This is a genomic window from Klebsiella sp. X1-16S-Nf21 (assembly GCF_002837615.1).
GTDB classification, from domain to species: Bacteria; Pseudomonadota; Gammaproteobacteria; order Enterobacterales; family Enterobacteriaceae; genus Klebsiella; species Klebsiella variicola.
This window is the reverse complement of sequence record NZ_PJDK01000010.1, coordinates 57,672-99,071: the sequence shown is the minus strand read 5'-3', so window position 1 is coordinate 99,071 and position 41,400 is coordinate 57,672. Positions and strand designations below refer to the sequence as shown.

General features: G+C 55.1%; 39 protein-coding genes, 2 rRNA genes and 2 pseudogenes (1 of these 43 cut by a window edge). 28 read left to right on the top strand and 15 right to left on the bottom strand.

Annotated elements, in window-relative coordinates:
- Window positions 1-235, top strand: a 23S ribosomal RNA gene (locus CW267_RS07305); the annotation flags it as partial.
- Window positions 236-427: 192 nt separating this feature from the next.
- A 5S ribosomal RNA gene (rrf, locus tag CW267_RS07300) occupies window positions 428-543 on the top strand.
- A gap of 234 nt (window positions 544-777) precedes the next feature.
- Here rrf and mobB read toward each other — a convergent pair.
- The gene (mobB, locus tag CW267_RS07295; protein WP_100781513.1) at window positions 778-1,284 is read right to left on the bottom strand and encodes a molybdopterin-guanine dinucleotide biosynthesis protein MobB; all 507 of its coding nucleotides are present in this window, start codon (window positions 1,282-1,284) and stop codon (window positions 778-780) included.
- Entirely contained in the window at window positions 1,281-1,862 is a 582-nt protein-coding gene (gene mobA, locus CW267_RS07290) for a molybdenum cofactor guanylyltransferase MobA (protein WP_100781512.1), read from the bottom strand. The genes mobB and mobA overlap by 4 nt, the downstream gene beginning before the upstream one ends.
- 71 nt (window positions 1,863-1,933) lie before the next feature.
- On the opposite strand from mobA, the gene CW267_RS07285 reads away from it, so the two are divergent.
- From CW267_RS07285 to dsbA, 3 genes are all read left to right on the top strand, one after another.
- A complete protein-coding gene (locus CW267_RS07285) occupies window positions 1,934-2,203 on the top strand; it encodes a YihD family protein (protein ID WP_002882612.1) in 270 nt (89 codons plus the stop codon).
- A 75-nt stretch (window positions 2,204-2,278) separates the two neighbouring features.
- The gene (locus tag CW267_RS07280; RefSeq protein ID WP_008807918.1) at window positions 2,279-3,265 is read left to right on the top strand and encodes a serine/threonine protein kinase; all 987 of its coding nucleotides are present in this window, start codon (window positions 2,279-2,281) and stop codon (window positions 3,263-3,265) included.
- 27 nt (window positions 3,266-3,292) lie between these two features.
- Window positions 3,293-3,916 carry a thiol:disulfide interchange protein DsbA gene (gene dsbA, locus CW267_RS07275; RefSeq protein WP_008807917.1) on the top strand — a complete coding sequence of 208 codons (624 nt, stop codon included), beginning with the start codon at window positions 3,293-3,295 and terminating at the stop codon, window positions 3,914-3,916.
- Between the two features lie 49 nt (window positions 3,917-3,965).
- On the opposite strand, the gene CW267_RS07270 is transcribed toward dsbA, so the two are convergent.
- The gene (locus CW267_RS07270; RefSeq protein WP_008807916.1) at window positions 3,966-4,865 is read right to left on the bottom strand and encodes an acyltransferase; all 900 of its coding nucleotides are present in this window, start codon (window positions 4,863-4,865) and stop codon (window positions 3,966-3,968) included.
- A 396-nt stretch (window positions 4,866-5,261) separates the two neighbouring features.
- On the opposite strand from CW267_RS07270, the gene polA reads away from it, so the two are divergent.
- Window positions 5,262-8,054, top strand: coding sequence for a DNA polymerase I (gene polA / locus CW267_RS07265; RefSeq protein WP_100781511.1), 2,793 nt, complete (start codon window positions 5,262-5,264; stop codon window positions 8,052-8,054).
- 347 nt (window positions 8,055-8,401) lie between these two features.
- Here the strand turns inward: polA and yihA are convergent, their stop codons facing one another.
- A complete protein-coding gene (gene yihA, locus CW267_RS07260) occupies window positions 8,402-9,034 on the bottom strand; it encodes a ribosome biogenesis GTP-binding protein YihA/YsxC (RefSeq protein ID WP_008807914.1) in 633 nt (210 codons plus the stop codon).
- A gap of 584 nt (window positions 9,035-9,618) precedes the next feature.
- Here yihA and yihI point away from each other — a divergent pair.
- Both yihI and hemN read left to right on the top strand, forming a co-directional pair.
- A complete protein-coding gene (gene yihI / locus CW267_RS07255; RefSeq protein WP_008807913.1) occupies window positions 9,619-10,125 on the top strand; it encodes a Der GTPase-activating protein YihI in 507 nt (168 codons plus the stop codon).
- A 188-nt stretch (window positions 10,126-10,313) separates the two neighbouring features.
- Window positions 10,314-11,687, top strand: coding sequence for an oxygen-independent coproporphyrinogen III oxidase (gene hemN, locus CW267_RS07245; protein ID WP_022064970.1), 1,374 nt, complete (start codon window positions 10,314-10,316; stop codon window positions 11,685-11,687).
- Window positions 11,688-11,726: 39 nt separating this feature from the next.
- On the opposite strand, the gene CW267_RS30410 is transcribed toward hemN, so the two are convergent.
- The 4 genes from CW267_RS30410 to glnA all read right to left on the bottom strand — a co-directional run bounded on the left by CW267_RS30410 (window position 11,727) and on the right by glnA (window position 16,013).
- Entirely contained in the window at window positions 11,727-11,837 is a 111-nt protein-coding gene (locus CW267_RS30410) for a YshB family small membrane protein (RefSeq protein WP_004152951.1), read from the bottom strand.
- A gap of 110 nt (window positions 11,838-11,947) precedes the next feature.
- Window positions 11,948-13,357 (bottom strand): nitrogen regulation protein NR(I), encoded by a 1,410-nt coding sequence (gene glnG / locus CW267_RS07240; RefSeq protein WP_008807911.1) that lies wholly within the window; start codon window positions 13,355-13,357, stop codon window positions 11,948-11,950.
- 8 nt (window positions 13,358-13,365) lie between these two features.
- Window positions 13,366-14,415 (bottom strand): nitrogen regulation protein NR(II), encoded by a 1,050-nt coding sequence (gene glnL / locus CW267_RS07235; protein ID WP_008807910.1) that lies wholly within the window; start codon window positions 14,413-14,415, stop codon window positions 13,366-13,368.
- A 188-nt stretch (window positions 14,416-14,603) separates the two neighbouring features.
- Window positions 14,604-16,013 carry a glutamate--ammonia ligase gene (gene glnA, locus CW267_RS07225; protein ID WP_004203622.1) on the bottom strand — a complete coding sequence of 470 codons (1,410 nt, stop codon included), beginning with the start codon at window positions 16,011-16,013 and terminating at the stop codon, window positions 14,604-14,606.
- 378 nt (window positions 16,014-16,391) lie between these two features.
- On the opposite strand from glnA, the gene typA reads away from it, so the two are divergent.
- The 5 genes from typA (at window position 16,392) to fabY (ending at window position 21,223) form a co-directional block, all read left to right on the top strand.
- Window positions 16,392-18,215 carry a ribosome-dependent GTPase TypA gene (typA, locus tag CW267_RS07215; protein ID WP_008807909.1) on the top strand — a complete coding sequence of 608 codons (1,824 nt, stop codon included), beginning with the start codon at window positions 16,392-16,394 and terminating at the stop codon, window positions 18,213-18,215.
- A 134-nt stretch (window positions 18,216-18,349) separates the two neighbouring features.
- Window positions 18,350-18,949 (top strand): glucose-1-phosphatase, encoded by a 600-nt coding sequence (gene yihX / locus CW267_RS07210; RefSeq protein WP_008807908.1) that lies wholly within the window; start codon window positions 18,350-18,352, stop codon window positions 18,947-18,949.
- Window positions 18,943-19,803 carry a virulence factor BrkB family protein gene (locus CW267_RS07205; protein WP_038421936.1) on the top strand — a complete coding sequence of 287 codons (861 nt, stop codon included), beginning with the start codon at window positions 18,943-18,945 and terminating at the stop codon, window positions 19,801-19,803. Before yihX ends, CW267_RS07205 begins: the two co-directional genes overlap by 7 nt.
- Window positions 19,800-20,237: a D-aminoacyl-tRNA deacylase gene (gene dtd, locus CW267_RS07200; protein ID WP_012543288.1), complete on the top strand. Its 438-nt coding sequence runs from the start codon at window positions 19,800-19,802 to the stop codon at window positions 20,235-20,237. The genes CW267_RS07205 and dtd overlap by 4 nt, the downstream gene beginning before the upstream one ends.
- A 44-nt stretch (window positions 20,238-20,281) precedes the next feature.
- Window positions 20,282-21,223: a fatty acid biosynthesis protein FabY gene (fabY, locus tag CW267_RS07195; RefSeq protein WP_153690833.1), complete on the top strand. Its 942-nt coding sequence runs from the start codon at window positions 20,282-20,284 to the stop codon at window positions 21,221-21,223.
- Between the two features lie 14 nt (window positions 21,224-21,237).
- On the opposite strand, the pseudogene CW267_RS07190 reads toward fabY, so the two are convergent.
- Window positions 21,238-22,144: pseudogene (locus CW267_RS07190) on the bottom strand (alpha/beta hydrolase).
- Window positions 22,145-22,347: 203 nt separating this feature from the next.
- Here CW267_RS07190 and CW267_RS07185 point away from each other — a divergent pair.
- The gene (locus CW267_RS07185; protein WP_165787424.1) at window positions 22,348-22,590 is read left to right on the top strand and encodes a ribbon-helix-helix domain-containing protein; all 243 of its coding nucleotides are present in this window, start codon (window positions 22,348-22,350) and stop codon (window positions 22,588-22,590) included.
- A pseudogene (locus CW267_RS07180) lies at window positions 22,590-22,972 on the top strand (type II toxin-antitoxin system VapC family toxin). Before CW267_RS07185 ends, CW267_RS07180 begins: the two are co-directional and overlap by 1 nt.
- Window positions 22,973-23,145: 173 nt before the next feature.
- Here CW267_RS07180 and fdhE read toward each other — a convergent pair.
- From fdhE to fdnG, 4 genes are read right to left on the bottom strand one after another with little or no spacing between them, the layout of a single operon-like run.
- Window positions 23,146-24,075 (bottom strand): formate dehydrogenase accessory protein FdhE, encoded by a 930-nt coding sequence (gene fdhE / locus CW267_RS07175; RefSeq protein WP_004150358.1) that lies wholly within the window; start codon window positions 24,073-24,075, stop codon window positions 23,146-23,148.
- Window positions 24,072-24,707, bottom strand: coding sequence for a formate dehydrogenase cytochrome b556 subunit (gene fdoI, locus CW267_RS07170; RefSeq protein ID WP_008807902.1), 636 nt, complete (start codon window positions 24,705-24,707; stop codon window positions 24,072-24,074). Before fdoI ends, fdhE begins: the two co-directional genes overlap by 4 nt.
- Window positions 24,704-25,606: a formate dehydrogenase subunit beta gene (gene fdxH / locus CW267_RS07165; RefSeq protein ID WP_002882822.1), complete on the bottom strand. Its 903-nt coding sequence runs from the start codon at window positions 25,604-25,606 to the stop codon at window positions 24,704-24,706. The genes fdoI and fdxH overlap by 4 nt, the downstream gene beginning before the upstream one ends.
- 12 nt (window positions 25,607-25,618) lie before the next feature.
- Window positions 25,619-28,669, bottom strand: a complete 3,051-nt coding sequence (gene fdnG / locus CW267_RS07160; RefSeq protein WP_094030659.1) for a formate dehydrogenase-N subunit alpha — start codon at window positions 28,667-28,669, stop codon at window positions 25,619-25,621.
- A gap of 156 nt (window positions 28,670-28,825) precedes the next feature.
- Between fdnG and fdhD the strand changes: the two genes are divergently transcribed.
- The 9 genes from fdhD to CW267_RS07105 all read left to right on the top strand — a co-directional run bounded on the left by fdhD (window position 28,826) and on the right by CW267_RS07105 (window position 35,258).
- Window positions 28,826-29,662, top strand: coding sequence for a formate dehydrogenase accessory sulfurtransferase FdhD (gene fdhD, locus CW267_RS07145; RefSeq protein WP_100781510.1), 837 nt, complete (start codon window positions 28,826-28,828; stop codon window positions 29,660-29,662).
- Between the two features lie 128 nt (window positions 29,663-29,790).
- A complete protein-coding gene (locus CW267_RS07140; RefSeq protein WP_004127125.1) occupies window positions 29,791-30,003 on the top strand; it encodes a YdgH/BhsA/McbA-like domain containing protein in 213 nt (70 codons plus the stop codon).
- 394 nt (window positions 30,004-30,397) lie between these two features.
- Window positions 30,398-31,378 (top strand): 6-phosphofructokinase, encoded by a 981-nt coding sequence (locus CW267_RS07135; protein WP_008807898.1) that lies wholly within the window; start codon window positions 30,398-30,400, stop codon window positions 31,376-31,378.
- 11 nt (window positions 31,379-31,389) lie between these two features.
- Window positions 31,390-31,704, top strand: coding sequence for a PTS sugar transporter subunit IIB (locus CW267_RS07130; protein WP_004151864.1), 315 nt, complete (start codon window positions 31,390-31,392; stop codon window positions 31,702-31,704).
- Window positions 31,697-33,064 (top strand): PTS sugar transporter subunit IIC, encoded by a 1,368-nt coding sequence (locus tag CW267_RS07125; RefSeq protein WP_004203642.1) that lies wholly within the window; start codon window positions 31,697-31,699, stop codon window positions 33,062-33,064. The genes CW267_RS07130 and CW267_RS07125 overlap by 8 nt, the downstream gene beginning before the upstream one ends.
- A complete protein-coding gene (locus CW267_RS07120; protein WP_008807896.1) occupies window positions 33,051-33,893 on the top strand; it encodes a class II fructose-bisphosphate aldolase in 843 nt (280 codons plus the stop codon). Before CW267_RS07125 ends, CW267_RS07120 begins: the two co-directional genes overlap by 14 nt.
- A 58-nt stretch (window positions 33,894-33,951) precedes the next feature.
- A complete protein-coding gene (locus CW267_RS07115; RefSeq protein WP_002882858.1) occupies window positions 33,952-34,221 on the top strand; it encodes a hypothetical protein in 270 nt (89 codons plus the stop codon).
- Between the two features lie 9 nt (window positions 34,222-34,230).
- Window positions 34,231-34,668, top strand: coding sequence for a PTS sugar transporter subunit IIA (locus CW267_RS07110; protein WP_008807895.1), 438 nt, complete (start codon window positions 34,231-34,233; stop codon window positions 34,666-34,668).
- Window positions 34,665-35,258, top strand: coding sequence for an AAA family ATPase (locus tag CW267_RS07105; protein ID WP_008807894.1), 594 nt, complete (start codon window positions 34,665-34,667; stop codon window positions 35,256-35,258). The genes CW267_RS07110 and CW267_RS07105 overlap by 4 nt, the downstream gene beginning before the upstream one ends.
- On the opposite strand, the gene CW267_RS07100 is transcribed toward CW267_RS07105, so the two are convergent.
- Together CW267_RS07100 and CW267_RS07095 are read right to left on the bottom strand one after the other, a co-directional pair.
- Window positions 35,255-35,578, bottom strand: coding sequence for an AzlD domain-containing protein (locus tag CW267_RS07100; RefSeq protein WP_008807893.1), 324 nt, complete (start codon window positions 35,576-35,578; stop codon window positions 35,255-35,257). The two genes, CW267_RS07105 and CW267_RS07100, sit on opposite strands and share 4 nt — an antisense overlap.
- Window positions 35,578-36,237, bottom strand: a complete 660-nt coding sequence (locus CW267_RS07095) for an AzlC family ABC transporter permease (protein WP_008807892.1) — start codon at window positions 36,235-36,237, stop codon at window positions 35,578-35,580. The genes CW267_RS07100 and CW267_RS07095 overlap by 1 nt, the downstream gene beginning before the upstream one ends.
- 100 nt (window positions 36,238-36,337) lie before the next feature.
- Here CW267_RS07095 and CW267_RS07090 point away from each other — a divergent pair, with 100 nt between their 5' ends.
- From CW267_RS07090 to CW267_RS07075, 4 genes are all read left to right on the top strand, one after another.
- On the top strand, window positions 36,338-36,886 hold the full coding sequence (locus tag CW267_RS07090; RefSeq protein ID WP_002882865.1) for a helix-turn-helix domain-containing protein: 549 nt from the start codon (window positions 36,338-36,340) through the stop codon (window positions 36,884-36,886).
- Window positions 36,887-36,973: 87 nt separating this feature from the next.
- Complete coding sequence (locus tag CW267_RS07085) at window positions 36,974-37,969, top strand: substrate-binding domain-containing protein (RefSeq protein WP_012969229.1); 996 nt, start codon at window positions 36,974-36,976, stop codon at window positions 37,967-37,969.
- A gap of 115 nt (window positions 37,970-38,084) precedes the next feature.
- Complete coding sequence (locus tag CW267_RS07080; RefSeq protein ID WP_046622716.1) at window positions 38,085-40,208, top strand: alpha-galactosidase; 2,124 nt, start codon at window positions 38,085-38,087, stop codon at window positions 40,206-40,208.
- Between the two features lie 41 nt (window positions 40,209-40,249).
- On the top strand, window positions 40,250-41,400 hold the 5' portion of the coding sequence (locus tag CW267_RS07075; protein ID WP_008807889.1) for an MFS transporter. 115 nt of this gene lie beyond the right edge of the window; the window shows 1,151 of its 1,266 coding nt (coding positions 1-1,151); it begins with the start codon at window positions 40,250-40,252; its stop codon lies off the right edge, out of view.

Genomic DNA, 41,400 nt, shown 5'->3' with positions numbered 1-41,400 from the left:
AGTGGACGCATCACTGGTGTTCGGGTTGTCATGCCAATGGCACTGCCCGGTAGCTAAATGCGGAAGAGATAAGTGCTGAAAGCATCTAAGCACGAAACTTGCCCCGAGATGAGTTCTCCCTGAGACTATAAGTCTCCTGAAGGAACGTTGAAGACGACGACGTTGATAGGCCGGGTGTGTAAGCGCAGCGATGCGTTGAGCTAACCGGTACTAATGAACCGTGAGGCTTAACCTTACAACGCCGAAGCTGTTTTGGCGGATTTGAGAGAAGATTTTCAGCTCTGATTCAGAGTCCGAAGGATTTTGCGCTGAGACAAGGCGGCAAACGAGGCGATGGAAGGAGCATACATAAGTATGTGACTGACACTCGCGAGAGCAGCCAACGCAGTATGAGTGCAAAAGACACAGGACGAGCACAAAGAATTTGCCTGGCGGCACTAGCGCGGTGGTCCCACCTGACCCCATGCCGAACTCAGAAGTGAAACGCCGTAGCGCCGATGGTAGTGTGGGGTCTCCCCATGTGAGAGTAGGGAACTGCCAGGCATCAAACAAGTGAAGAGCCCATCCTGACGGATGGGCTTTTTGCGTTTCTGTGGACCGGGCAGCGTGCCGGCATGTCTCCCCGGTGGCGCTGCGCTTACCGGGGCTACGGATTCGCACCCGCCCTGCACGACCTGTAGCCCGGACAAGGTGCGCTGCACCGCCTCCGGGGAGGCCCCTGTCTGCCGATGCCATTCATTAACGTCTGTGTTAAGAAGCAACCCTACCGATAAACTGCTAATGCCTCTCTAACCAATTCGCAATAAATGTCGCGATCTGTTGAATATCATTTAAATCCAACTGCGGAAGCGAGGTCGCGATGGGCATATCGCTGGCCACGGCGATGGTATGTTTATCAATTATCAGCTCTTCTACACGATGGCCGCTGTTTTGCCGAAAAAGTAGGATCTTCGGCACGGGTTCATGTTTGAACCCCTCCACTAAAACTAGGTCCAGTTTGCTGGCATCCATTCGACTGACAAGCCACGTGAGATCTAATTCCGGCGTCTCTGGCGTCTCAGTCATCAACGCCCAGCGCTGTTCGCTGGCGACAATAGTCTGCGCAGCGCCCGCCTTACGTAATTCATAGCTATCTTTGCCGGGTTTATCGACGTCCATATCATGATGGGTATGTTTTATCAGCCCGGGACGCAGACCTCTGACACAAAGCTCAGGGATAAGACGCTTTAATAATGTTGTTTTTCCGGTACCGCTCCATGCGGCGATCGCCAGTAATGGGGTCATGATGGCTCCTGCATCTGCTGCAAATCTTCAAGCGTATTTACATTGATGAACGCTGATTTCACATCGCTGAAATTCACCGGGCGCCCACCCACTTGTCGCATAAAGACCATCACCCTGCGCTCTCCATGAGCCAGATAAGCCTCCAGTTCCGGAATGATTTGACGATGAACTAATGCAACGGCGGGATGATCCCGTTCGCCGTCATGGGCCCAAACGACCGGCGCGGCCCCTCTCTGCTGGATAAAGCGCTCCACCAAAAAGGACGGAATGAACGGCGTGTCGCAGGGGCAAAAAACAAACCATGTGCTCGCGACCTGCTGCATCACAGCAAGCATTCCGGCCAGCGGCCCCTGATAACCCTCCTGTATGTCTCGAAAGACCGGATATCCGCTGGCACGCCACTGTTCAAGATGACGATTGGCGCTAATGACTAACTCATCTACCTGCGGGGCTAATGTCTCCGCGACGTGACGCCAGAGAGGGCGACCATTTAGCGCCTGTAATCCTTTATCAATGCCGCCCATTCGCGTGGCTTTGCCGCCTGCCAGCACGACGCCGGTTATCGCCTCGCTTTGCATCTGAATATCGCCTCTTTCATTGTGGGATTGACCCTGTTAACTTGTCCCTATCAAGAGTAAGGAGCATGACCATGAAATGTAAACGTCTGAATGAAGTAATTGAACTCCTCCAGCCTGCCTGGCAGAAAGAGCCTGAACTGAATCTGATGCAATTTTTGCAGAAACTGGCGAAAGAGGCTGGCTATGATGGCGAACTGAGCGATCTTTCCGACGATATTCTGATCTATCACCTGAAGATGCGTGACTCTTCTAAAGATGCTGTCATTCCTGGTATTCAGAAGGATTATGAAGAGGACTTTAAAACCGCGCTGCTGCGCGCCCGCGGGGTAATAAAAGAGTAAAAGGTTGTAAGCGCTGCCGCGTAAAGTGCAATGAGATGATATCCTGAACTATTCGTACGATTATCGGAAGTCAGGATGCACGATAAGGCTTTTACTTTTCAGACGCTTCGCCCGGATACCATTATCGATGGGTTATTCGATCTGGGTATGCGGGTGGACTCCGGTCTCACCCCGCTAAACAGCTATGAGAACCGCGTTTATCAGTTCCAGGACGAAGAGCGCCATCGCTATGTGGTAAAGTTCTATCGTCCTGAGCGCTGGTCCGCAGAACAGATCCTTGAAGAACACCAGTTTGCGCTTCAGCTTGTAGAAGATGAAGTGCCCGTTGCTGCGCCGCTCTTCTTTAACGACAGCACGCTTCATCAGCATCAGGGATTCTACTTTGCCGTTTTCCCAAGCCTTGGCGGTCGTCAGTTCGAAGCGGATAACCTTGATCAGATGGAATGGGTTGGCCGCTATCTGGGGCGCCTGCACCAGACGGGCCGCAAACAGCGCTTTACTGCCCGCCCGGAAATTGGCGTCCAGGAGTACCTGCTGGAACCGCGCCAGGTGTTTGAACAGGCGACGCTGATCCCCTCTGGCCTGAAGGCCGATTTCCTGAAGGCGACCGATAAACTCATTGCTGCCGTCATGGAGCAATGGCACGGCCGCGGGAACACGTTACGCCTGCACGGTGACTGCCATGCGGGTAATATCCTCTGGCGCGACGGGCCACTGTTTGTCGACTTAGACGATGCGCGAACCGGCCCGGCGATTCAGGATCTGTGGATGCTGCTCAACGGTGATAAGGCTGAACAGCGTATGCAGCTGGAGACCATTGTCGAGGCCTATGAGGAATTCAGCCCCTTTAACAGCGATGAAATCGCGCTAATTGAACCTTTACGCGCTATGCGACTGGTTTATTATCTGGCGTGGTTGCTCAGACGCTGGGACGATCCCGCTTTCCCGGTCAATTTCCCCTGGTTAACCGGGGAGGATTACTGGCGGGGGCAGACGTCGACTTTTCTTGAGCAGGTGAAGGTTCTACAGGAACCCCCGCTTCAGTTAACGCCAATGTATTAATGTGATATATCCAGGAGAGAGTAAATCATGAAAAAAGTTTGGCTGGCGCTGGCTGGTATGATTCTGGCTTTTAGTGCATCCGCTGCCCAGATCACCGATGGCAAGCAGTACATCACCCTTGATAAGCCGATTGCTGGCGAGCCGCAGGTGCTCGAGTTCTTCTCATTCTACTGCCCGCACTGCTACCAGTTTGAAGAAGTGCTGCATGTTTCTGACAATGTGCGTCAGAAACTGCCGGAAGGCACCAAAATGACCAAATACCACGTTGAGTTCCTGGGCCCTCTGGGCAAGGATCTGACGCAGGCGTGGGCGGTGGCCATCGCGCTGGGTGTTGAAGATAAAATTACTGCGCCGATGTTCGAAGCCGTGCAGAAAACCCAGACCGTGCAGAGCGTGGCTGACATTCGTAAAGTGTTTGTCGACGCTGGCGTGAAAGGGGAAGACTACGATGCCGCATGGAATAGCTTCGTGGTGAAATCTCTGGTCGCTCAGCAAGAGAAAGCGGCAGCCGATCTGCAGCTGCAGGGGGTACCGGCTATGTATGTTAATGGTAAATACCAGCTGAACCCGCAGGGGATGGACACCAGCAATATGGATGTCTTCGTCGCTCAGTATGCGGATACCGTGAAGCAACTGGTAGAGAAGAAATAAAAAAAACGCCGGTCACTGACCGGCGTTACCTTAGCTATTCTGGCAGTGACTACCTTTCTTTGTCCCGCATGATGTCAGTCAACTGACGGTCTTTCTCTTCCCATAGCCCATTGAGCCAGCGCTGGAAGCCGCGCTTAAAGTTCTTATCGTTAACGTAATCGCCGTGCAGCTCTTCACCAATAGGAACCAGATTGATACGTACTACAATGCGCGTCAGGCGGCCGCTTAACATATCGTAAAACGGCTTTGTATTATTCTCCGGGTAGCACAGCGTGACATTCAGTAGTTTATCGAACTGCGAACCGAGCACGTTTAACGCCATGGCGATACCTGCCGCTTTAGGCGGTAGCAGGTTATCGTAAGGCGAGCGCGTCTCGTGCTTTTTGGCTTCGGTAAAACGCGAGCCTTCCACAAAATTGACGATAGTCGTCGGATGCGCGCGAAATTTTTCACATGAACGGCGGGTGGTTTCGACATCTTTACCGCGGCGTTCCGGGTGTCTAATAAGGTAACTGCGTGAATAGCGGCGCATAAAGGGCATATCCAACGCCCAGCAGGCGAGGCCGATGAAGGGTACCCACGCCAGCTGTTGTTTAAGGAAGTACTTATTCATCGGAATATGCTTGCGGAACAGCACGCACAGCACCACGATATCTGCCCAGCTATGGTGGTTACTGATCAGCAGATACCAGTTCTTTTTATTTAAGCCTTCCAGACCCTCGACGTCCCATTTAAGCCAGGGATTGAGATGCAACAGCAGCGCCAGCCCTTCGCACCAGCAATACATCATAAAATTGCAAAAAACAGATATAGAGCGCCATACCGCTGGAATGGGGACCAGCAGTTTAATCAGCCCGGCGACGATGATCGGTACAGAGCAGATAATGGTGACTAAGATGGTTAAGGCGATACTCAGCGGAAGTGTTATCGCAGCGAGTAATCTCGACATAGTTAGTTTATTCAGAAAGTTAGGCTGACAAAGAGCGCCTTTAAGCTGCGCAAGGGGCTGATTTTACCAGAAAACGCGGCAAATGACGGGTCTTACGAGAACAGAAAAAAACAAGGATCTTCTATCCACATGGAACATTGGGTCATCAAATTGATACCAGGATCGTCGATCTGTTTTTAATTAACTGATATATAAAGAGTAATAGTATTTGTTCATTTATTTTCAGGGGCGGTAAAGCTGACGCTGTAAAACTATACACAAAGTTATCCACAAGCAAAGTTCTTATGCGATCGCGACGATCGTTGAATCTTTTCCGCGAAATGCGGGAAAAATTCAGGATTTCATGCCCGTCTGTGGCATCCTTTAGCCATAATCTGATAAACAGGCACGGAAATTATGGTTCAGATCCCAGAAAACCCTCTCATCCTCGTTGACGGCTCATCCTATCTTTATCGGGCGTATCATGCGTTTCCGCCGCTGACTAACAGCGCAGGGGAGCCGACCGGGGCTATGTACGGCGTACTGAATATGCTGCGCAGTTTGATCCTGCAGTATCAACCGACTCACGCCGTCGTGGTCTTTGATGCGAAAGGGAAAACCTTCCGTGATGAATTGTTCGAACATTACAAGTCCCACCGCCCGCCGATGCCGGACGATCTGCGCGCGCAGATTGAGCCGTTGCATAAGATGGTGAAAGCGATGGGGCTGCCGCTAATGGCAGTTCCGGGTGTTGAAGCCGACGATGTGATTGGCACCCTGGCGCGGGAAGCGGAAAGGGCGGGTCGTCCGGTGCTGATCAGCACCGGTGATAAAGACATGGCTCAGCTGGTGACGCCGGGGATCACCCTAATCAATACCATGACTAACACCATCCTTGGACCGGATGAGGTGGTCTCCAAGTATGGCGTCCCGCCGGAGCTGATTATCGATTTCCTGGCACTGATGGGCGACTCTTCGGATAACATTCCTGGCGTGCCGGGCGTGGGCGAGAAGACCGCCCAGGCGCTGCTGCAAGGCCTTGGCGGCCTTGATACGCTGTATGCGGAACCGGAGAAAATTGCTGCACTGAGCTTCCGCGGCGCGAAAACGATGGCGGCGAAGCTGGAGCAGAACAAGGACGTGGCTTATCTCTCTTATCAGCTGGCGACCATTAAAACCGACGTCGAGCTGGAGCTCACATGCGAAGAGCTGGAGGTGCAGCCACCGGCGGCTGACGATCTGCTGGCGCTGTTCAGGCAGTATGAGTTTAAGCGCTGGACAACCGACGTCGAGGCCGGGAAATGGCTGCAAGCGAAGGGCGGCAAACCGGCCGCTAAACCTGCAGAGCCTGCGGCAGCGGCACAGGCAGAAGCAGAGGATGAACCGGCCTCCGCCCTTTCAGCAGAGCACTACGTCACTATCCTTGATGAGGCCACGCTGGTCACCTGGATCGATAAGCTGAAGCAAGCGCCGCTCTTTGCCTTTGATACGGAAACCGACAGCCTGGATAATATCTCTGCCAATATGGTCGGTCTTTCATTCGCTGTTGAGCCTGGCGTGGCCGCCTATGTCCCTGTGGCGCATGATTATCTTGATGCGCCGGATCAGATCCCCCGCGAGCGCGTACTGGCGTTACTTAAACCGCTGCTGGAGGATGAGAAGCTGCTCAAGGTCGGGCAAAATCTCAAATACGATCGCGGTATTTTGGCCAACTATGACATTGAGCTGCGCGGGATTGCATTCGATACCATGCTGGAATCCTACATTCTCGACAGCGTGGCGGGCCGCCACGATATGGACAGTCTTTCCGACCGCTGGCTGAAGCATAAAACCATTACCTTTGAAGAGATCGCTGGTAAAGGTAAGAACCAGCTCACCTTTAACCAGATTGCACTGGAGGAGGCTGGCCGCTACGCGGCGGAAGATGCCGACGTCACGCTCCAGCTGCATCTGAAGATGTGGCCGAAGCTGCAGCAGCATGAAGGTCCGCTGAATATCTTTAAGCATATCGAAATGCCGCTGGTGCCGGTGCTGTCTCGGGTTGAGCGCAATGGCGTGAAAATCGACCCTGCCGTGCTGCATGCGCATTCCCTGGAGATCGCCCAGCGTCTGGTTGAGCTGGAGCAGCGCGCACATGAGATTGCCGGGGAAGTGTTTAATCTCTCCTCCACTAAACAGCTGCAAACGATCCTGTTTGAGAAACAGGGTATCAAGCCGCTGAAGAAAACGCCGGGCGGTGCGCCATCCACGTCTGAAGAGGTCCTGGAGGAGCTGGCGCTGGATTATCCGTTGCCAAAAGTGATTCTGGAGTATCGCGGGCTGGCGAAACTGAAGTCGACCTATACCGATAAACTGCCGCTGATGATTAACCCTAAAACGGGGCGCGTGCATACCTCCTATCATCAGGCGGTTACTGCCACTGGCCGTTTGTCATCTACCGATCCAAACCTGCAAAATATTCCAGTGCGTAACGAAGAAGGACGGCGCATTCGCCAGGCGTTTATCGCGCCGGAAGATTACGTCATTGTCTCAGCGGACTACTCGCAAATCGAACTGCGTATTATGGCGCACCTGTCGCGGGATAAAGGCCTGCTAACCGCCTTCGCTGAAGGGAAAGATATTCACCGGGCGACGGCGGCTGAAGTGTTTGGCTTACCACTGGACAGCGTCAGCAGCGAACAGCGCCGCAGTGCGAAAGCCATCAACTTCGGTCTGATCTACGGCATGAGCGCCTTCGGCCTGGCCCGCCAACTGAACATCCCGCGTAAAGAAGCACAGAAGTATATGGATCTTTATTTCGAGCGTTACCCGGGCGTCCTGGAGTATATGGAGCGCACCCGCGCTCAGGCGAAAGAGCAAGGGTACGTTGAAACGCTGGATGGCCGTCGACTCTATCTGCCGGATATTAAATCCAGCAATGGTGCCCGTCGCGCCGGCGCGGAACGTGCGGCGATCAACGCCCCGATGCAGGGGACAGCGGCAGACATTATCAAGCGGGCGATGATTGCTGTTGATGAATGGCTGCGGAAGGAGCAACCTCGCGTGCGGATGATCATGCAGGTTCACGATGAACTGGTCTTTGAAGTGCATAAAGATGAGCTCGATGCCGTGTCGAAAAAAATCCATGAACTGATGGAGAACAGCACTACGCTGGCGGTGCCGCTGCTGGTGGAAGTCGGTAGTGGCGAAAACTGGGATCAAGCGCACTAAGTATACAAAGCGCAAAGCGATTTTCTGTAAGTAAGCAACATAACTTATAGCGTTTTGTGAGGATCATTTGAATTTGCTATGTAAATAGTGAAAAAAAACTACAAAAAATGCTTTATCCGTGAGCGAAAGAAGAGTAGAGTTAATCGCGTAGGGTACAGAGGTAAGATGTTCTATCTTTCAGACCTTTTACTTCACGTAATCGGATTTGGCTGAATATTTTAGCCGCCCCGGTCATTTATGACCGGGGCGTTTTTTATTGCGCGAAAGAAAAGTTTGATGCAGTTAAAAGCGCGTAATATGAACGTCCGGATAGGGCGCTACGCGCCGTTATCCGGAAAAAGCGGGGGTTACTCGGCGTCTTCAACGGCTTCTTGCGGCGGGATTTCGTTAAACCAGCTATCCAGCTTCTGTCGCAGCTTATCCACGCCAGATTTTTTCAGCGAAGAGAAAGGTTCAACCTGAATATCGCCATTGAAGGCCAGTACCGCTTCACGCACCATATTCACTTGCGCTTTACGCGCGCCGCTGGCGAGCTTATCGGCTTTGGTCAACAGCACCAGCACCTGAATATCGCTTTCTACCGCCCACTCGATCATTTGCTGATCGAGATCTTTAAGCGGGTGGCGAATATCCATTAGCACCACCAGGCCCTTCAGGCACAGACGTTTTTCCAGGTACTCTCCCAGCGCGCGCTGCCACTTGATCTTCATCTCTTCAGGTACTTGCGCATAACCATAGCCGGGCAGGTCAACCAGGCGTTTGCCCTCGGCGACTTCGAACAGGTTAATCAGCTGCGTACGTCCAGGAGTCTTGGAGGTACGCGCCAGGCTCTTCTGGTTGGTCAGCGTATTTAGCGCGCTGGATTTTCCCGCGTTGGAGCGGCCGGCGAACGCCACTTCAATGCCGGTATCGGCAGGAAGATGGCGGATATCTGGCGCGCTAGTGACAAAGTGCGTCAGTTGATAATTCCAGTTGGTCAAGACGGTCGTCTCCGTTAAAACAGGCTATGGCAGGGATTATACCTGAACAGCAGAAAAAGGCTGTTTTTACCGCACGCCGTTCCTGTAAGTAAAAACCATATGGTTTGTGAGACATTGACTATTCTTCGTATAGGACATACCTGAGAAAAATAAGACGATACAGATGTAATTAACTGAAAAAAAACAAGTTATAAAAATAGAGAAATCTGAAAATGTTTTTTTAACGGCCTGGCTGGTTGTCGATTTTTGTCAACAGGGTAAAGTAATACACAACGGCGGGGATGCTGAAAGGATTAAGACTCAGGACGAGGGGTCAGGAAGCGCCAGGAGGCGAAGACCACAGGATAGTCAGGATGACGCGCGTCTTGGAGACGTTTCAAAGGGAAAAGGAAGAAACAGGGACCGTTGGACGCTAAGGGAAAGACAGGGTAAGTCGTTAGCGAACAGGGAAAGAAGAAGCCCGTTAAGGGTGGTCAGTGAGGAAAAAGGCGACAGAGTAATCTGTCGCCTTTTTTCTTTGCTTGCTTTCTGCTAGATTCCGCCTCAATTCTATACTGAATAATACTGTCTGAAGATTACACACCATGAAAAAACCGACATCCGCCACCCGTGGCAAATCCGGCCGCAAGTCGCGTGAAGAGTTAAATCAGGAAGCTCGCGATCGCAAACGGCAGAAGAAACATCGTGGTCACGCGGCAGGCAGTCGCGCGAACGGCGGCGATGCGGCTTCAGCGGGCAAAAAACAGAGCCAGACGCAAGACCCGCGCGTCGGCAGTAAAAAACCGATCCCGCTGGGCGTGAGCGAAAGCAGCACCCCAGCCCCCAAGCAGCATAAACCAAAGAGCGAGAAACCTATGCTTTCACCGCAGGCTGAGCTGGAGTTGCTGGAGAATGATGAGCGCCTGGACGCGCTGCTGGAACGTCTGGAAGAGGGCGGCACCCTGAATGCTGAAGAGCAGAGCTGGGTGGACGCCAAACTGGATCGCATTGATGAGCTGATGCAGCAGCTCGGCCTCTCTTACGATGACGAAGATGAAGAAGAGGAAGAGCGTCAGGAAGATATGATGCGTCTGCTGAAGGGTGGAAACTAACATTTGCATCCCATCGGATTCCCGGTACTGCTTATAACCCTTCTGGTTATATGTTATCTGCTGTGGTTATTCGTTAAACTACGACGGTTGTCGCGGCGTCAGAAATGGCTGCGCAACCGGCTCATGACCCGCGGTGCGGTGGGGCCGGGACGGCGTACCCGTCGGCGGCACCATCGGAAGGAGTGAGCATGTCTGAGCAGATAATCGACTGGGATCTGGCCCTGATCCAGAAATATAACTATTCCGGGCCGCGCTATACCTCGTATCCCACCGCGCTGGAGTTTTCACCGCAATTTGGCGCGGCGGAATTCGATGCCGCTGTGGCCCGTTACCCACAGCGTCCCCTGTCGCTGTACGTGCATATCCCGTTTTGCCATAAGCTGTGTTATTTCTGCGGCTGCAATAAGATAGTCACCCGCCAGCAGCATAAGGCCGATCAATATCTCGATGTCCTTGAACAGGAGATCATCCACCGCGCGCCGCTGTTTGCCAGTCGCCAGGTTAAGCAACTGCACTGGGGTGGCGGCACGCCAACCTATCTCAATAAGGCGCAAATCAGTCGCCTGATGGATCTGTTGCGCAGCCACTTCCATTTCAGCGCGGAAGCCGAGATTTCCATTGAGGTCGATCCACGTGAGATCGAGCTGGATGTCCTCGATCATTTACGCACCGAGGGGTTCAACCGCCTGAGTATGGGCGTGCAGGACTTCAATAAAGAGGTTCAGCGCCTGGTTAACCGTGAGCAGGACGAAGCGTTCATCTTTGATTTGCTCCACCATGCGCGGGAGATTGGTTTTACCTCGACCAATATCGACCTCATCTACGGCCTGCCGAAGCAAACGCCGGAGAGCTTCGCCTTTACCCTGCAAAAGGTCGCCGAGCTCAATCCTGACCGCCTGAGCGTGTTTAACTATGCGCATCTGCCCACGCTCTTTGCCGCACAGCGCAAAATTAAAGATGCCGATCTGCCCACCGCTGAACAGAAGCTGGAGATCCTCCAGGAGACCATCGGTTCACTGACGGCGGCAGGCTATCAGTTTATCGGCATGGACCACTTTGCTCGCCCAGACGATGAATTAGCGGTCGCGCAACGTCATGGCATACTGCACCGCAATTTCCAGGGTTACACCACCCAGGGGGATACCGATCTGCTGGGGATGGGCGTGTCCGCGATCAGCATGATTGGCGACAGCTACGCCCAGAACCAAAAAGAGCTGAAGCTGTACTACCAGCAGGTGGCAGAGCAAGGGGACGCTCTATGGCGCGGGATCGCGTTAACCCGCGATGACTGTTTACGTCGCGACGTGATTAAGGCGTTGATCTGTAATTTCCGTCTGGATATTGGGGCCGTAGAGGCGCAGTGGGATGTGGATTTTCAGTCTTATTTTGCTGAAGACCTGAAGCTGCTGGCGCCGCTGGCGCATGACGGGCTGGTGGCTGTGGATGATAAGGCCATTCAGGTGACGGCGAAAGGCCGACTGCTGATCCGCAATATCTGCATGTGCTTTGATGCCTATCTACGGCAAAAAGCTCGGATGCAACAGTTCTCCCGGGTCATTTAATGTTTTCCCCTCTCCCGCGGCCGCAGGAGAGGGGAACCATTAGCTGAACAGCCCGACCAGCGCAGCGCACAACACGGCAGCGACTGCCGTTTGTGGCGTGTGACTGGCTGCGGCGCCGCTCGATATCATACTCACCAGTGATTCAAACATGATGCTCTCCCCTAATGCCGGGCACGATCATACTCAACTCATCGGAACAGTAAAGTACAAAATAGCAGCACTTTGCGCTGAACGGCTAATTTTCATCATGCCGTTAATCACTACTCCATTCCCAGCTCTTTTAGCTTACGCGTCAGGGTATTACGACCCCATCCCAGCAGACGCGCAGCCTCCTGCTTGTGCCCCTGGGTATGGCGCAGGGCGGTCGTCAGCAGTGTGCGCTCCATTTCGGGTTGCGCTTCTGAGAGCAGGTTTTGATGACCGGATCGCAACGCCCGATCGGCCCACTGACCCAGCAGCGTCGCCCAGCTGTCGGGCTGCATCTGCGTCGGGCTGTCCGGAACCGTGGTCTCAAACAGTTCGCTCGGCAGATCCTGCGTCAGTACCTCCTGGCCGGCGGCCATGACGGTGAGCCAGCGACAGGTGTTTTCCAGCTGACGGACGTTGCCAGGCCACGCCAGGCGTGTCAGCGCTGTCTCCGTTTCCGGATGCAGCTGTTTGGCTTCAACACCGAGCTCGCGGGCGGCTATCTGCAGAAAATGGCGGGCCAGGCGTGGAATATCTTCCCGGCGCTCGCGCAGCGGCGGTAAATGCACCCGGATCACGTTCAGGCGGTGGAACAAATCTTCACGGAATTTCCCCTCCTGCACGCGCTGTTCCAGGTTCTGGTGGGTGGCGGCGATGATCCGCACATCGACCTTCACCGGCGCGTAACCGCCCACGCGATAAAACTGGCCATCCGCCAGCACGCGCAGCAGACGAGTCTGGACATCAAGCGGCATATCGCCAATTTCATCCAGGAATAGCGTGCCGCCGTCAGCCTGTTCGAAGCGTCCCTGGCGGACGGTATTGGCGCCGGTAAAGGCCCCTTTTTCATGCCCGAACAGCTCGGACTCAATCAGGTCTTTGGGTATTGCCGCCATATTCAGTGCGATAAACGGCGCTTTTGAACGTGGACTATGACGATGCAGGGCGTGAGCGACGAGCTCTTTACCGGTACCGGATTCGCCATTAATCAGCACGCTGATGGATGATCGCGACAAACGGCCAATAATGCGAAAGACATCCTGCATTGCCGGCGCTTCGCCGATGATGTCGGCAGTTGGGCTGCTTATTGGCGCATTTCGCGGCTGTTGCTGCTCCTGGTAGTGGCTTATCGCCCGGTCGACCAGGGCGACGGCTTCATCAATATCAAAAGGTTTGGGCAGATAATCAAACGCGCCTTGCTGATAAGCGCTGACCGCGGCGTCCAGATCGGAATGTGCGGTCATTATGATGACCGGAAGCATTGGATGACGCTGCTTAATCTGTTTGAGCAGCGCCAGACCATCCATTCCCGGCATACGGATATCTGACAGCAGTACATCCGGGGTTTTGGTGGTGAGGGCATCTAGCACCTCATTGCCGCTTTCGAACGTTGTGCAGCTCAAGCCGGCTCCGGTGAGCGCGCGTTCAAGCACCCAGCGGATGGAGCTATCGTCATCAACGATCCAGGCTATCCCTCGTTGCATAAACACCTCTACTTCCGAATAGGCAGGTATACCGAAAATTCGGTATGACCCGGCCAGCTGGTGAATTCAATTTTGCCGGAGTGCTGATCGATAAGGCTGCGGGCGATAGATAAGCCCAGGCCGGTACCGCCTTCGCGGCCGCTGACCATCGGATAAAACAGCGTATCCTGGAGATGGGGCGGAATACCCGGGCCATTATCTTCAACGTCAATACGTGCGGCGAGGCGATAACGCACCCCGTGCAGCGTCAGCTGGAAAGCGGTGCGGGTGCGGAGAACAATTTCGCCCCCTTCCGGCCCCAGCGCCTGCAGCGCATTACGGACGATGTTCAGCAACACCTGTTCAATTTGATCCGGGTCGTGGGGTAGCTCTGGTAGGCTGGGGTCGTAATCACGGATTAACTTCACGTTGTCCGGTAACTCCATGGAGACCAGTTTCACTACCCGCTCGGCGACTTTATGGATACTTTCAGTAACGTGCATGCCCGGATGCTGTGGCCCAAGCAGGCGATCGACCAGATTTCTCAGCCGGTCAGCCTGCTCGATGATCACTTTGGTGTATTCCGTTAGCGCCGGGTCGGGCAGGGCTTTGCTGAGCAGCTGTGCCGCGCCACGCAGGCCACCTAACGGGTTTTTTATCTCATGTGCCAGGCCGCGGACCAGATCGCGGGCGGCGACCTGCTGTGCGTGCTGCAGTTGCTCCTGGCTCAGGCGGCGCTGGTTATCCATTGGCGCCATTTCCAGCAAAATAAAGCCTTCCGGTAGCCGCTGGGCGGTCAGAGACAGGATGTGTGAGCGGCCATCGATAACCAGCGTGACTTCGTTATCGGTAAAACCCTGGCCCGCCTGCAGACTCTCCTGCATCAGCCCAATATTCAATGAGAAATAGCTCAACAGCTCAGGTAACGGGGTGCCAAACAGCTTGCGTGAACTTTGCGCCAGCAGCTGCTGCGCCGCAGGGTTGGCAAAATGCACCGCCAGGTCATCATCGACCAGTAAAATACTGTTGATTAGAGAGTTAAGGATCTGCCCAGCATCGGGCAGTGTGCCTGTTGCCATTCGACAGTCTCCTGAAAATGAGTGCACCAATTTAGTGCAGTATAGCTTTTTATCGGTAAAAAGCTCGCGAGATCAGCGTGTTGGTGGAGAAAAAAGCCCATCCTGAGATGGGCTGAAAGTTTCCACGGCAACAAAATATCCCGGGCATCCCGCGCCACAACACGACATACCCTGGATTTACAGCAAAATTAGACGCTGTAGTACAGTTCGAACTCAACCGGATGCGGAGTCATGCGTACGCGGTCGTTCTCTTCCAGACGCAGGGCGATATAAGCATCGATAGCGTCATTGGTGAACACGCCGCCAGCCGTCAGGAACTCACGGTCAGCATCCAGAGCCTGCAGGGCTTCTTCCAGAGAGCCTGCAACCTGCGGGATCTCTTTCGCTTCTTCCGGCGGCAGGTCATACAGGTTTTTGTCCATTGCTTCGCCCGGATGGATTTTGTTCTTGATACCATCAAGGCCAGCCATCAGCAGCGCCGCAAAGCACAGGTACGGGTTGGCAGCCGGGTCCGGGAAGCGCACTTCGATACGACGCGCTTTCGGAGAGGTCACCACCGGAATACGGATGGAGGCAGAGCGGTTACGCGCAGAGTAAGCCAGCATAACCGGCGCTTCGTAACCCGGGACCAGACGCTTGTAGGAGTTGGTGGTCGGGTTCGCCAGGGCGTTGATAGCTTTAGCGTGTTTGATTACGCCGCCGATGTAGAACAGCGCCTGCTCAGACAGACCTGCGTATTTGTCGCCGGAGAACAGGTTAGTCCCGTTTTTCGCCAGAGACATATGGCAGTGCATGCCGGAGCCGTTATCGCCGAACATTGGTTTCGGCATAAAGGTCGCGGTTTTACCGAAGCGGTGAGCGACGTTGTGAACAACGTATTTGTAAATCTGAATTTCGTCCGCTTTTTTGGTCATGGTGTTGAAGCGGGTTGCCACTTCGTTCTGACCTGCGGTAGCCACTTCGTGGTGGTGAGCTTCAACAACCAGGCCCATCTCTTCCATGATCATACACATGGTGGAACGGATATCCTGAGAAGAGTCTACTGGCGGAACCGGGAAGTAACCCCCTTTCACGCCCGGACGGTGACCTTTGTTACCGCCTTCGTATTTGGTGGAGGAGTTCCACGCACCTTCGATGTCATCGATCGCGACATGGGAGCCGGAGATAGAGGCGCCAAAACGGATGTCGTCGAACAGGAAGAATTCTGGTTCTGGCCCGAACAGGACGGTGTCAGCGATGCCGGTGGCGCGCAGGTACTCTTCAGCGCGTTTCGCGATGGAGCGCGGGTCACGGTCATAGCCCTGCAGGGTGCCTGGCTCGAGGATATCGCAGCGGATGATCAGGGTCGGTTCTTCGTAGAACGGGTCAATGACCGCGGTGGAAGCGTCCGGCATCAGGACCATGTCAGATTCGTTGATACCTTTCCAGCCACCGATCGAGGAGCCATCAAACATTTTGCCTTCTTCGAAGAATTCGGCATTTACCTGATGAGACGGAATCGTGACGTGCTGTTCTTTACCTTTGGTATCGGTGAAGCGCAGATCGACAAACTTCACTTCGTGCTCGTTCAGCATCGTCAAAACGTGTTCAGCGGACATACTTAAACTCTCCCGGATTGGTCATTGTCGTCGTGGTAACGAAAACTTCATACTGCTTAAAAGTGGCGTTGTTGCCTTAAAAAATATAAAGCGAAATCTGTGCCAACTTTTAAATGCCCTATAAAACGCTGTATCATGCGCACCATAGTGCAAAAGGACTGCACCATGATGGAGATAATGCACCAAAGTAGTGCCTCAGTGTGAACATTGAGCACCATTTTGGTGCAATTTTTGTTACGGTGCCCTTTTATCGCTCCGTGAAAGCGGTCACAAAGAAACTCTGCAATACTTGTTTGCGGAGGATGTTTGTGATCCTGTTCAGTCCTTCGCTTAATACGTGTACAATAACGCGCTATTTCTAATGCCTGAGGCAAAGTTGTGATCGAAAATCTGCGTAATATCGCCATCATCGCGCACGTTGACCATGGTAAAACTACCCTGGTTGACAAGCTGCTACAGCAATCCGGTACGTTCGACGCACGTACTGAAGCACAAGAACGTGTGATGGACTCCAACGATTTGGAGAAAGAGCGTGGGATTACCATCCTCGCGAAAAACACCGCAATCAAATGGAATGATTACCGTATCAACATCGTTGATACCCCAGGGCACGCCGACTTCGGAGGTGAGGTTGAGCGTGTTATGTCCATGGTTGACTCTGTGCTGCTGGTGGTCGATGCCTTTGATGGCCCGATGCCGCAAACGCGCTTCGTGACCAAAAAAGCTTTTGCCCACGGCCTGAAGCCGATCGTGGTCATCAACAAAGTTGACCGCCCGGGCGCCCGTCCGGACTGGGTTGTCGATCAGGTCTTCGACCTGTTCGTTAACCTTGATGCGACCGACGAACAGCTGGACTTCCCGATCGTTTACGCGTCCGCGCTGAACGGTATCGCGGGTCTGGACCACGAAGACATGGCTGACGACATGACCCCGCTGTACCAGGCGATTGTTGATCGCGTGCCGGCGCCGGACGTTGACCTTGACGGTCCGCTGCAGATGCAGATCTCTCAGCTGGACTACAACAACTACGTTGGCGTCATCGGTATCGGCCGCATCAAACGCGGTAAAGTGAAGCCGAACCAGCAGGTCACTATCATCGATAGCGAAGGCAAAACCCGTAACGGTAAAGTCGGTAAAGTGCTGACTCACCTGGGTCTGGAGCGTATCGAGAGCGACGTAGCTGAAGCTGGCGACATCATCGCGATCACCGGTCTGGGCGAGCTGAACATCTCCGACACCATCTGCGATCCGCAGAATGTCGAAGCGCTGCCGGCACTGTCCGTTGATGAGCCGACCGTAACCATGTTCTTCAACGTCAACACCTCGCCGTTCTGCGGTAAAGAAGGTAAGTTCGTTACCTCTCGCCAGATCCTGGACCGTCTGAACAAAGAGCTGGTGCACAACGTGGCGCTGCGCGTTGAAGAAACCGAAGACGCTGATGCGTTCCGCGTTTCCGGCCGTGGTGAACTGCACCTGTCCGTTCTGATTGAAAACATGCGTCGTGAAGGTTTCGAGATGGCGGTTTCCCGTCCGAAAGTTATCTTCCGCGAAATCGATGGCCGTAAACAAGAGCCGTTCGAAAACGTGACGCTGGACGTCGAAGAGCAGCACCAGGGTTCTGTCATGCAGGCGCTGGGCGAGCGTAAAGGCGACCTGAAAAACATGAATCCAGACGGTAAAGGCCGCGTACGTCTCGACTACGTGATCCCAAGCCGTGGTCTGATCGGCTTCCGTTCAGAGTTCATGACCATGACTTCTGGTACCGGTCTGCTGTACTCCACCTTCAGCCACTACGACGACGTTCGTCCGGGCGAAGTGGGTCAGCGTAACAACGGCGTACTGATCTCTAACGGTCAGGGTAAAGCGGTTGCGTTCGCCCTGTTCGGTCTGCAGGATCGCGGTAAGCTGTTCCTCGGCCACGGCGCTGAAGTTTACGAAGGCCAGATCATCGGTATTCACAGTCGCTCTAACGACTTGACGGTAAACTGCCTGACCGGTAAGAAACTGACCAACATGCGTGCGTCCGGTACTGACGAAGCAACGGTTCTGGTTCCGCCGATTAAGATGACCCTGGAGCAGGCTCTGGAGTTCATCGATGACGACGAACTGGTAGAAGTGACCCCTACGTCTATCCGTATCCGTAAACGTCACCTGACTGAGAACGACCGTAAACGCGCAATGCGCGGTGCAAAAGAAGAGTAATTTTTCTTCTTGTTGTTCGCTAAACCCCGCCTCTCCGGCGGGGTTTCTTTTTTTCATTCCTGCATCATACGCCAATAGTCAAATCCTGCCTTTCCCGCTAAAGTTAATTTTCCACGGCGCGGAAGGAGACAAAAATGCTCTATATCTTTGATTTAGGTAATGTGATTGTCGACATTGACTTCAACCGGGTATTGGGAGCCTGGAGTGATTTAACCCGCATCCCGCTGGCGACGCTGAAGCAGCATTTCACCATGGGAGAGGCTTTCCACCAGCATGAGCGTGGCGAGATTAGCGATGAAGACTTTGCCGCCGCCATGTGTCATGAAATGAATATGTCCCTCAGCTATGAGCAGTTTGCTCACGGCTGGCAGGCGGTATTTGTCGCGCTGCGCCCGGAGGTAATTACCATCATGCATAAACTTCGTGCCCAGGGGCATCGGGTGGTGGTGCTCTCCAATACCAATCGTCTTCACACCACATTCTGGCCCGATGAATACCCGGAAGTGCGCGCTGCCGCCGATCGCATTTATCTGTCACAGGAGATGGGATTGCGTAAGCCTGAAGCGGAAATTTATCTACGAGTACTGGAAGAAGAGGGATTTTCCGCCGCAGATACGGTCTTTTTTGATGATAACGTCGATAATATAGCAGGGGCCAACCGGTTAGGGATCACCAGTATTCTGGTGACCGGGAAGAAGACCATCCCTGACTATTTCGCGAATCAGTTATGCTAAAAACCGTTCAGCAAAAATTACACCACCATACCCGGCCGCTGCTGGCGTGGCTTAAGCTGCTGTGGCGGCGCATTGATGAAGACCATATGACGACCCTGGCGGGGAACCTCGCCTATGTGTCATTACTTTCCCTGGTGCCGCTGATAGCCGTCGTGTTCGCGCTGTTTGCGGCCTTTCCCATGTTTTCCGAAGTCAGCGTGCAGATTCGCCATTTTATCTTCGCCAATTTTATTCCGGCGACCGGGGATGTGATTCAGGGGTATATCGAACAGTTCGTGGCTAACTCCAGCCGTATGACCGCCGTAGGCGCGTTTGGCCTGATCGTCACCTCGCTGCTGCTGATGTACTCGATCGACAGCGCGCTAAACACCATCTGGCGCAGCACGCGCAGCCGTCCCAAAGTTTACTCCTTTGCCGTTTACTGGATGATCCTGACTCTTGGCCCGCTGCTGGCAGGCGCCAGCCTGGCGATCAGTTCGTATCTGCTGTCGCTGCGTTGGGCGAGCGATCTGGACGGCGTGATTGATAATCTGCTCCGCCTCTTCCCGCTGATCCTTTCCTGGGCGGCGTTCTGGCTGCTCTACAGTATTGTACCGACCACCCAGGTGCGTAACCGCGACGCGGTGATCGGGGCGCTGTTTGCGGCGCTGCTGTTCGAGGCAGGTAAAAAAGCGTTTGCCCTCTATATCACCACCTTTCCGTCCTATCAGTTAATTTATGGTGTGATTTCGGTGGTGCCGATTTTGTTCGTCTGGGTGTACTGGACCTGGTGTATCGTCTTGCTTGGCGCTGAAATTACTGTCACTCTCGGTGAATACCGCAAACTTAAAACAGAAGAAACAGAACAACCATGATTGCATTAATTCAACGCGTATCCCGTGCAAGCGTTACCGTGGAGGATGAAGTGACGGGCGAAATTGGTCCGGGGCTTCTGGTGCTGCTGGGCGTCGAGAAAGACGATGATGAACAAAAGGCGAATCGCCTTTGTGAACGGGTGCTGGGCTACCGCATCTTCAGCGATGCGGAAGGGAAAATGAACCTGAATGTCCAGCAGGCGGGCGGCAGCGTGCTGGTGGTTTCGCAATTTACGCTGGCGGCGGATACCGAGCGGGGGATGCGACCGAGTTTCTCGAAAGGCGCTGCCCCTGACCGCGCCGAGGCGCTGTATGAGTATTTCGTCGCCCGCTGTCGCCAGCAGGAAATGAACACCCAGACCGGAAGATTCGCTGCGGATATGCAGGTTTCTTTGGTCAATGATGGTCCCGTGACCTTTTGGTTGCAGGTATGACCCAGCTTCCGGGCAGGCTGCGGGTAACAAAAGAGAGTACGACTATGTATCACCTTCGTGTACCGCAAACAGCAGAAGAGTTAGAGAGCTACTACCAGTTCCGCTGGGAGATGCTGCGTAAGCCGCTGCATCAGCCTAAAGGATCGGAACGCGACGCCTGGGATGCGATGGCGCATCATCAGATGGTGGTGGATGAAGAGGGTAATCTGGTCGCCATCGGTCGGCTATATATCAATGCGGAAAATGAAGCCTCCATTCGCTTTATGGCCGTTCATCCCTCCGTACAGGATAAAGGGCTGGGGACGCTGATGGCGATGACCCTCGAGTCCGTCGCGCGTCAGGAAGGGGTGAAGCGGGTCACCTGTAGCGCCCGCGAAGATGCGGTGGAGTTTTTCGCCAAGCTGGGCTTTGTGAACCAGGGGGAGATCACTACCCCGACCACCACGCCGATCCGTCATTTTCTGATGATCAAACCGATCGCGTCGCTGGACGATATTTTGCACCGTGGCGACTGGTGCGCGCAGCTCCAGCAGGCGTGGTATCAGCATATCCCGCTGAGTGAAAAAATGGGCGTACGCATTCAGCAGTACACCGGGCAGAAATTTATAACCACCATGCCGGAAGCGGGGAACCAGAATCCGCACCATACGCTGTTTGCCGGTAGCCTGTTTTCGTTAGCGACCCTGACCGGATGGGGACTTATCTGGCTGATGCTGCGCGAGCGGCATCTGGGGGGCACCATCATTTTGGCGGATGCGCATGTTCGATACAGTCAGCCCATTAGCGGCCGCCCCAGCGCCATCGCCGACCTGGGATCGCTGAGCGGCGACCTCGACCGCCTGGCGCGTGGGCGTAAAGCCCGCGTGCAAATGCAGGTGGAGCTTTTTGGCGATGATAAACAGGGTGCGGTTTTCGAGGGGATCTACATCGTGCTGCCGGCGAAGCCTTTTGGTTCGTACGAAGAGGGCGGCAACGAGGAAGAGTAAGTGCCCTCTGGCCGTTATCGTCCTGGCGATGCCACACGCCAGGCGATATCCCGCATAGCATCACGCGCGGCGTGGCTGACGCCACCCAGCTGAAAGAAGCCGTGGATCACCCCCAGATAACGCTGACAGGAACTCTCCACCCCTTGCTCCGTCAGCCTTCGGTACAGCACTTCGCCCTCATCGCGTAAAGGATCGAACTCCGCCGTCAGAATATGCACCGGTGGCAGCCCGTTAAAATCTTCGCGCCAGAGCGGACTGGCATCCGGATGGTTTGCCGGCGTCGAGGGGAGGTATATTTCGTAGCCGCTCAGTAGCGTGTCCCGGGTAATCACATAGTCATCGCCATTGCTGAGGTAGCTCGCCATGCTGGCGGTGGGGTCAAGCATCGGATAAATCAGAATCAGTTGTGCAGGATGCCACGCCGCTTTCGCTTTCAGGCGCAGAGCCGTGACCAGGGCGAGGTGCCCGCCGGGCCAGCGTGATACGCGAGGCATCAACGCCAAGCTGCTTTGCGTGCTGGTGAATAATCGTAGCACCTCGTTCTGCATCATCGTGCGCCGCCGGAAAGGTATGCTCCGGCGCCAGGCGGTACTGTACAGCGATCACCCGGCAACCGCTGAACATGGCTAACTGACGGAGTTGGTTATCGTGGGTGGTAAAGCCGCCGCTGACAAAACAGCCGCCGTGGTAGTAGATAAGCGTGGGTAGCAGGCCGTCGGCAGTGGGCGGTGAAACGACGCGGAAGTGCATCCCCTCCAGGGTGATATCCTCCACCCGCACTCGCGTTTCCGTCTCCCCGGCGAGTACCGCACTGGCGATATAGCCGGCCCTCCGATCATCAATATGTTGATCGCGCGATGACGGACGACCTGCCGCAATAAATGCCTCAACCAGCGAAGCAATCCCTTTCTCCAGCGCCATATGTAGTTCCTTGTACTGTTTTAATATCCAGTGTTATAGCCTGGATTATGGCGAAAATACAGGCCTGTTGAGGTCGCCTGTGCATTATGGAAAGCGGCTCGCAAAAAAGCGTTTACCTGGCAAAATCCTTTTGTTTCCGATTTCAAAAGCTGTAGATTGCTCATAACTTCATCACTGGTGATATACTTGAGGTATATATGAGCATGATGGCTGAAAGGGATATGGGCAGAATTCTTCTCGATTTATCAGACGATGTCATTCAACGTCTCGATGACCTCAAAGTGCAGTGTAACATTCCGCGAGCGGAACTGTTACGTGAAGCGGTTGAACAATATCTGGAGAAACAAGATCGAGCTAAAGATACCATCTCCAGTGCGCTGGGTCTGTGGCAAGACTGCGAAGAAGACGGCATGGAATATCAACGTCAGCTACGCAAGGAGTGGTAATGACCTCCGGATCTGCGCTTTTTGATACCAATATTCTTATTGATTTATTTAGCGGGCGTCGCGAAGCCAAACAGGCGCTGGAGGCCTGGCCACCGCAGAATGCGATCAGTCTGATTACCTGGATGGAGGTGATGGTTGGCGCTAAAAAATATCACCAGGAGCAGCGTACGCGAATGGCGCTAAGCACCTTTAATATCTTAACATCTCACAGGATATTGCAGAGCGAAGCGTTGCGCTGCGGCAGGAGTATAAGCTTAAGCTGCCGGATGCCATCATTCTGGCGATGGCGCAACTCCATCGTCTGGAACTGATTACGCGGAATACGAAGGATTTTGCCGGTATTCCTGGCGTAGTCACGCCGTACGAACTACACCCTGAATAATTCGAGTGGCAGGAGGACGACAAGGGAGCGACAAACTCGTCTGAAACGAGTGTGTCGAGCTAAAGGCTGGTCTCTGATGACAGTCAGTGACGCGGGTGAGTCATTCCTGACTACGCTCGTGTCGCAAGAAGGAAAGCGGGCGGCAAGAGCCGCCCGAAATCACACCGCAGAACTTACTCCCCTTCGCCGGGGAACATGAACGGGTTAATTGAGCTCCTGGCGAAGCCTTCCTGTTCCATACGGGCGTCGAGCACCAGGGACGCCAAATCGTCGGCGACGGCTTCGACTTTCGGATCCTTCTCCTGATACATAATCTTCAGGTAGGTTCCGCAGTCGCCACAGCTTTCGGCTTTCACCGCTGCCTGCTCGTTGTCCAGCGACCAGTAGTGCAGGTCGCGGCTCTGTTCACAGTTGCTGCACTTGACGCGCACCACGTGCCACTCGGTTTCGCACAGGTTGCAGTGCAGATAGCGCAGCCCCTGAGTGGTGCCGATCTGCACGATGCTGGAGACCGGCATCGAGCCGCATACCGGGCAGAACTGACGCTGTTCGCCGTATTCGGCGCGCGCTTTCCCCGGGATCAGGCTGGCCATCTGCGCCCAGTAGAGCGACAGCGCGGCCCAGATGAACGGCGCTTTATCACTGCTGACGGAGGCGAAGTCGGAAACAAACAGCGCGCTGGCCATCTGCTCCAGCTCCTGCTCAGAGGCTTTTTCCAGATTCTCAATGACCGCCAGCGCCGGGCCGCTCATTTCCGGCTTCAGCTCGGCAATCAGCGAGTGCAACAGCTTGTGCCAGTGCTTGTCGCGCGGCAGAACGTGGATATCCAGCGGCGGTTTACCCTGTTCGCTGGCCGCTTTAATGCGAGCCGTCAGATCCATCTGCAGCGGATGGTCGTACAGCACCACTTCCTGGGCATGGGCGATCAGCGCGGCAAAGCGCAGGTAATCGCCCAGCGGGTTGTTGGCGGCCAGCTCACGCAGGCGCTCCGCGCGGCGGTTATAAAGATTCTTCAGTCTGGGGAACAGTAGCGGCGGAATTGCTTCCGCCGTGCGTTTCTCGCTCGAACCCAGCTCGTCTTGCGGGATTATGCGAATACTCATTCAGATGACTTTTCCTGTTTCTGGCGGACCTCTCGGTACCAGCGCGGGTGATGCTTCTTCGCCCACGTTTTGGTAACCCAGCCTTCCACCATCGCGGTAATGGTGCCTTTCACCCAGAGGGCGGCGTAGATATGCACCATGATAACCACAATTAACGCCACTGCGGCAAATGAATGCAGCATCAGCGCAAATCGGATCACCGGGATTGAGAAAGCCGGCGCAAAATACGGACGCCAGATGATCACACCGCTCACCAGCAGCAGTACCAGCAAAATAATCGCCGCCCAGAACACGCATTTCTGGCCGAAGTTATAGCGCCCGGTATCGCCCACCTCCTCGTTGACGACGATCTTACGAATATTCTTCGCCCAAAAGATATCATCCCGATTGATTAGGTTGTGGTGCCAGTAACGGAAAAACATGATGATAAACGACGCGAACATCACCACCCCGACGAACGGGTGGAGAATACGCGCCAGCTGCGGCGTACCGAGAATATGCATCAGCCAGTTAAAGGACGGGAAGAAAAAGCCTAACCCGCTCACTGCCGCCAGGACGAAGCAGAAGGCGGTGACCCAGTGGTTGATGCGTTCCGGCGCCGTGTAGCGCACGATGGTGTCACGTCTTTTCATTTGCGCACCTCGTCTTTCTCTTCATGCAGGTTGTCCTCTTCCTCTTCCGCGCGGTTCGGACCGACGCCGACGTAGTGGAAGATACTGGCTGCGAAGGTCGCGGCGAAGCCGACGGCCGCCAGCGGTTTCCAGATGCCTTTCCAGAACTTCACGGTCTGGCTGATCTCCGGGTTTTCCGGCAGGCCATGGTACAGATTCGGCTTGTCGGCATGGTGCAGCACGTACATGACGTGGGTGCCGCCGACGCCGGCCGGATCGTACAGGCCCGCATTGTCATAACCGCGGGTTTTCAGCTCAGCCACGCGTTCACCGGCCAGCGTTTTCATATCCTCTTTGGAGCCAAAGTGGATTGCGCCGGTCGGACAGGTTTTCACGCAGGCAGGCTCCTGGCCGACGGTCACGCGGTCTACGCACAGGGTACATTTGTAGACGCGGTTGTCTTCCGGGTTCAGACGCGGTACATCGAACGGACAGCCGGCGATACAGTAGCCGCAGCCGATGCACTGCTCGGACTGGAAGTCGACGATACCGTTGGCGTACTGAATGATCGCGCCTTCTGACGGGCAGGCCTTCAGGCAGCCCGGGTCCGCGCAATGCATGCAGCCATCCTTGCGAATGAGCCATTCCAGCTTGTCGTTTTGTTCCACTTCCGAGAAGCGCATGACCGTCCATGACTTGGCGGTCAGGTCCGCCGGGTTGTCATACACCCCGACGTTGTGACCGACTTCATCACGAATATCGTTCCATTCGGAGCAGGCCACCTGACAGGCTTTGCAGCCGATACAGGTGGTGACGTCGATAAGCTTCGCCACCTCCTGCTGGTGGTCCCGCGCCTGAGGCGCGGGGGTGAAACCGTTAGTCGCGGAACGACGAATAATATCTTGCGATTGATAAGCCATAAGTCGTCTCCGTTACACCTTTTCCACGTTCACGAGGAAAGCTTTGAACTCCGGTGTCTGCGTATTTGCATCACCGACGAACGGCGTCAGGGTATTAGCAATAAAGCCTTTTTTCGCTACGCCCTCATAGCCCCAGTGAATAGGAATGCCGATGGTATCGATATCCTTACCGTCAACTTTCAGCGTGCGAATACGCTTGGTCACCACTGCCTTGGCTTTGATATAGCCGCGGTTAGAGGAAACTTTCACGGTATCGCCGTGGCCGATGCCAAGCTTATTCGCCAGTTTTTCACCAATCTCCACAAACTGCTCCGGCTGCGCGATGGCGTTAAGTAGCGCGTGTTTGGTCCAGTAGTGGAAGTGCTCGGTCAGGCGGTAAGTTGTGCCGACGTAAGGGAACTTATCGGCCTTACCCATCTGCTCGAGATCGCCTTTGAAGACGCGAGCGGCCGGGTTAGAGACCACGTTTGGATGCAGCGGGTTAGTCCCCAGCGGCGTTTCAAACGGTTCGTAGTGTTCCGGGAACGGCCCTTCCGCCATTTTATCAATAGCGAACAGACGGCCCATCCCTTCCGGCTGCATGATAAACGGACCGACGTCGCTGCCAGGGGCGGCGGCGCTGTAGTCCGGAATATCCACGCCGCCCCATTTCGCGCCGTCCCACTTCAGCAACTGACGCTTCGCATCCCACGGTTTACCCTGCGGGTCCGCGGAGGCGCGGTTATACAGGATGCGGCGGTTGAGCGGCCAGGCCCAGGCCCAGCCCAGCGTGTTGCCGAGGCCTGACGGGTCGGCGTTATCGCGGCGCGCCATCTGGTTGCCGTCCGGCGTCCAGCTACCGGCGAAGATCCAGCAGCCGCTGGAGGTGGTGCCGTCGTCGCGCAGCTGTGCGAAGGAGCTCAGCTGCTGCCCTTTCTTAACGATTACCGCGCCGGTTGCCGGATCGGTAATATCCGCCAGCGCTTTACCGTTGCTTTCCATCGCCACTTCTTCAGATGCCGGCTCGTGCGGAGTGGAGTAGTTCCACGTCATGTTGAGCACCGGCTCCGGCGCTGGTCCGCCCTCTTCGGCATACATCTTACGCAGGCGAGTGAAGATACCGGCGAGGATTTCGCCATCGGTCACGGCGATCCCCGGGGCGTCCGCGCCTTTCCAGTGCCACTGCAACCAGCGGCCGGAGTTGACGATAGAACCGTTTTCTTCGGCGAAGCAGGTGGACGGCAGACGGAATACTTCGGTCTGGATTTTCGACGGGTCAACATCGTTGGACTCACCGTGGTTTTGCCAGAAGGTGGACGTTTCGGTGTTGAGCGGGTCGATGGTTACAAGGAACTTCAGCTTCGACAGGGAAGCCACTACCTTGTTTTTGTTCGGGAACGAGGCGACCGGGTTAAAGCCCTGGCAAATATAGCCATTCACTTTGCCCTGATTCATCATCTCGAAATACTGCAGGACGTCGTAGCTCTTATCCCATTTCGGCAGCCAGTCAAAGCCCCAGCTGTTTTCTGCCGTAGCTTTGTCGCCGAAGAAGGCTTTCATCATGGAGACGAAGAACTTCGGATAGTTGCCCCAGTAGTTAACCTGATCTTTCAGTAGCGGCTTCGGCGTGTTAGCCGTCAGGTAGGTCTGCAGGTCGGCCTGTTTTTCATTCGGCAGCGACATGTAGCCCGGCAGGCTGGTGGAGAGCAGGCCGAGGTCGGTCAGACCCTGGATATTGGAGTGACCGCGCAGGGCGTTGACACCGCCGCCGGCCATCCCCATGTTGCCGAGCAGCAGCTGGATCATCGCCATGGTGCGGATGTTCTGTGCGCCGATGGAGTGCTGGGTCCAGCCGAGAGCATACAGGAACGACGCGGTCTTATCCGGCGCGCTGGTTTCGGCAATGTATTCGCAAACTTTAAGGAAGTCGGCCTTCGGCGTACCGCAGATGTTTTCGACTACATCCGGGGTATAACGAGAAACGTGCTGCTTCAGCAGGTTCCAGACGCAGCGCGGATGTTGCAGCGTGGTATCGCGTTTGGCGAAGCCGTTCTCATCCAGCTCATAGTTCCAGCTGGTTTTGTCGTACTGGCGTTTTTCTGCGTTATAGCCGCTGAACAGCCCGTCGTCGAAGCTGTAGTCCTCACGCACGATCAGGCTGGCGTTGGTGTAGGCTTCGGTGTATTCGCGGTTGAATTTTTCGTTATTCAGCAGGTACAGGATCACGCCCGACAGGAAGGTTATGTCGGTACCGGAACGAATTGGGGTATAGAAGTCAGCCACCGACGCCGTACGCGTAAAGCGCGGATCGATAACGATGAGCTTGGCGCCATTATGAATTTTGGCTTCCATCGCCCAGCGGAACCCCACCGGATGCGCTTCTGCGGCGTTACCGCCCATCACCACGATCAGGTTGGCGTTCTTAATATCCACCCAGTGGTTGGTCATCGCACCGCGACCAAATGTTGGAGCAAGACTTGCTACCGTTGGTCCGTGTCAGACACGCGCCTGGTTATCCACCGCCAGCATCCCGAGGGCGCGGGTGAATTTTTGCGTTAAATAACCGGTTTCGTTACTGGAGGCGGAGGCGCACAGCATCCCGGTGGTCAACCAGCGGTTGACGGTGGTGCCGGCGTCGTTTTGCGCGATAAAGTTGGCGTCGCGGTCCTCTTTCATCAGCTTGGCGATGCGATCAAACGCTTCGTCCCAGCTGATTTGCTGCCATTTATCGGAACCTGGCGCGCGATATTCCGGGAATTTCAGGCGGCTTTCAGAATGGATAAAGTCCACCAGACCGGCCCCTTTCGGGCAGAGCGCACCACGGTTAACCGGATGATCCGGATCGCCTTCGATATGGAAAATGGATGCTTTGGCGTTTTTTGCGCCGTCGCCGAGGCTATACATCAACAGCCCACAGCCGACAGAACAGTATGTACAGGTGTTACGGGTTTCTCGCGTGCGCAGCAATTTGTACTGCCGTGTCTCCGCGAGCGCAGTTGCCGGGGCAAAGCCCAGCGCTGCTGCCGTGGTTCCCGCCATACCGCCAGCGCAGATCTTAAAGAACTGCCTTCTGCTGACCTGCATGGTTCGCTCCTTGTTTCGACATTGTCACATGTAGTTATTTGCTTTGCGGTGAAGGCCGCAAAGGTTCAGAATTAGGGCTAATCTCCCTCATTCCTGAAGGGATAAAAACAGAATACCACATTGTGTGTATGCCTGTTCCAATACGGTTAAAGCAAAGTGAACAAGAAGCCTCTCGAACAAATCAAAAATGTGACGAATGTCACAGGATATCGCCAGGTCTCCCTCTGGAAACGCGAGGATCTGCAACACCCTCAGCCAGACGAGTTAGCCGAAGAAATTCCCGTCGCTCTGGTCTACAACGGTATCTCCCATGTGGTGATGATGGCCACGCCGAAAGACCTGGAGCAATTCGCCGTCGGCTTTTCCTTATCCGAAGGGATTATCGAGCATCGGCGGGAGATTTTCGGCATGGACGTGGTGTCGGTGTGCAATGGCCTTGAGGTACAGATTGAGCTCTCCAGCCGACGTTTTATGGGGCTCAAAGCCCGGCGTCGCGCGCTGGCCGGGCGCACCGGCTGCGGGGTATGCGGCGTCGAGCAGCTCAATGATATTGGTAAGCCAGTTCAGCCGCTACCGTTCACTCAGACGTTCGATCTAGCCAACCTCGACCACGCCCTGGCGCATCTTAACGACTTTCAACCGGTCGGCCGGCTCACCGGCTGTACCCATGCGGCTGCCTGGGTCAGGACGACTGGCGAGCTGGCGGGCGGTTTTGAAGACGTTGGCCGGCATGTCGCCCTGGATAAACTGCTGGGCCAGCGCGCGGAAATTGGCGAGGACTGGCAGCATGGCGCCGCGCTGGTCTCCAGCCGCGCCAGCTATGAAATGGTGCAGAAGGCCGCTATGTGCGGCGTCGAGATCCTGTTCGCGGTCTCGGCGGCCACCACCTTAGCGGTGGAAGTGGCCGAGCGCTGCAATCTGACGCTGGTGGGCTTTTGCAAGCTGGGCAGGGCGACAGTTTACACCCATCCGCAGCGTTTAATTGCGGGTTAAATATCGATCAATAAATTTGAACAATGACAGCAAATCCTTCCGCTTTTTGTTTAGCGATGTGCGGGCTACTATTTAACACATCAAGGCACGGCGCCTTATCTAAACAACTAAATGAAAGGGTTTATATCATGAAAAGCATCAAAACTTTTGTCGCAGTAATCGCACTGGCCGCTTCTTTTGGTTCATTCGCTGCTGAAACCGTGACCGCCACCGCTGCCACGATGGATGGTGCGGAAGCGAAAATCGCTGCTCAGGCGCAGGCTGCTGGCGCTTCGTCTTACAAAATTACCGAAGCCTTTACCGGCAACCGCGTGCATATGACTGCGGAACTGAACAAATAAGCATAAAGTTACTGTCGAAAGAGCGCCTTAGGGCGCTTTTTTTGTTTCGCTTCCCGCATCGGCGAAATTACCCGATATTCCCCTCTGCTACGAAAAAAATGTGGCAGTAATCACGTTTCCGTTCTTTTCTTAAATCCCTATATTAACGGCAAAGGAAAGGTCTGCACGCCTGAATATCTCGATATTTTAACGCTATGAAATATAAAGATATTAAAAACAGAAAGCGATGGCGATCACCCTCTTTAAATGAGATGTTTATCACATAAATAAGCATGTCACTGCTACTGTCAACCATTCACTGACGTAATTTAATACGCATTATGTGATCTTTATTGCAAATAGAAGGCTTGTACTCAGGGAAAAATGTTGTCAGGCAAATGAGCGAGGAAGCGTCATGAAAATTGGCATCGTTATTAGCGGCGGGGATGTTTCGGGAATGAATAATTTTATATTCCAGGTAGCCAGGCAGGCTAATGCCGATATCACGCTGTTTAATGGCGGTATTCCAGGGCTACTGGAGAAAAGTCATCAGGATATGGCGTGGCGCGATCTGGTTGATTTCTCCATTACCGCGGTGCCGATCATTACCTCGGGGCGAACCAGTCGCAAACTGCAGCGCAGTGAATATGAAAGCATTGCTAAAAAACTTAAATCTCTGCGTATTGATGTGCTCATTATGGCCGGGGGGGATGGCAGCCTGCAGTTTCTGAATACCCTTAGTGAATTTGAGATTAATTGCTTTGGTGTCGGGATGACTATCGATAATGATGTGTATGGCAGTGATTATACGATTGGTTTTTCCACGGCCTGTGAGCAAATTATTAAAGAAGTCTCCCGTTTAAGAAATACCGGAAGAGCGCTGCCGGGTCGGGTTTTTATGGTTGAGATATTAGGAGGCTATTGTGGAGAACTAACGTTACAGTCCGCCATTAAATGTAATGCTGATATTGCCCTGATCCCGGAGGCACAGATGCCGCTGACCATGCTTGCGGAACGGATTACCCGGAAGCTGAGCATGCAAAATAGCGTCGTGATCCTCTGCTCAGAAGGCTATACCAAAGAGTACTCTCCCGGCTTTCAGGGGGCGATTGATACCATGATTAAACAGCTGGAACCACAAATAGGTGTCCGTATCCGTAAAACGATCGTCGGCTATGGTTTACGCAGCGGTGATCCAACCTGTGAAGAGATTTATCAGGGTACCATTATGGCCAGTGAAGTGGTTCGCTGTATTCAGTCAGGTATGAAAAATAAAGCCATAATAATTAATTCCAGTAACAAACCTATTCCGATTGATCTAGTCAGTATGAAAAAACGTCTGGTCGATACTGAAGGACATCATTATAAACTTGCCAAGCAACTCAATATTATTTGAGGAGACCCTCCATGCTGAAAATTTTATGCGTATGTGGCTGCGGCCTCGGTTCAAGCTTTGCCATTGAAATGACGGCGAAGGCAGTTTTAAAGAAGCTGGAAATTCCCGCTCATATTGAACACACCACCGTTTCCGAAGCTGGGGCCTTTAAATCGGATATGATTCTGACGCAAAAAACCTTTGCCGACATCTTAACCGCCGATGCCAGTGAAGAAGAAATTAAACGTGTCGTGGTATTGAATAAACTTACTGATAAAGAGGAGATTGAAACCAAGATCGTCGCATTCTTAAAAGAACGTCATCTGAAGGTGGCTGATTATGAATAGCTTCGTTGCGTTTATCGTTAAGGATTTACTCGGCCAGGCATCCATCCTTATTGCTTTTATTGCCATGCTTGGCCTGATCCTGCAAAAGAAATCGCCAGGCAAAACCGCGGAAGGGACATTTAAAACGCTGCTCGGTTTCTTAATTATGATGGCCGGGATAAACATCATTGTCGCCACCCTGACCTTCCTGAATGATATCTTCACCCAGGGGTTTGGCATGAAAGGCTATATTACCGATGTGGCCGCCATCGCCGGGTTAGCGAATCGGGAATTAGGTTCGGAAGTGGCGCTGACGCTGCTGGTGATCTTTGCTGTCAACATTATTATCGCCCGTCTGACGCCGCTAAAATATATTTTCCTGACCGGCCAGGCGCTGCTGTGGATGGCGACAATTGGGGCTGTGATTGGCTATAAGTCCGGGCTCACTGGCGTACCGCTGATTTTAACCGGGGGTATCTTCGGCGGTGTGATGGCGGTCTTAATGCCGGCCCTGGCTCAGCCGGTGGTCAGGCGCATTACCGGGTCTGACGATGTGGCCCTGGGGCACTTCTGTACCATCGGCTATCTGGTGCAGGCTGCGGTCGCTAAAGTTGTCGGAAAAGGCTCTCGCTCCACGGAAGATCTCGAACTGCCTGATAACTTTAAGTTTCTGCAGGATACCTATCTGGCCATGGCGGTGGTGATGGTGCCTATGTATCTCATCCCGGCTATTGCGGCGGGGCCGCAGTACATCGCGCAATTCTCCGGCGGCATTAATTACCTGATGTATGCCTTCATGCAGTCCATTCAGTTTGTCGCCGGGGTCTTTGTCCTCTATAGCGGTGTGCGTTTATTACTCAATGAGCTGGTGCCGGCTTTTCGCGGTATCGCGATGCGTATTGTCCCGGATGCAAAGCCTGCTCTCGATTGCCCGGTGCTGTTTCCCTATGCGCCAAATGCGGTGATTGTCGGATTTCTGGCGACGACTGTCGGCTCGATTATCGGCATGCTGGTTTTCCCGATGTTCGGTCTGGCGATGATCCTCCCCGGGCTGTTAACCAACTTTTTCGCCGGCGGTACGGCAGGGGTATTTGGTAATGCGCTGGGCGGACGTCGCGGGGCGATGATCGGCGGGGTTATCCACGGTCTGTTTATCACTTTTCTGCCGGCTATTCTGGTGCCCATGCTGGAGAGCTACGGCTTTACGGGCGTCACCTTCAGCGATTCTGACGTCATCAGCTCCGGTCTGGTATTAGGCCACGCCTTCCAGAATAACTGGCTCTTTGTCGCCTTGTTTATTGTGTTTGTCGCCGCACTGGCATGGTTTGTAAACGGTAAATCCGCTAAGCCGAAAGGGGAAAATGTTCATGAGTCTGTATAATTTTAATGAGATTTTAAACATCGCTCAGGAAAGAAATTTTAAAGCGATTGGCTCGTTTAACTTGCACTGTATTGAGATGTTACCGGCTTTTTTCAAAGCCGCGCAAAACAGCCACAGCCCATTAATGATCCAAATATCAACCGGTACCGCAGAGTATCTGGGGTATCGGTTACTGGTCGATGCCGTGCGTTCATTAGCAGACAGTGAAAATATCCCGACCTGCCTGCACCTCGATCACTGCTCCGATATTAAAGCCATCGAGACGGCAATGAATGCGGGCTTTTCTTCGGTGATGTACGACGGGTCTCACTTAAGCCTCGAGGAAAATATCGGTAACACGCGGATTGTGGTGGAAATGGCCCGGCCGCGGAATATTACGGTAGAAGGTGAGCTGGGGGCGATCGGCGGGTCAGAGGATGGAAAAGCGGTGGCTGCCGAAGATATCTGTTTTACTACCGTCGACGACGCGAAACGTTTTGTGGAGGAGACGCAGGTCGATATGCTGGCCGTCTCGGTGGGCACTGTGCATGGCCTGTACACCGGTAAAGCGCAGATACAGCATGCGCGGCTGAAGGCGATAAGCGAAGCGACTGGCGTGCCGCTGGTGCTGCATGGCGGCACAGGCGTTAGTGACGACGATATGCGGCTGGCCGTCACTGAAGGGATTAATAAAGTGAACGTCGGAACGGAAATGAACGTGCAGTGGGTCGACCGCTGTAAATCAACGTTCGAGAAAGGAAAAGTAAATGACAGCGTACGGAAATTTTTAATTCCCGCCAACCAGGCAGTGACTGCCGTATTAATGGAAAAAATGGCGCTATTTAAATAGCGTTTTTACCGACACATATCTTTTGTTGCCCTGTCTTCCGCCAGGGAGGGAGCTTGCTATGTTTGAATCATTGAAAACGCTGTGGAAAAAAGAGCAAAACCCGCTGCAGGATTATGATCAACAGTCCCGTCAGCTGGCGGAAGAGATCGCCAGACTGGAAGGCGAATTACAGCGCCAGCCCGATAATAGCGACGTGCAAAAAACATTGATGTTGACTTACAACCGGGCATTATCGGTATATGCCAAGAGTAAGAGCCACCGGCAGGATATCGATGCGCTGTTTCTGCAGATTGATAATTTACGCAATATTATTCGTCGCAATATCTAGGAACAGAGAATGACCATAAAAGAACTGCTTATTGAGGCCGATGCCATTCAGGTTGGCGTTGTGGAATCCGACTGGCAGCGGGTAATAAAGTTGGCTGCCCGCCCGCTGGAGGCGAAAGGCTTTATTTCGGCGGAATATAGCCAGGCGGTGATCGATAATACCTTGAATCATGGCGCTTATTACGTTTTTGATGAAGGGATTGCCATCCCCCATGCCCGCCCCGAGTGCGGCGTCAGACGCAACTGCTTTAGCCTGGTGGTGCTGAAAAAGCCCATCCCGTTTGCGGACAGTGAAAAGGCGGACATTGTTATTATGTTTGGTGCCCGGGACAGCAATGCGCATATCGAGGAGGGCATCCGTTCCATCGTCGCGCTGCTGGATAACAATGACACCATGGCCAAACTGCGGACGGCCCGCAGCCGGGAGGAGGTCGTCGCATTACTATGAACAGACATCTGACCCCAGGCTGCAAAACGGCCATATTAATCAACGGCATTCCGGCGTCGGGGAAGAGCACCATCACCCGTTTGCTGGCGGAGACCTTTAGTCTACCAGTGTTGACGATCGACGGCATCAAAGAGCCGTTTATGGCGCGCCTGGCCCCTGTCGACCGGCCGATGAATCGCCAGCTGGGCTGTGCGGCGTATGAGGTGATTTGGTCGATTGTCGGCGCGTCGCCTGCCAGCATGGTTTGGCTGATCGACGCCTGGTTCGGTTTTCAGCCGCGGGAGACCTTGCAGAGACTGCTACAGCAGGCGGGCGTGGAGCAGGTAATTGAGATCTGGAACCATATTACCCCGGAGCTGGCCGTCGCACGCTATGCCTCGCGGCTGGCGACGCGGCCGCCGGGCCATCCCGGCGAGGAGTATCTGCCGGAGCTGGCCCAGCTGGCCGGGCGGGCGCAGCCCATGTCTTTAGGGCCCGTATTGACGATAGACCAGCGGTATCCGCTGGAGATAAAACCGATTATTCACTGGCTTGAAGGCACGATCGCTGGAAAGCACGCCGGTTTGGCGGATTACGCTTACCCGCCCTAAGGCATACCCGCCAGGCGCAGCAGCGCGGTCACCACGGCGGCGGCGATAATCACGCCGATCAGCGGGACCTTGCGCCAGGCGAGGAACACGGCGACAGCCACACCCAGAACGCGCGCCATGCCGGCGAAATGCGCCCCTTCATAGAAGGTGGTGGCCAGGGCGACGGAAAAAAGCAGCACCGTCGCCGCATCGGAAAGCAGCGCCTGCGAGCGCTCGGAAAATGCCAGCCGATTGCCGAGCTTCGCGCCGCCGAGGCGCATCAGATAGGTTCCCAGCGACAGGATGGCGATACCGGCGATAAACAGCGTCATATTGCCCATTATTTTTTCCTCGACAGTAAACCAAACAGCGAAAGCAGCACCGGCAGCCCGGTGGGCACAAACGGTACGGCGGCAAGCGCCAGTGCGGCGCCGCTGGCGGCGCGGATCAGCGTAGTGCGGTTTTTAAAGGCCGGGATCACCAGCGCCAGCAGGATCGCCGGGAAGACCGCATCAAGCCCGATGGTTTCCGGCGCTGGCAGCAGTTTGCCGACGGCCGCGCCGGTTAGCGTGCCGAGGGGCCAGATCAGCGCGACGCCGGCGCCGCACAGCCAGTAGGCCGCTTTGCGCTGCGCAGGGGTGGGCTGCGACAAGCCAAAGACCACGCTCTCGTCGTTCATAATGTGGCACCCGATAAAGCTTAAGGCGCGCCGACCAACCAGTTCGCGCACGGTCACACCGAACGGGATATGGCGCGCGTTGACTAACAGGCCAGCGGCAGCGGCGGCCAGTGGGCTACCGCCGCTGGCGATAATGCCGATAAACATGAATTCAGAAGCGCCTGCCAGCACGGACACCGAAAGCAAGAGCGGCACCCATAAGGGGAAGCCGTAAGCCACCGCCAGCGACCCATAGGACATACCCACCACCCCGACGGCAAGGCAGACCAAAACGATCGCTTTTATCGTGTCTCCGCTGAGACTGGAGAGAGTTTGTTTCATATCACTTAGCCATATCGAACGATTTCCCATTATAATGAACACATAATGAACGTTTTTCAAGGCGAACGAATCGTTCGATATAAAAAACAAAGGGGCGGGTATGACACAGCCAATCAGCGTTATTGCCAAAAGCCTGGTGCGGGAGCGGGCGCGGACCGGTCTCTCGCTGGCGGAAGTCGCGCGTCGGGCGGGTATCGCAAAATCCACGCTATCGCAACTGGAGTCCGGCAACGGCAATCCGAGTCTGGAAACGCTGTGGTCGCTCTGCGTGGCGCTGGATATCCCGTTTGCCCGCCTGCTTGAGCCGCAGGTGAACAAAACGCAGGTGATCCGCCGCGGAGAGGGGACAAAGGTGGTGGCGGAGCAGGCGAACTATCAGGCCATTTTGCTGGCCGCTTGTCCGCCAGGCGCGCGTCGGGACATCTATTTACTGTTAACCCAGCCCGGCGCCGATCGTATTTCGCATCCGCATCCGCCAGGCTCGGTGGAACATATTATCGTCACCCAGGGGCGGGCGCGGGTAGGGCTGACGTCGGCGCCGGAAGAGCTCGGCGAGGGCGACTATATCTGCTACCCGGCGGATCAGGAGCATGTTTTTCAGGCGCTGGAGCCGGATACGCAGGCTCTGCTGATCGCTGAGCAAAACTGACATCGCGTCGGCGGGGGACGCGCGCTCGCTGGACGTCATAGCCATATTGCGGGAAACTAGCTTTCCTATGCGAAAACAGGGATTTTTATGTCGCTGAAAGCCATTGCCAAACAACTTGGGATCTCCGTCACGACCGTCAGCCGGGCGTTGAACGGCTATGACGATGTGTCACAGGAGACCCGCGCCCGGGTTGAGGCTGAAGCGCAGCGCCGGGGCTATCGCCCCAACACTTTCGCCCGCCGTCTGAAAATGGGCACCATTGATGCCGTTGGTCTCGTCTTTCCTGTCCGCCCCGTGCCGCTCAACAATAACGTTTTTCTTGAGATGGTTGGGGAGATCAGCCATGAGCTGGCGCGCCATGACATTGATTTGTTGCTGATCGCCGATGATGAACAGGCGGATAAACATGGCTATATGCGCATGGTGCAGGGCCGTCGCGTCGACGCTTTAATCGTGGCCCATACCCTGGATGACGATCCGCGGCTGGCGCAGCTGCAGGCCTCAGGCTTTCCGTTTCTGGCGCTTGGCCGTAGCCGCCTGGCACAGCCCTACGCCTGGTTTGATTTCGATAACTATGCCGGCACCTGCCGCGCCACCCGCCATCTGATTCAACAGGGCCACCAGCGTATCGCGCTGTTGGGCGAGAACAACAATCAGGCGTTTATTTTGCAACGGCGTAACGGCTACCTCGATGCTCTGCGCGAGGCGGGGTTATCCGATGCATGGCTGCGTAGCGTGCCGGCGACGCGCCGCGGCGGCTATCAGGCCACGCTGGAGCTGCTGCGTCTGCCGGAGCCGCCTACCGCGATCATCACCGACTGCAATACTCATGGCGATGGCGCCGCCATGGCGCTCGCCCATCTGGGCCGTTTGACCGGTGACAACCGCGTCGCCTTAGTAGTGTATGACGGCTTGCCGCAGGACAGCATCATTGAGACCGACGTTGCCGCGGTGATCCAGTCCACGCGGCAGGGTGTGGGACGGCAGATTGCCGATATGGTCCGCCGCTTAATTGCTGGCGAGGATCTGGCCTCGCTGCAGGTGCTCTGGCAGCCCGAATTCATCCCCGGCGAAACTGCCTGACCTGACCCCTTTTTAACCCGTAATTCTGAAGCCGATCACGAATCCGAAACGTTTTGGTTGGCATCCGAAACGTTTCGGATCAACAGTAAGACATTCCTTGTTATGGAGATGTCTGATGTCTGATTCGCTGATTCACCTGCAAAGTGCCGGTGCCGATGTTGTCATTAAAACTCGCCCTTTCGCCGAAATTGTCTACTGGGGGCCACATTTAAGCCACTTTTCACCGCAGGATGCCGACAGCCTGATGCGCCCGGTCGCCAACGGCAGACTGGATGTCGATTCGCCAGTGACCTTAATGGCAGAGCTGGGCCATGGCCTGTTTGGCGCGCCGGGCATTGAAGGCCATCGTCAGGGTCTGGATGCCTCTCCGCTGTTCACCACCAGCGAAGTGCGGCACGAGGGCCAGACGCTGACCCTGGTCAGCGAAGATCCACAGGCCGGCCTGCGTCTGCACAGCGAGATCGCGCTGGATGCCAGCGGCGTGCTGAGCGTGCGCCATGGCGTGACCAATCTGCGCGCCAGCCCATGGCAGGTGGATCGCCTGGCGGTCACATTGCCGGTCGCCGAACGCGCTCGCGAGGTGATGGCTTTCCATGGCCGCTGGATCCGCGAGTTTCAGCTTCACCGCCTGACGCTGGAGCACGACAGCTTTGTGCTGGAGAACCGCCGCGGGCGCACCTCTCACGAACATTTCCCGGCCCTGATCACCGGCAGCCGCGCCTTTAGCGAGATGCAGGGTGAAGTCTGGGGCGTACATCTGGCCTGGAGCGGTAACCATCGCCTGCGGGCGGAGGTGAAAACCGATGGCCGTCGCTATCTGCAGGCCGAGGCGCTCTATCTGCCGGGCGAAATGGCGCTGGCGGAAGGGGAAACCTTGTGGACGCCGTACCTGTATGCCAGCTACTCGGCGAACGGGCTGAACGGCATGAGCCAGCAGTTCCATCGTTATCTGCGCGAACGGATTATTCGCTTCCCGGGTAACAAGCCGCGCCCGGTGCATCTCAACACCTGGGAGGGGATCTATTTCGACCACGACCCGGACTACATCATGCGTATGGCTGACGAGGCGGCGGCGCTGGGCGTCGAGCGCTTTATTATCGATGACGGCTGGTTTAAAGGGCGCAACGACGACTGGGCGGCGCTTGGGGACTGGTATCTTGATGAGAAAAAGTACCCCCACGGCCTGACGCCGGTTATCGATCATGTGAAATCGCTGGGGATGGAATTCGGTATTTGGGTGGAGCCGGAAATGATTAACCCGGATTCCGATCTGTACCGGGCGCACCCGGACTGGGTGCTCGCGCTGCCGGGCTATACCCCGCTGACCGGCCGCCATCAGTTTGTCCTGAATCTTAACATTCCGGAAGCGTTTGATTATCTGCTGGAGCGGATGAGCTGGCTGCTGGGCGAGCACGCGGTGGACTACGTGAAGTGGGATATGAACCGCGAGCTGGTGCAGCCTGGGCATCAGGGACGCGCCGCCGCGGACGCGCAAACGCGCCAGTTCTACCGCCTGCTGGATACGCTGGTGGCCCGTTTCCCGCACATTGAATTTGAATCCTGCTCCTCCGGGGGCGGGCGGATCGATTATGAAGTCCTCAAGCGCAGCCATCGCTTCTGGGCGTCTGACAATAATGACGCCCTTGAGCGCAACACCATCCAGCGCGGCATGAGCTACTTCTTCCCGCCGGAGGTGATGGGCGCGCATATTGGCAATCGCCGCTGTCATGCCACTTTCCGCCAGCACAGTATCGCCTTCCGCGGCCTGACGGCGCTGTTTGGTCATATGGGACTTGAGCTGGATCCGGTGAGCGCCGATGAAGAAGAGCGCGCCGGATACCGGAAATATGCGGCCCTGCATAAGCAGTGGCGCGACGTGATCCATCACGGCGTGCAGTGGCGGATGGATATGCCGGACGCTACCACCCTTGCCCATGGCGTCGTCAGCCCGGATAAAGCGCAGGCGATTTTCCTCGTCAGCCAGCTGGCGATGCCGGACTACACCCTGATGGCGCCGCTGCGCCTGGCGGGGCTGGAGGCGAACGCCCGCTATCAGGTGACGCTCCTCGATCATCCGAACATTCAGATCACCGGCGAGGGCGGCCACACCATGCGGAAGCTGCCGGCATGGATGACGACGCCGCAGACGGTGAGCGGTGAGTGGCTACAGCAGGCGGGGCTGGCGCTGCCCATCCTCGACCCGGAAAGCGCCATTCTGATTGGCCTGCAACGCGTGTGATGGTATCGGGCCGCGTCGCGGCCCTTCTTGAGGAAAATATAATGAACCCGACCGTCTGTACCCACAAAAACAACCCCAACTTCTGGATTTTCGGGCTGTTCTTCTTTCTCTACTTCTTCATCATGGCCACCTGCTTTCCGTTTCTGCCGATCTGGCTGTCGGACGTCATCGGCCTGAATAAAACCGAAACCGGCCTCGTTTTCTCCAGCCTGTCGCTGTTCGCCATCTGTTTCCAGCCGGTCCTCGGGGTGATCTCTGACAAGCTGGGGCTGAAAAAACACCTGATGTGGATCGTGACTGTTCTGCTGGTGCTGATTGCTCCCTTCTTCCTCTATGTTTTCGCTCCGCTGCTGAAAACCAACATCTGGCTCGGGGCGCTGAGCGGCGGCGCCTATATCGGCTTTGTATTCTCCGCAGGCGCCGGCGCGATGGAGGCCTATATCGAACGGGTAAGCCGCAACAGCGGGTTTGAATACGGCAAGGCGCGCACCTTTGGCTGTCTGGGATGGGCGCTGTGCGCAACCACCGCCGGAATGCTGTTCAGCATTAATCCCGAATGGGTATTCTGGATGGGGTCAGCCGCCGCGCTGCTGCTGGTGGTGCTGGTGGCCATCGCCAAACCGCAGGCCAGTCAGTCCGCGCAGGTGATGGATTCGCTCGGCGCCAATCGCCCGGCGATCGATTTAAAAACGGCGGTGCGCATGTTCCGCCAGCGTAAGATGTGGATGTTTATTCTGTATGTTATCGGCGTGGCCTGCGTGTATGACGTTTTCGATCAGCAGTTCGCCACCTTCTTCAAATCGTTCTTTGCGACCCCGGAAGCGGGCACCCGCGCCTTTGGTTTCGCCACCACTGCGGGAGAAATATGTAACGCCATCATTATGTTCAGCTCGCCGTGGATTATTAACCGCATCGGGGCGAAGAATACCCTGCTGATCGCCGGGATGGTGATGGCGGCAAGAATGATTGGCTCTTCCTTCGCCACTACGGCCGCGGAAGTCGTAGCGTTGAAAATGCTCCATGCGCTGGAGGTGCCGTTCCTGCTGGTGGGCGCCTTTAAATACATTACCGGTGTGTTTGATGTCCGGCTGTCGGCGACCATTTACCTGGTGGGCTTCCAGTTCGCCAAGCAGGTGGCGGCGATCTTCCTCTCCGCCTTCGCCGGCAATATGTACGATCGGATCGGCTTTCA

Excerpts from the sequence above, each read along its gene's own strand:
- mobB (WP_100781513.1), bottom strand. The coding sequence starts at position 1,284 with ATGACCCCATTACTGGCGATCGCCGCATGGAGCGGTACCGGAAAAACA.
- CW267_RS07115 (WP_002882858.1), top strand. The coding sequence starts at position 33,952 with ATGTTTGAATCATTGAAAACGCTGTGGAAAAAAGAGCAAAACCCGCTG.
- CW267_RS07270 (WP_008807916.1), bottom strand. The coding sequence starts at position 4,865 with ATGTCGAGATTACTCGCTGCGATAACACTTCCGCTGAGTATCGCCTTA.
- CW267_RS07100 (WP_008807893.1), bottom strand. The coding sequence starts at position 35,578 with ATGGGCAATATGACGCTGTTTATCGCCGGTATCGCCATCCTGTCGCTG.
- yihX (WP_008807908.1), top strand. The coding sequence starts at position 18,350 with ATGCTCTATATCTTTGATTTAGGTAATGTGATTGTCGACATTGACTTC.
- CW267_RS07135 (WP_008807898.1), top strand. The coding sequence starts at position 30,398 with ATGAAAATTGGCATCGTTATTAGCGGCGGGGATGTTTCGGGAATGAAT.
- fdhE (WP_004150358.1), bottom strand. The coding sequence starts at position 24,075 with ATGAGTATTCGCATAATCCCGCAAGACGAGCTGGGTTCGAGCGAGAAA.
- fabY (WP_153690833.1), top strand. The coding sequence starts at position 20,282 with ATGTATCACCTTCGTGTACCGCAAACAGCAGAAGAGTTAGAGAGCTAC.
- glnA (WP_004203622.1), bottom strand. The coding sequence starts at position 16,013 with ATGTCCGCTGAACACGTTTTGACGATGCTGAACGAGCACGAAGTGAAG.
- CW267_RS07185 (WP_165787424.1), top strand. The coding sequence starts at position 22,348 with ATGATGGCTGAAAGGGATATGGGCAGAATTCTTCTCGATTTATCAGAC.
- mobA (WP_100781512.1), bottom strand. The coding sequence starts at position 1,862 with ATGCAAAGCGAGGCGATAACCGGCGTCGTGCTGGCAGGCGGCAAAGCC.
- CW267_RS07125 (WP_004203642.1), top strand. The coding sequence starts at position 31,697 with ATGAATAGCTTCGTTGCGTTTATCGTTAAGGATTTACTCGGCCAGGCA.
- CW267_RS07085 (WP_012969229.1), top strand. The coding sequence starts at position 36,974 with ATGTCGCTGAAAGCCATTGCCAAACAACTTGGGATCTCCGTCACGACC.
- CW267_RS07110 (WP_008807895.1), top strand. The coding sequence starts at position 34,231 with ATGACCATAAAAGAACTGCTTATTGAGGCCGATGCCATTCAGGTTGGC.
- fdxH (WP_002882822.1), bottom strand. The coding sequence starts at position 25,606 with ATGGCTTATCAATCGCAAGATATTATTCGTCGTTCCGCGACTAACGGT.
- CW267_RS30410 (WP_004152951.1), bottom strand. The coding sequence starts at position 11,837 with ATGTTTGAATCACTGGTGAGTATGATATCGAGCGGCGCCGCAGCCAGT.
- CW267_RS07285 (WP_002882612.1), top strand. The coding sequence starts at position 1,934 with ATGAAATGTAAACGTCTGAATGAAGTAATTGAACTCCTCCAGCCTGCC.
- hemN (WP_022064970.1), top strand. The coding sequence starts at position 10,314 with ATGTCTGAGCAGATAATCGACTGGGATCTGGCCCTGATCCAGAAATAT.
- glnG (WP_008807911.1), bottom strand. The coding sequence starts at position 13,357 with ATGCAACGAGGGATAGCCTGGATCGTTGATGACGATAGCTCCATCCGC.
- dsbA (WP_008807917.1), top strand. The coding sequence starts at position 3,293 with ATGAAAAAAGTTTGGCTGGCGCTGGCTGGTATGATTCTGGCTTTTAGT.
- CW267_RS07120 (WP_008807896.1), top strand. The coding sequence starts at position 33,051 with ATGAGTCTGTATAATTTTAATGAGATTTTAAACATCGCTCAGGAAAGA.
- CW267_RS07130 (WP_004151864.1), top strand. The coding sequence starts at position 31,390 with ATGCTGAAAATTTTATGCGTATGTGGCTGCGGCCTCGGTTCAAGCTTT.
- CW267_RS07140 (WP_004127125.1), top strand. The coding sequence starts at position 29,791 with ATGAAAAGCATCAAAACTTTTGTCGCAGTAATCGCACTGGCCGCTTCT.
- dtd (WP_012543288.1), top strand. The coding sequence starts at position 19,800 with ATGATTGCATTAATTCAACGCGTATCCCGTGCAAGCGTTACCGTGGAG.
- yihI (WP_008807913.1), top strand. The coding sequence starts at position 9,619 with ATGAAAAAACCGACATCCGCCACCCGTGGCAAATCCGGCCGCAAGTCG.
- glnL (WP_008807910.1), bottom strand. The coding sequence starts at position 14,415 with ATGGCAACAGGCACACTGCCCGATGCTGGGCAGATCCTTAACTCTCTA.
- fdoI (WP_008807902.1), bottom strand. The coding sequence starts at position 24,707 with ATGAAAAGACGTGACACCATCGTGCGCTACACGGCGCCGGAACGCATC.
- CW267_RS07095 (WP_008807892.1), bottom strand. The coding sequence starts at position 36,237 with ATGAAACAAACTCTCTCCAGTCTCAGCGGAGACACGATAAAAGCGATC.
- CW267_RS07280 (WP_008807918.1), top strand. The coding sequence starts at position 2,279 with ATGCACGATAAGGCTTTTACTTTTCAGACGCTTCGCCCGGATACCATT.
- CW267_RS07080 (WP_046622716.1), top strand. The coding sequence starts at position 38,085 with ATGTCTGATTCGCTGATTCACCTGCAAAGTGCCGGTGCCGATGTTGTC.
- CW267_RS07105 (WP_008807894.1), top strand. The coding sequence starts at position 34,665 with ATGAACAGACATCTGACCCCAGGCTGCAAAACGGCCATATTAATCAAC.
- CW267_RS07205 (WP_038421936.1), top strand. The coding sequence starts at position 18,943 with ATGCTAAAAACCGTTCAGCAAAAATTACACCACCATACCCGGCCGCTG.
- CW267_RS07090 (WP_002882865.1), top strand. The coding sequence starts at position 36,338 with ATGACACAGCCAATCAGCGTTATTGCCAAAAGCCTGGTGCGGGAGCGG.
- polA (WP_100781511.1), top strand. The coding sequence starts at position 5,262 with ATGGTTCAGATCCCAGAAAACCCTCTCATCCTCGTTGACGGCTCATCC.